Genomic DNA, 55,124 nt, shown 5'->3' with positions numbered 1-55,124 from the left:
ACGGTAAACCGCAGGGCAAGGGTCTGCTGAAAGCCAACCCTGAAGATTTCGTGGTGGTGGAAGATCTGGGTTTTGAGCCGGACGGCGAAGGCGAGCACATCCTGGTGCGCATTCTGAAAAACGGCTGCAACACCCGCTTCGTGGCGGACGCGCTGGCAAAATTCCTCAACATTCACGCCCGCGAGGTGAGCTTTGCCGGTCAAAAGGATAAGCATGCCGTGACCGAACAGTGGCTTTGCGCCCGCGTGCCCGGCAATGCCATGCCCGATTTAAGCAAATTTGAGCTTGAGGGCTGTAAGGTACTGGAGTATGCCCGCCACAAACGCAAATTGCGTCCGGGAGCGTTGAAAGGCAACGATTTCACGCTGGTGCTGCGTGAAGTGACCGACCGCGATGACGTTGAAAAACGCCTGAAGGCCATTACCGAACGCGGCGTGCCAAACTATTTTGGCGCACAGCGCTTTGGCATTGGTGGCAGCAACCTGCTGGGCGCGCTGCGCTGGGCGCAAAGCAGCGCGCCGGTGCGCGACAGGAATAAACGCAGTTTTTGGTTGTCGGCAGCCCGCAGTGCGTTGTTTAATCAGATTGTGAGCGAACGGCTGAAAAAACCGGACGCGAATCAAGTTGTTGTCGGCGATGCGCTACAATTAGCGGGACGCGGAAGCTGGTTTGTGGCAACGGCCGATGAGATGGCCGATGCCCAGTCGCGCGTGGACGCTAAATCGCTGATGATTACCGCCGCCTTGCCGGGCTCAGGCGACTGGGGAACCCAGGGCGAGGCGCTGGCCGCTGAGCAGTCAGCGGTGGCGGATGCGCCAGAATTACAATCATTGCTGGTGCGGGAAAAAGTCGAGGCGGCGCGCCGTGCGATGCTCCTCTACCCGCAACAGCTGAGCTGGAACTGGTGGGATGACGTAACCGTCGAGTTACGCTTCTGGCTGCCGGCAGGTAGCTTTGCCACCAGTGTTGTCAGGGAACTTATCAACACGTCGGGTGATTATGCGAATATTGCTGAGTAACGATGACGGGATCCATGCGCCAGGTATTCAGACGCTGGCGAAACACCTCCGCGAATTTGCGGATGTGCAGGTCGTGGCTCCCGATCGTAACCGCAGTGGCGCGTCTAACTCATTGACGCTGGAGTCTTCACTTCGCACCTTTACCTTTGAGAATGGCGATATTGCCGTCCAGATGGGGACGCCGACCGACTGCGTGTTTCTGGGCGTAAATGCGCTGATGCGCCCGCGGCCGGATGTTGTGGTCTCCGGCATCAATGCCGGGCCGAATCTTGGCGATGATGTGATTTACTCCGGCACCGTGGCCGCGGCGATGGAGGGGCGTCACCTGGGGTTCCCGGCGCTGGCGGTCTCGTTAAACGGCCACACCCACTATGACACTGCCGCCGCGGTAACCTGCTCTATTCTCCGTGCGCTTGGCCGCGAGCCGCTGCGTACCGGACGTATCCTCAATATTAACGTGCCGGATCTCCCGCTGGACGAGATCAAAGGGATCCGCGTGACGCGCTGCGGCAGTCGCCATCCGGCCGATCAGGTTATTCCCCAGCAGGATCCGCGCGGCAATACCCTGTACTGGATCGGCCCGCCGGGAGATAAATGCGATGCCGGGCCAGACACCGACTTCGCTGCGGTGGATGAGGGTTACGTTTCCGTTACGCCGTTGCACGTAGATTTAACCGCTTATAGCGCGCATGATGTGGTGTCGGACTGGTTAGATCGGGTCGGAGTGAACGCGCAATGGTAAGTAAACGTGTACAAACTCTTCTGGAACAATTACGCGCACAGGGGATCGCCAACGAGCAGGTGCTGGATGCGCTTGCCCAGGTTCCCCGTGAGAAGTTTGTAGATGAGGCGTTTGAACACAAAGCGTGGGAAAACGTGGCGCTGCCCATCGGGCAAGGCCAGACGATTTCGCAGCCTTACATGGTGGCGCGTATGACGGAGCTTCTGGAGTTAACGCCAGACTCTCGGGTGCTGGAAATTGGCACCGGTTCAGGGTATCAGACTGCGATCCTGGCCCACCTTGTGCACCATGTCTGTTCCGTGGAACGGATTAAAGGCTTGCAGTGGCAGGCGCGCCGTCGCCTGAAACAGCTTGATTTACATAATGTATCGACACGCCACGGCGATGGATGGCAGGGTTGGCAGGCTCGCGCCCCGTTTGACGCCATAATAGTCACGGCCGCGCCACCTGAAATTCCCGCTGCACTTCTCTCGCAGCTGGACGAGGGCGGCATTCTAGTTTTGCCCGTCGGCGATGAGCAGCAGCTTTTAAAGCGCGTTCGTCGACGCGGCGGCGAGTTTATTATCGATACCGTGGAAGCCGTGCGCTTTGTGCCCCTGGTTAAGGGCGAGCTGGCCTGAGACTCGGATTTTTCCAGGGTTATTGAGGCAAATTCAGCGTATGGTGTGGCGCGATAGGTTCGTGCCATCACGGTTATTTTTAAGTCACTGGTAGTTAACACATTCCTGGGGGATAAATGAGCGCGGGAAGCCCAAAATTCACCATCAGCCGTGTTGCGGCATTATCACTGGTTTCGCTCTGGCTGGCAGGCTGTACAAGTTCTGACAATGCACCTGCGCCCGTCAGTTCCGTCAATGGAACCAGCGGCTCGGGTAATACGTCCAGCGGAATGTTGATTACCCCTCCGCCTAAAATGGGCACGTCCACGGCGCAGCAAACTCCGCAGATCCAGCCGGTTCAGCGTCCAGTTACGCAGCCTTCGCAGATTCAGCCAGTGGATCAGCCTGTTCAGACCGAAAATGGCCGCATAGTGTATAACCGCAAGTATGGGAACATTCCGAAAGGTAGCTATACCGGCGGCAGCACCTATACCGTGAAGCGCGGCGATACGCTGTTCTATATTGCCTGGATCACCGGGAACGATTTCCGCGATCTGGCACAGCGAAACAACGTCCAGGCCCCGTACGCTCTGGAAGTCGGGCAAACGCTTCAGGTTGGCAACGCGACGGGGACACCGCTTACGCCAGGCAACACCGTTTCAGCGGCCGACGTAACTGCGCAAAATAACAGCGTCACCCCTGCACAAAAAACCACCACGGTGGTTGCTTCACAACCTGTAATTACGTATTCTGAGGATTCAGGTGATCAGAGTGCTAACAAAATGTTGCCGAATAATAAAGGTACTGCGACTGTTGTCACAGCACCGACTACGGCACCTGTGGTTAGCTCTACTGTACCGACTGCAAGCAGTCAGAATGCCAGCTCGTCAATCACCACCTGGCGCTGGCCAACTGACGGCAAGATTATCGAGAACTTCGCTACCTCTGAGGGGGGCAACAAAGGGATCGATATCGCAGGCAGTAAAGGACAGGCAATCATCGCGACCGCAGACGGGCGCGTTGTCTATGCCGGTAACGCACTGCGCGGTTACGGTAATCTTATTATCATCAAACATAATGATGATTACCTGAGTGCCTACGCCCATAACGACACTATGCTGGTCCGGGAACAACAAGAAGTTAAGGCGGGGCAAAAAATCGCTACCATGGGTAGCACCGGAACCAGTTCTACACGCTTGCATTTTGAAATTCGTTACAAGGGGAAATCCGTAAACCCGCTGCAATATTTACCGCAGCGATAAATTGACGGGGCATGCCAGCCAGGGTGTCTCGTCCAGGGATCACGGGTAGGAGCCACCTTATGAGTCAGAATACGCTGAAAGTTCATGATTTAAATGAAGACGCGGAATTTGATGAGAACGGAGCAGAGGCTTTTGACGAAAAAGCCTTAGTAGAAGAGGAACCCAGTGATAACGATTTGGCTGAAGAAGAGCTGTTATCGCAGGGTGCCACACAGCGTGTGCTGGACGCGACTCAGCTTTACCTTGGGGAGATTGGTTACTCCCCACTGCTAACGGCCGAAGAAGAAGTCTATTTCGCACGTCGTGCTTTGCGTGGTGATGTTGCCTCGCGTCGTCGCATGATCGAAAGTAACCTGCGACTGGTCGTGAAAATTGCCCGCCGTTATGGCAATCGTGGTCTGGCTCTGCTGGATCTGATTGAAGAGGGCAACTTAGGTCTCATCCGCGCAGTTGAGAAGTTTGACCCGGAACGCGGGTTCCGTTTCTCAACCTACGCGACCTGGTGGATTCGTCAGACCATCGAACGGGCTATTATGAACCAGACCCGTACGATTCGACTGCCGATCCACATCGTCAAAGAGTTGAATGTTTATCTGCGTACCGCGCGCGAGTTGTCCCATAAACTGGACCACGAGCCAAGTGCGGAAGAGATTGCAGAGCAACTCGACAAACCGGTTGATGACGTAAGCCGTATGCTGCGTCTCAACGAGCGCATTACCTCGGTTGACACCCCGCTGGGTGGCGACTCCGAAAAAGCGCTGCTGGACATCCTGGCCGATGAAAAAGACAACGGCCCGGAAGACACCACGCAGGACGATGACATGAAACAGAGCATCGTCAAATGGCTGTTCGAACTGAACGCCAAACAGCGTGAAGTGCTGGCACGTCGTTTCGGTTTACTGGGGTATGAAGCTGCGACACTGGAAGACGTCGGCCGTGAGATTGGCCTGACCCGTGAACGTGTTCGTCAGATTCAGGTTGAAGGACTACGCCGCCTGCGTGAAATCCTGCAAGGGCAAGGTCTGAATATCGAAGCGCTGTTCCGCGAGTAAGCAACCATTCGTCAGAAAAGGCCCGTCGTGAGACGGGCCTTTTTTATGCCTTACGGCTGCGCCGTTTCGTGCAGCAAACGCCAGGTGATGTTATCCCCTTCCTGATTAAGCACTGCGGTTGACCAGCGCACGTTGACGGGCTGGCCTGGCCGGGTTTGCGTCTCCCGGTAATGGAGCACTGCGCCGTTGTCCCATGTCTGAAGCGTTGTTAACGCATCAATGTCGATCCTGAGCCCGGGTCGGGTTCCCCGCTGCGCATATAAAAATTGGGCAAGCGCGTGATGATCTAAAGGGTTGCCACTCGGTGGAACCATCAGAAAATCCGGACGGAAACGGGCGAGCAGGGCGTCCCGATCGCCTTCGCCTGCACCTAACCAGTTTTCAAGGGCGACGTGAATGTCGAGGATCTCTTGTTCGAAATGGGTCATGGTTGCTCCTGTTGCAGTTGCGCAAGTAACTGCGTGTTGTTAAGACGGTAGACGTACAGTACGGGCAGCAGGGTGATGACTGCGGCAAAAACAAACATCCCGTGCCAGGCGGCCAGCGGCGCGAGATAATCCTGCATGAAGCTCAGCGCCTGCGCCAGCAGCAGAGCGCCCGCAAAAAAGCTCAACTGACGATTCAGATTCCATAGCGCGCTGGCATCGGGCATATCTTCCGGTCGCATCGTCAAAAACGCGCTGCTCTGAGCCGTACTGCTGCAAAGGCTTCCCCCCGCGCCCATCAGCGCAAACGCAACGGCAGGTAGCAGCATTGCCGGGCCGACGTTAACTAAAAGCAGAATGCCCGTCGCCTGCAAAAGGCAACCGATGACCACCAGCGGCCGGGGGCCGATACGGTTGAAATAGCGTCCTGTCGCGGTGATAGCCAAAAACGAAGCCACAGACCACGGCAGCATAAGCATGCCCGTTGCGGCGGGTGTCATATTGGCCTCGCTCTGGAGGTAATACATGCCCGTTACGTTCACGCCGATAAAAATGCCGGGTACGCACACATAGATAAGCATGGATAAGCGCAACAGCGGATCCGTCAGCAAAGACAGGTTTACTGTCCTGGTGGTGTTTATCGGCGACGGTTCTGTTTTAAGCCACGCGCAGGCCAAAGCAAAGGTGACAATGGCGACGGGCAGGGTGGCAAAAAATATCCAGCGCCAGCTGAATGTCTGAACCAGCATACCGCCCACAGCCGGTGAGCACGCGGGGGCAAGCAGTGCGACCAGCATCACCGCCGAGGAGAGTCTGGCCCGCTCATGAGGCTTAAATTGTTGCCAGGTCAGCGCCTGACCAACCGGGATCAGTAAACCCCCTCCGGCGCCCTGTACGACTCGCCAGGCAATCAGACTTTCCAGCGAAGATGAGAGACCCGCCGCAACGGAGGCCGCGCTAAAGAGAAGCAGTGAGAGCAGGATAACGCGCTTCGGCCCGACGCGGCGCGTCAGGATACTGCTGAAAGGGATGACTAGCGTCAGCCCGGCAATGTATCCGTTACTTACCCAGGCAAGCGCGGAAGGTGTGGTATTGAAAGCACGAGCCATCGCCGGAAAGGCGATACTGGCAATAAACATGTTTATCAAATCAAGGAAAAAGCCGAGCAGAAAGACGACGGCGATTTTGCTGCGATACGTCATGGAAGTTCCTCCGGTGAGGTGGCGTATCGTATCGGCCCGCGCGTTACGGATAAACGCGACAAAGCACGATATACTGTCAACATTATTTTGACAGTTAACCAGGCAAGCGATGCTTAATTTACAGCGTACGGCGATGTTTATCGCCGTAGCGGACACCGGCAGTTTCACCGCCGCGGCGGAGGCGATGGGGCTGACAAAAGCGGTGGTCAGCTTTCATATTCGTCAGCTTGAAGAGGAGCTGGGCGTCACCCTGTTGCTGCGAACCACCCGACGCCTGACGCTGACCGAGGCGGGGAAGCTCTTTCATCAACGAAGCGTGATGCTGTTACGGGATGCAGAGCGATTGCAGGATGACGTTCGCGCCAACCACGCCGGGCTGACGGGAGAACTGCGGATCACCACCACGCCCGAATATGGCTCGCAGGTTGTGGTGCCTTTGCTGGCTGAATTTAGCCAGCTGCACCCGGATCTCCGCGTGCGGCATGTCTCGTCCTCTTTGCATGCCGATCTTATCGCCGAGCGCTTCGATGTCGCTATCCGGCTCGGCACGCTTGCAGATTCGCGCTACCACGCCGCGTTGATGACCTCCTTCACCATCCTGCCCGTGGCAACGCCAGGCTGGCTGGCAAACCATCCGGTTAACTCGCTGGAGCAGCTGGCGGAAGCGGACTGGATCATTCATGAGCGTTTAACCTCGCCGCTGCGCTGGCAGGTGAGAGGTGTTGATGAGCAGCCGGTTTCCTTTGAGATCAAGAGAGCGCCGCGCCTGTATGCAGACAGCGCCCAGGCGCTGATGGCTTTTGCCCTCGCGGGATGTGGAGTGGCGCTGCTGCCGGAGTGGCTGGTGCGAAACGCACTGGATGCAGGGGAACTGGTCTCGCTGTTACCGGCGTACACGTTCGCTCAGCAGGGCATCTATGCCGTTTATCCTGATGCCCGGCATGTGCCCGCGAAAGTGCGAACATTTATTGATTTTATGCGCGTCAGGGTTACTTAATCCTGCATCATCTTTTTAATGAGCGCTGAAAATTGCTCTCTTTCCGCGCCGTTAAGGCGCCCTAAAAACGCCTCATCCACCTCATTTCCAATCGGTTTACTGCTCTCAAGCAGGGCCTCACCTTCGGCCGTCAGAAAGACAAACCGACGGCGCTTGTCCGCCGGATCGTGCTCGCGCCTGACCAGGCCGCGTGCTTCCATGCGGCTCAGCATTTCTGCCAGCGTCGCTTTGGTGCTCACCGCGACTTCAGTCAGGGCAACCTGCTCAATGCCAGGATTTTCAGCAATTGACCGCATCACCGCATACTGTGGCTTTGTCAGTTCGGGCAATGCGTGCTGCCACTGGGCGGTATGCTGTTGAAAAAGCTGACGTAGCAGGTGGAAAGCTTCTTGTCTTAACTCCATGGACACTCCGACGGAAAAATACTCCCTCTATGATAGCCGCTCTCGGGCTGAATTTTAACGCGAGAGTTTTTTAGTGATTAGTGTGATCGTATACGAACGATCTTGTCAGCAGCAGGATCAAGGCGTAGTTTAATTAATATGTTCGTATACGAACAAACTAATTGAGGTGCTGAATGAGATTGATTGTGGGAATGACGGGCGCAACGGGTGCGCCATTAGGCGTGGCGTTGTTGCAGGCGCTGCGGGAAATGCCGGAGGTGGAAACGCATCTGGTGATGTCGAAGTGGGCAAAAACCACGATTGAGCTGGAAACGCCCTTCACTGCGCATGACGTTGCTGCCCTGGCGGATGTCGTCCATAGCCCGGCCGATCAGGCTGCCACCATCTCCTCCGGCTCGTTTCGCACCGACGGCATGATCGTCATCCCGTGCAGCATGAAAACGCTGGCGGGTATCCGCGCGGGCTACGCCGAAGGGCTGGTAGGGCGTGCGGCAGACGTGGTGCTGAAAGAGGGACGCAAGCTGGTGCTGGTTCCCCGTGAGACGCCGCTCAGCACCATCCATCTCGAGAACATGCTTGCCCTTTCCCGCATGGGCGTGGCGATGGTGCCGCCTATGCCTGCGTACTACAACCACCCGCAAACCGCCGATGACATTACCCATCATATCGTGACCCGCGTTCTCGACCAGTTCGGTCTGGAGCATAAAAAAGCCCGACGCTGGGAAGGTTTGCAGGCAGCGAAACATTTTTCACAGGAGAATAAAGATGGCATTTGATGATTTGAGAAGCTTCTTGCAGGCGCTCGATGAGCAAGGGCAGCTGCTGAAAATTGAGGAAGAGGTAAACGCTGAGCCGGATTTAGCGGCGGCCGCCAACGCTACCGGGCGCATTGGCGATGGCGCGCCTGCGCTGTGGTTCGATAATATTCGCGGTTTCACCGATGCCCGTGTGGTGATGAACACTATCGGCTCGTGGCAAAACCACGCTATTTCGATGGGGCTGCCGGCGAATACCCCGGTGAAAAAACAGATCGACGAGTTTATTCGTCGCTGGGACAAATTTCCCGTCGCGCCAGAGCGTCGTGCAAACCCGGCCTGGGCGCAGAACACGGTGGACGGGGAAGACATTAACCTGTTCGACATTCTGCCGCTGTTCCGCCTGAACGACGGTGACGGGGGCTTTTATCTCGATAAAGCATGCGTTGTCTCCCGCGATCCGCTCGACCCCGATCACTTCGGCAAGCAGAACGTCGGGATCTATCGTATGGAAGTGAAGGGCAAGCGTAAGCTCGGCCTGCAACCGGTGCCGATGCACGATATTGCGTTGCATCTGCATAAGGCAGAAGAGCGCGGCGAAGACCTGCCAATTGCCATTACGCTGGGTAACGATCCGATCATCACTCTGATGGGCGCCACGCCGCTGAAATACGATCAATCCGAGTATGAGATGGCCGGTGCGCTACGTGAAAGCCCGTATCCGATTGCGACGGCTCCGCTGACCGGTTTCGATGTGCCGTGGGGGTCGGAAGTGATCCTGGAAGGGGTGATTGAAGGCCGGAAACGTGAAATTGAAGGGCCCTTCGGTGAGTTTACCGGTCACTACTCCGGCGGGCGCAACATGACGGTTGTGCGTATCGACAAAGTTTCTTACCGCACTAAACCGATTTTCGAATCTCTCTACCTGGGCATGCCGTGGACCGAGATTGATTATCTGATGGGGCCCGCCACCTGCGTACCGCTCTATCAGCAGCTGAAGGCTGAATTCCCGGAAGTGCAGGCGGTAAACGCCATGTACACCCACGGTCTGCTGGCGATTATCTCCACTAAAAAGCGTTACGGCGGTTTTGCCCGTGCGGTCGGGCTCCGCGCCATGACCACGCCACACGGTCTGGGTTACGTGAAGATGGTGATTATGGTGGATGAAGATGTCGATCCGTTTAACCTGCCGCAGGTGATGTGGGCGCTGTCATCGAAGGTCAATCCGGCAGGCGATCTGGTACAGCTACCGAATATGTCTGTGCTCGAGCTTGACCCCGGCTCCAGCCCGGCGGGGATCACTGACAAGCTGATCATTGATGCCACCACCCCTGTTGCCCCGGACAACCGTGGTCACTACAGCCAGCCGGTACAGGATCTCCCTGAAACCAAAGCCTGGGCCGAAAAACTGACCGCGATGCTGGCGGCACGTCAATAAGGAGGAAAAAATGATTTGTCCACGTTGTGCCGATGAACATATTGAAGTGATGGCAACATCACCGGTGAAAGGTGTCTGGACGGTATACCAGTGTCAGCACTGTCTGTATACCTGGCGCGATACCGAACCGCTGCGCCGTACCAGCCGCGAGCATTACCCGGAAGCGTTCCGCATGACGCAGAAGGATATTGATGAGGCGCCGCAGGTGCCGACGATCCCGCCGCTGCTGTAAAAAAAGCCCGGTGGCGGCTGCGCTTACCGGGCGATAATATTGTGCGGTCCTTTGCCCGGTGGCGCTACGCTTACCGGGCCTACGGGTTTTGTAGGCCGGGTAAGGCGAAGCCGCCACCCGGCAAAAAAGACCGCAGAGAACTAAACCAGACTCTTCAACCGATAAATCCACTCCAGCGCCTGTCGCGGCGTCAGGGTATCCGGGTCGAGATTTTCCAGCGCTTCCACGGCCGGAGAGGTCTCTTCCGGGACCGCCAGCAGTGACATCTGCGTACCATCTATCTGCGTCGCCGCCGCATTCGGTGACAAACTTTCCAGTTCACGCAGTTTCTGACGCGCGCGCTTGATCACCTCTTTTGGCACGCCCGCCAGCGCCGCGACGGCCAGGCCATAACTCTTGCTTGCCGCGCCGTCCTGCACCGTGTGCATAAAGGCGATGGTGTCGCCGTGCTCAAGCGCATCAAGGTGGACGTTAGCCACGCCTTCCATTTTCTCTGGCAGCTGTGTCAGTTCGAAATAGTGCGTTGCGAACAGCGTCAGCGCCTTGATTTTATTTGCCAGACTTTCCGCGCACGCCCAGGCCAGGGACAGGCCGTCATAGGTGGAGGTACCGCGTCCTACTTCGTCCATCAACACCAGACTGTTCTCTGTCGCGTTATGCAGAATGTTGGCGGTTTCGGTCATCTCGACCATAAAGGTAGAGCGACCGCTCGCCAGATCGTCCGCCGCACCCACACGGGTGAAGATACGGTCGATAGGGCCAATCTCAACCTTCTGCGCCGGAACGTAGCTGCCGATGTAGGCGAGCAGCGCGATAAGGGCTGTCTGGCGCATATAGGTACTTTTACCGCCCATGTTGGGACCGGTAATGATCAGCATTCTTCGCTGCGGTGACAGGTTCAACGGGTTGGCAATAAACGGCTCGTTCAGCACCTGCTCAACCACCGGGTGGCGGCCTTCGGTAATGCGAATGCCGGGTTTGTCAGTAAAGGTCGGACAGGTGTAGTTCAGCGTATCGGCGCGCTCGGCCAGGTTTACCAGGACATCCAGCTCGGCCAGCGCAGCGGCGCTCAGTTGCAGGTCAGCCAGGTGCGGCATCAGGATGTCAAACAGCTCGTCATACAGCTGTTTCTCCAGCGCCAGCGCTTTACCTTTCGACGTGAGCACTTTGTCTTCGTACTCTTTCAGCTCGGGAATAATGTAGCGCTCGGCATTTTTCAGCGTCTGGCGGCGAACGTAGTGAATCGGCGCCAGGTGACTCTGCCCACGGCTGATCTGGATATAGTAACCGTGTACCGCGTTGTAGCCGACTTTCAGGGTGTCGAGCCCCAGACGTTCACGCTCGCGGATTTCCAGCTTATCCAGATAATCCGTCGCGCCATCGGCCAGCGCACGCCATTCGTCCAGCTCTTCGTTATAACCTGGAGCAATAACCCCGCCATCCCGCACCAGAACAGGCGGCGCATCAATGATGGCGCGTTCCAGCAGTTCGCGAAGCTCGGTAAATTCGCCCATGGTTTCGCGCAGCTTCTGCACTGGCGCGCTGTCGATCTCTCCCAGCTGAGCACGCAGTTCCGGCAACTGCTGGAACGCGTGACGCATACGGGCAAGATCGCGTGGACGCGCGGTGCGCAGTGCCAGGCGCGCCAGGATACGCTCAAGATCACCCACCTGACGCAGCACCGGCTGCAAGTCGGTGTAACGATCCTGCAATGCGGCAATGGTTTGCTGGCGGCCGATCAGCGTGTCGGTATTGCGGATCGGCATATGCAGCCAGCGTTTGAGCATACGGCTGCCCATGGGGGTAACCGTGCTGTCGAGAACCGACGCCAGCGTATTTTCCATGCCGCCAGCGAGGTTCTGAGTGATCTCCAGGTTGCGGCGCGTGGCGGCATCCATGATGATGCTGTCCTGCTGACGCTCCATGGTAATGGAACGGATATGGGGCAGGGCGGTACGCTGCGTATCCTTAACGTACTGCAACAGGCAGCCTGCGGCACACAGCCCGCGCGGGGCGTTTTCTACGCCAAAGCCAATCAAATCTCGCGTGCCAAATTGCAGGTTCAGCTGCTGGCGCGCGGTATCAATTTCGAACTCCCACAGTGGACGACGACGCAGGCCGCGGCGACCTTCAATCAGCGCCGTCTCGGCGAAATCCTCTGCATAAAGCAGTTCTGCCGGATTGGTGCGCTGTAGTTCAGCCGCCATGGTTTCACGGTCAGCCGGTTCACTCAGGCGAAAACGACCGGAGCTGATATCCAGCGTGGCGTAGCCAAACCCTTTACCGTCCTGCCAGATCGCCGCCAGCAGGTTATCTTGGCGCTCCTGAAGCAGGGCCTCATCACTGATGGTTCCCGGCGTCACGATGCGTACGACTTTGCGCTCAACGGGGCCTTTCGACGTGGCCGGGTCGCCAATTTGTTCGCAGATAGCGACAGACTCACCCTGGTTCACCAGCTTCGCCAGATAGTTTTCAACCGCGTGATGCGGGATACCTGCCATCGGGATGGGCTCGCCTGCTGACGCGCCACGTTTCGTCAGGGAAATGTCGAGCAGCTGAGACGCACGTTTCGCATCGTCATAAAAAAGCTCGTAAAAATCGCCCATACGGTAAAACAGCAAAATTTCCGGATGCTGTGCCTTCAGCTTCAGGTACTGCTGCATCATTGGCGTATGCGCGTCGAAATTGTCGATTGTGCTCATGGAGTTATGATATCCATTTCTTTGAAAATATTACGCTTTGAGCGGCTCAATGGCCGATTGTTCCTTCTATTGTCGCATGAAAAAAAGGTGCGGCGCAGAAAAAAGTCACGACTTTACGAGGCATCTTCCACCATTAATTCAATGATGATTTTCCCGTGCTCGACGCCCACCCGAACCTGCGAGTTGGTGGTAAATCCCGCTTGCTCAAGCCAGTCGCCTTTCAGGCTCAGCGCTGCGTGTACGCTGTAGCGTTTTGGAATTTTCGTTTTACGGTCTTCATGACGTTTTCTGAAGTAACCCACTTTCAAGTGACGATAGGGTTTGGCGATCGTGATCTCTTGCATAAGCTCTCCGGTGAATGCGGTCAAAGGTGGTTATTTATGCCTGTATAAAATACCAGTAAAACGCAGCGGGGGGCGGGGTAATTCTGGAAGGGCGCTTCAGAAAATGGAATGCAATGACTGAAAATGTGCGGATAAAAGGGTATTATAAATGCACTTTATTGTTGAGGACGACGTTATGTCCGGTAAACGTATTTCACGAGAAAAAAAGACGATCGCCAGAATGATCGCCCTGTACGAAAACAGGTGTCCGCACGCCATAAAAGAAGAGGGGCACTATTCGGCGCTCAAGGCTTATGCCGATAAGCGGCTGGATAAATGCGTGTTTGGTGAGGAAAAACCTGCCTGCAAACAGTGCCCTGTGCACTGTTATCAGCCCGCCCGACGGGAAGAGATGAAGCAGGTGATGCGCTGGGCAGGGCCACGTATGTTATGGCGCCATCCGATTCTGACCATCCGTCATCTGATCGACGATCGCCGTCCGGTTCCGGAATTACCCGAAAAGTATCGGCCCAAAAAATAACCGGCTCCGCGCCGCAGTGGGCGACAAATTACGCGCAGGGCGACGTCGCCGGAATGACGGGTTAATTCAGACTCTCTTTATCGATTCCCAGACGCTTCATGCGCGAGAGCAGGGTGGTACGCTTCAGCCCCAGCCGTTGCGCCGCACCTTTCGGTCCGGCTACCACGCCGTTGGTCTCCTTCAGCACTCGCATAATGAGCTGATATTCATCTTCTCCCTCTTTCGCAAGCTCGGTTGCGGTCACGGTCGTTTCAGAAGGAGTAACCTCTGGCAGGGAGAGCTGGAGCACGTTCCCGCGGGTCAGCAGGACCGCGCGTTCAATGACGTTTTCCAGCTCGCGCACGTTCCCCGGCCACTCCATCGCCGAGAGTGTGCGTAGCGTTTCGGCAGGAATACTGTCGATATTTCGCCCCATCCGGCGGGCAATCTTCGCGGTAAAGGCTTTCACCAGCAGCGGAATATCTTCCGGGCGCTCGCGCAGCGGCGGCAGGCAGATCGGGAAGACGTTCAGGCGATAGTAAAGATCGCTGCGAAACTCGCGGTCGGCGACCATTTTTTTCAGATCGCGATTGGTGGCGGCAATCAGACGCACGTCGGTCTGGATCAGCTTGTTGCTGCCGAGGCGCTCGAACTCCTGCTCCTGCAAAACGCGCAGCAGCTTGGGCTGAAGCTCCAGCGGCATATCGCCCACTTCGTCGAGGAACAACGAGCTTTTATCCGCCAGTTCAAAACGGCCCAGCCGCTGGCTGCTGGCGCCGGTAAAGGCGCCGCGCTCGTGGCCGAACAGGTCGCTTTCCAGTAAGCCCGCAGGCATCGCCGCGCAGTTCATCTTCACCATCCGGCGGCTGTTGCGGTTGCTCAGGTTGTGGATCGCCCGGGCAATCAGCTCTTTCCCGGTGCCGGTTTCACCGAGGATCAGCACCGTGCTGTCGCTCTGCGCCACCATTTCCACCTGCTTAAGGACGCTGTACATGGCATCGCTGCGTCCGATGATTTCGCCAAACTCGCTGTCCACGTTGTTGAGCTGCTCGGTCAGCGCCAGGTTTTCGTCCACCAGCCTCTCCTTCAGGCGGTGGATCTCCTGATAGGCGAGGGCGTTATCCAGCGCAATGGAGATACGCTCGGCGATCTGGCGCAGCAGCTTCAGGTTGGCGGTGGTAAATACGGCCTCATCGCACTGCGCCAGTTTAAGCACGCCGAGCATGGTGTTGCCGGACATCAGCGGCAGCAGGCACAGGGTCTGGATCTTGTTGCCCCAGGTGTTGAACAACATCCGCTCGTAGGGGGCTACCGGATCCTGTTCATTGAGATTGAGCAGCAGGATCTCTTTGCTTTTAAATACCCGCTCGGACAGCGTTCCCGCTTCGTCCACTTCGCTCTGCTCGTGCGCCGGGTTGGCTTCATCAAGGTAGTGGGTGGAGTAGATGTTCAGCTTGCCTTTCCGGTTGCCGCGTAGCGCAATGCTGATGGCATCGATTTTAAAATAGTGATGGATCTCTTTTGACACTTCGCTGACCAACTCATCCATGTCCAGGCGGGAGAGCACGGCGTTGGTGATGGCAACCAGAATGCGGAAGTTATCGCGCTCGCGGCTCAGCAGGTCGTAATCCACGTTATTGGTGACGCGGCTTTGGATCTGCTCCGCGACAACGGCCACAATCTGGGTAAAGGTGTGCAGGCGTTCGTACTCCGCCTCGCTCCAGGGCTGGTCGGTATCGCGGATAAACTCGCAGCCGCCAAAAATTTGCCCTTCCACCGCCAGCGGCAGCATGCTGTAGTGGCCGAACGGGTGGTAAAGATTGCTCTCTGCCAGCTTCGGCCAGGCCTGGCGAAACTGGTCAAAATTGCAGTGCAGCGCTTCCGGGCGGGAGAGAATACGCCGCACCGGACCGTGGGCCAGAAACGTTTCATCTTCATATTCGAAGATTTTGCCGTTATCACGCGTTGAGAAATAGCTCGCGCGGTGGGTTGCGCTATGCCAGAGCACAATGGCGGCGCTGTCCGCCAGCGCTGATTGCCTGACCAGCCGCGTCAGGGCATCGCTCAGCGCGCCGAGATCGGGCTGTTGTAAAAGTGTGCGCGTGATGTCAAACAGGCCCTGCTGTCCAAGATCGCTCATCGGTGTATACGGCATTGTTGCTTTCCAATAGAAACTGGCAAAAAGAGAAATTCAGCGCTGACCGCTTTTGGCGCGGTCTAGCAAATTCGGGGTAACGGTTCAGCGTGCGGCAGATCCAGCGTGCGCTTCACGCCGTAAAGCCCGGTCAGGCGCACCCCTTTGCGCTCAACCACGTCGCCGATGATGGCCGCGTCTTTCCCTAAAGGATGCGCGCGCAGCTGTGCAAGTACGGCTTCCGCCGCCGCGCGTTCCACGCCGATCACCAGCTTGCCCTCATTGGCAAAGTTAAGCGGGTCTAGCCCTAATAGCTCGCACAGCCCGCGCACGGCGGGCTTAACGGGCAGGCCGCGCTCGGTCAGCTCAATCCCGCAGCCGCAGCTTGCCGCGAACTCGTGCACCACGGCATTCACGCCGCCCCGCGTGGCGTCGCGCAGGGCTTTTACGCCCGGCATGTCGCGCAGCGTCTGGATCAGCGGCGTGAGTACCGCGCAGTCACTGCGCAGCTCGCCATCCAGCCCCAGGCCTTCGCGCAGGTTCAGGATGGTTGCCCCGTGGCAGCCCAGCGTGCCGCTGACAATCAGCACGTCGCCTGCGCAAAGCTGCTGCGCGCCCCAGTGAATGTCGGCAGGGATCGCCCCCATCCCGGCGGTGTTGATGAAGAGCTTATCCGCCGCGCCGCGCTGTACCACCTTGGTATCCCCGGTGACGATGGCGATCCCCGCCTCGCGGGCGGTGTGCGCCATGCTGTTGACCACCGCCGTGAGCGTCTCCATCGGTAACCCTTCTTCGAGGATAAACCCGCAGGAGAGGTAGCGGGGGATCGCGCCGCTGACGGCGACGTCGTTTGCCGTGCCGCAGACGGCGAGCTTGCCGATATCGCCTCCCGGGAAGAACAGCGGGTCAATCACGTAGCTGTCGGTAGAGAACGCCAGCCTGTCACCGTGGGCGGTCAGGGCCGCGAGGTCAATACGCGCCTGATCTTCCTGCTCGGCGAGCCAGGGGTTATTAAAGGCCTCCATGAACAGCCGGTTAATCAACTGCTGCATCGCCTGTCCACCGCTTCCGTGCGCCATTTCCACCGTGTTCATGCTTCACACTCCTGGTTGTGATAGTGATACCACGCGGCGCATGCCCCTTCGGAAGAGACCATCAGCGCGCCAAACGCGGTTTGCGGGTTACAGGCGTTGCCAAATAACGGGCAGTGATGAGGTTTGCATTTGCCGGTGAGTACGTCGCCACAGCGGGCGCGGGGATCGTCGCACACCTGCTGCGGCTGCGGGCGGAAATGCGCTTCGGCGTCGAAGGCGCGATACGTGGGCGTCAGGTGCACGCCGGATTCGGCAATCAGCCCCAGTCCGCGCCACTCGCTGTCGCCTTCGACGCTAAACACGTCGGCTATGGCCTGCTGTGCCCGTCTGTTACCTGCATCGGGCACCACGCGACGATACTGATTTTCCACCGCACTCAGGGCCGCTATTTTCTGCTCAACCAGCATGGTCACGCCTTGCAGTAGATCAAGTGGCTCGAAACCAGCCACCACTAACGGACGATTGTACTGTTCAGCGATAAAACCGTAGGCTTCTGTGCCGATCACCATGCTGACGTGGCCCGGCGCCAGAAACGCGTCGATACCGTTATCCGGCGCTTCAAGCAGGCTGCGCAGCGTGGGAATAAGCGTGATGTGCTGGCAGAAAAAGTAAAAGTTTGTGACGTTGCGGGCTTTAGCCTGCTGGAGGGTAATGGCGGTGGCGGGCATGGTGGTTTCAAAACCCAGCCCGAAAAAGACGACCTTACGCTCAGGATTAGCCATCGCCAGCGTCAGGGCATCCATCGGTGAGTAGACGATCCGCACGTCTGCGCCGCGCGCCTTCGCCTGGAGCAGCGAGCCATTTTTTCCCGGTACACGCATGGCGTCGCCAAAGGTGCAAAAAATCACACCGGGGCGGCTGGCGATGTCGATACAGCTGTCGATGCGCCCCATCGGCAGCACGCACACCGGGCAGCCGGGGCCGTGGATAAACTCGATGTTCTCCGGCAGCAGCTGGTCGAGGCCAAATTTAAAGATGGCGTGGGTGTGTCCGCCGCACACCTCCATGATCCGCAGCGGTTTTTCTTTCGTGTAGTCCAGCAGCGAGGCGCGGGTCTTCAGGCGATCGATAAGCTGCAACACCTGCTCAGGCGCGCGATATTCATCAACGTAACGCATGTGTTAACGTTCCTCCCCATACAACAGGGCGCCCACGTCCGGCTCGACATCGAACATATTCTGTAGCGCGTCCAGCGTGTCGCGGGCTTCTTCCTCATTAATCACGCTCATGGCAAAACCCACGTGGACCAGCACCCACTGGCCGAGACGCGATGCGCCGGTCTCATCGTGGCTGCCTACCAGCGTCAGGTCGACATCGCGCAGGATGCCGCAGACCTCCACTTTGGCCTGATTGCCGTCGAGGGAATGAATTTGTCCGGGGACGCCTATGCACATCGTTCGTTCTCCAGCCAGTTCAGCCAGGCGTCCATCCCGTCGCCGCGCGTGGCGGAAACCAGCAGGATCTCAATGTCCGGGTTCACTTCCCGGGCGTAAGCCAGGCACTTATCCACGTCGAAATTCAGGTACGGCAGCAGGTCGACCTTGTTCAGCAGCATGAGGGAGGCGGCGGCAAACATATGCGGATATTTAAGCGGCTTGTCTTCCCCTTCGGTCACGGAGAGCACCGCCACTTTATGCCGCTCGCCGAGGTCGAAGCTTGCCGGACAGACCAGGTTGCCGACGTTTTCAATAAACAGGATACCGTTATCCGCCAGCGGCAGGCGCGGGGCGGCGTCGGCAATCATCTGCGCGTCCAGGTGGCACCCTTTCCCGGTGTTGACCTGAATCGCAGGCGTACCGGTTTCGCGGATGCGCGCGGCGTCGTTTACCGTTTGCTGGTCGCCTTCGATTACGGCGCAGGAGACGTGTTCGTTCAGACGTTTAAGGGTTTCGGTCAGCAGCGTGGTTTTACCGGAGCCGGGGCTGGAGACCAGGTTCAGCACCAGCTGTTCGCGCGCGGCAAAGCGGGCGCGATTGCGGGCGGCGAGCTGGTTATTCTTGTCCAGCACGTTGATCTCCACCTCCAGCATCTGGCGCTGGCTGATGCCCGGCGCGTGCGTACCCGCTTCGCCATGGCCGTAATGGAGGTCGCCCGCGTCGGAACGCTGCGGGGCAAAGGTGATGCCGGTCAGTGCCGCCGCGGGACGCGGGGCAGGGGAAAAGGGCGCGGAGCGAAACGCGGAGTGGGGACGGTGTTCATCCCCTTCTATATACAGGTTGCCTTCAGCGCAACCGCAGGTACTACACATACATTACTCCTTCTCGATTTCGAGGCGTTGGATCTGCATACCGTCATCCGCCACGATGCGCAGCCCGCTGCTCTGGCACTGCGGACAGCGCTGCACCTTCGATGACAGCAGCGTGACGTACTCCTGACACTGCTCGCACCAGCACTCTGCCTGCTGCTCTTCAATATGCAGCTCGCAGCCTTCCGCCAGCGTGCCGCGGCATACCAGCTCAAAACAGAAGGTGAGGGCGCTGGTCTCGACGCAGGAAAACGCCCCGACCTTCAGCCAGACGCCGGTGACGCGTTTCGCGTGGTTTTGCACTGCCTGCTGTTCGATAAGTTCCAGTGCCCGCTGGCAGAGGGTAATTTCGTGCATGACGCCTCCTTAATGAATTGCCCCTTCAATGCAATAACGGTGCCAGCTTGATTTGCGTTATGGCGTGACGATGTCAACGCTGTCGAAATGACACGTCGACACCGCGGCGATGACAGTGCGCTTCTCTTTAAAATCCATTTAAATCAATAAATTAAAAACTGGCACGAAATCTGCTTAACAGCCGCTAACTCCATTAACCGGATACCTTTTATGACTATTTGGGAAATTAGCGAAAAAGCGGATTACATCGCGCAACGTCATCAGCAGCTCCAGGAGCAATGGCACCTGTACTGCAATTCACTGATCCAGGGGATTACGCTGTCGAAGGCCCATCTGCATCACGCCATGAGCTGTGCGGCGCAGGGGGATATGCGTTTTGTCCTGTTCGGTCACTTTACGATTTACGTCACCCTGGCGGAGACCTTCAACAGCCACACGATTGAGTACTACGTCGAGACGAAAGAGGGCGACAGGCACTGCATCGCCCGGGCGCAGCTGATGGCGGACGGCATGGTGGACGGTCATGTCAGCAACCGCGATCGCCAGCAGGTGCTGGAGCACTATCTGGAGAAAATCGCGCCGGTTTATAACGGCCTCTACGCCGCCGTTGAGCACGATCGGCCAGTCAACCTGAAACAGCTGATCGACGGAAAATCCTCCGCGAACGTGGCCTGAAAAGCGAGTGTCGAGAAGTGTCGATAAGACAGTTTTTTTCGTCAAAAATGACTATCACCAGAGGATGACCCGGTGAACCGTTTTGTAATTGCTGACTCGACGGTCTGTATTGGCTGTCGGACCTGTGAGGCGGCGTGCTCGGAAACGCACCGCCTGCACGGGCTACAGTCCATGCCGCGCCTGCGCGTCATGCGTAATGAGAAAGAGTCTGCCCCGCAGCTCTGTCACCACTGTGAAGACGCTCCGTGCGCGGGCGTCTGTCCTGTCAATGCCATCACCCGCGTTGACGGCGCGGTACAGCTGAACGAAAGCCTGTGCGTGAGCTGCAAGCTGTGCGGCATCGCCTGTCCGTTCGGCGCCATTGAGTTTTCAGGCAGCCGCCCGCTGCATATTCCGGCGAATGCTAATACTGCGAAAGCGCCGCCTGCGCCACCGGCTCCGGCACGCGTGAGTACGCTGCTGGACTGGGTGCCGGGCATTCGCGCCGTTGCGGTGAAGTGCGATCTGTGCAGCTTCGATGAGCAGGGTCCGGCCTGCGTGCGGACCTGCCCGACCCGGGCGCTGGTCCTGGTCAACATCCGCGACATCGCTCGCACCAGCAAACGCAAGCGCGAGCTGACCATCAATACCGACGTTGGCGATCTTTCGCTGCTGCGGGCGCTTAACGAGGGGGCGAAATGAACGCGATAGTTATGATGACCAGCGGTGTGGCCTGGTTTGCCGCCGCCGCTGTCCTGGCGCTGCTTCTCTCCTTCCATAAAACGCTGAGCGGGGTGATCGCCGGTATCGGCGGGGCGGTCGGCAGCCTGATGACGCTGGCGGCGGGCGGGGTTGTCCTGATCGACGGCCAGTCTGTTGACACCCTCATCCCGCTGATTCACCACGCCGTTGAGCTTACGCCGCTGAACGCCATCTGGCTGATAACCTTTGGCCTGTGCGGGCTGTTTATCAGCCTGTTTAATATCGACTGGCACCGACATCAGCACACCAAAGCCAACGGCCTGCTGGTTAACCTGTTGATGGCCGCCGCGGTCTGTACCGTTATCGCCAGCAACCTCGGCGCGCTGGTGGTGATGGCAGAAATCATGGCCCTGTGCGGCGTGTTCCTGACCGGATGCAGCGCCTCCGGCAAGCTGTGGTTTGCGCTCGGACGTCTCGGCACGCTGCTGCTGGCGCTGGCCTGCTGGCTGGTGTGGCAGCGTTTCGGCACGCTGGATTTTGCCATGCTTAACGGCCAGCCGCTGGGCAACGACGTCTGGACGTTGGGCGTAGTTGGTTTTGGCCTGCTGGCCGGGATAATCCCGCTGCACGGCTGGGTGCCGCAGGCGCATGCCAATGCCTCAGCCCCGGCCGCTGCGCTGTTCTCCACCGTGGTGATGAAGGTCGGTCTGTTCGGCATCCTGATGATAACCCTGACGGGCGGTCAGCCGCCGCTGTGGTGGGGCGTGGCGCTGCTGATTGCAGGGATGATCACCGCGTTCGTCGGCGGGCTGTACGCGCTGATGGAGCACAACATCCAGCGTCTGCTGGCGTACCACACCCTGGAGAACATCGGGATTATCCTGCTCGGCATGGGCGCGGGCGTCACCGGGCTGGCGCTCAACCAGCCGGCGCTGATTGCCGCCGGGTTTATTGGCGGTCTGTATCACCTTATCAACCACAGTCTGTTTAAAAGCACCCTGTTCCTCGGTGCGGGCAGCGTCTGGTTCCGCACCGGGCACCGCGATATTGAAAAGCTCGGCGGGATTGGCAAAAAAATGCCCGTCATTTCGCTGGCGATGCTGGTCGGGCTGATGGCGATGGCTGCGCTGCCGCCGCTGAACGGCTTTGCCGGCGAGTGGGTGATTTATCAGTCCTTCTTCGCCCTCGGCCAGAGCGAGGCGTTTATCGGGCGTTTACTCGGCCCGCTGCTGGCGGTGGGCCTGGCGATCACCGGCGCGCTGGCGGTGATGTGTATGGCGAAGGTTTACGGCGTCACCTTCCTGGGCGCGCCGCGCACCCGCGAAGCGGAAAACGCCTGCTGCGCACCGCTACTGATGGGCGTAAGCGTGGTCGCACTGGCGCTGTGCTGCATCGCGGGCGGCGTCGCCGCGCCGTGGTTGCTGCCGCTGCTGGGCCACGCCATTCCGCTGCCGCTGGTCACGGCGCATACCGTCGTTTCCCAGCCGATGATGGCGCTGCTGCTGATTGCCGCGCCGCTCCTGCCGTTCGTGCTGATGCTGTTCTTCAGACGCGACCGTCTCGCCTCCCGCTCGCGCGGCGCGGCGTGGGCCTGCGGCTACGAACATGAGCAGTCGATGGTCATCACCGCCCACGGTTTCGCTATGCCGGTGAAGGAGAACTTCGCCGCCGTGCTGAAGCTGCGCCATTGGCTGAACCCGGTGGGCTGGGTGCCGGGCTGGCAGGGTGCCGCCGTGCCCGTGCTGTTCCGCCGCCTGGCGCTGATCGAGCTGGCGGTGCTGGTGGTGATTGTCATTTCACGAGGAGCCTGACATGAGTCTGTTACTGGCAATTCTTCAGGCGCTGGTGCTGTTCGCCGCCGCGCCGCTGCTGTCGGGCATCACGCGCGTGGCGCGCGCCCGGCTGCACAACCGTCGCGGGCCTGGCGTGCTCCAGGAGTACCGCGATCTCTTCAAACTGCTTTCCCGTCAGAGCGTCGCGCCGGACGCCGCAGGCTGGGTGTTCCGCCTGACGCCGTTTGTGATGGTGGGCGTGATGCTGACCATCGCCACCGCGCTGCCGGTAGTGACGGTGGGCTCGCCGCTGCCGGTGCTGGGCGATCTGATTACGCTGATCTACCTCTTCGCCATCGCGCGTTTCTTCTTTGCGATTGCGGGTCTGGATACCGGCAGCCCGTTTACGGGTATCGGCGCCAGCCGCGAGGCGATGCTCGGCGTGCTGGTTGAGCCAATTCTGCTGCTGGGGCTGTGGGTTGCCGCACAGGTTGCAGGCTCGACCCATATCAGTTTTATCACCGACACCGTTTACCACTGGCCGGTTTCACGTTCTCTCCCGCTGGTGCTGGCGCTCTGCGCCTGCGCGTTCGCCACCTTTATCGAGATGGGCAAGTTGCCGTTCGATCTCGCGGAAGCGGAGCAGGAATTACAGGAGGGGCCGCTCACCGAATACAGCGGCTACGGCTTTGCGGTGCTGAAGTGGGGCATCAGCCTCAAGCAGCTGGTGGTGTTGCAGATGTTCGTCGGCGTTTTCTTCCCGTGGGGGCAGATGACGCACTTCTCTGCGGGCGGCCTGCTGCTGGCCGTGGTGGTGGCTGTGCTCAAGCTGCTTATCGGCGTGCTGGTGATTGCCCTGTTTGAAAACAGCATGGCGCGCCTGCGTTTTGTTGAAACGTCACGCATCACCTGGGCCGGTTTTGGTTTTGCATTTTTAGCGTTCGTCTCCTTGCTGGTGGCGTGATTAAAGAGAGTGTTTATGTCTGAAGAAAAGAAAGGTCAGCAGTATCTCGCCGCGTTGCATCAGGCTTTCCCGGGCGTGGTGCTGGAGGAGTCCTGGCAAACCAAAGACCAGATCACCGTCACCATTAAGGTGAACTATCTGCCGGAAGTGGTGGAGTTTCTCTATTACCAGCAGGGCGGCTGGCTGTCAGTGCTGTTCGGCAACGACGAGCGTCAGCTGTGTGGCAACTATGCGGTGTACTACGTGATGTCGATGGAGCAGGGGGAGAAGTGCTGGCTCACCGTGCGCGTAGAGGTCGATCCGGCTAAACCGGAATACCCCTCCGTCACGCCGCGCGTGCCTGCCGCCGTCTGGGGCGAGCGCGAAGTGCGCGACATGTATGGTCTGGTGCCGGTTGGCCTGCCTGACGAGCGTCGCCTGGTGCTGCCGGACGACTGGCCGGATGAACTCTATCCGCTGCGCAAGGACAGCATGGACTATCGCCAGCGCCCGGCCCCGACCACCGACAGCGAAACCTACGAGTTCATCAACGAGCTGGGCAGCAAGAAGAATAACGTGGTGCCGATTGGCCCGCTGCACGTTACCTCCGACGAACCGGGCCACTTCCGCCTGTTCGTCGACGGCGAGAACATTATCGACGCCGACTACCGCCTGTTCTACGTCCACCGCGGCATGGAGAAGCTGGCGGAGACCCGCATGGGCTACAACGAAGTCACGTTCCTCTCTGACCGCGTGTGCGGCATCTGCGGCTTTGCCCACAGCACCGCCTACACCACCTCGGTGGAAAACGGCATGGGGATCGTGGTGCCGGAACGCGCGCAGATGATCCGCGCCATTCTGCTGGAGGTGGAGCGCCTGCACTCGCACCTGCTCAACCTCGGCCTGGCCTGCCACTTCGTCGGCTTTGACTCCGGGTTTATGCAGTTCTTCCGCGTGCGCGAGGCGTCGATGAAGATGGCGGAGATCCTTACCGGGGCGCGTAAAACCTACGGCCTGAACCTGATCGGCGGGATCCGCCGCGACCTGCTGAAAGACGACATGATCCAGACCCGCCAGCTGGCGCAGCAGATGCGGCGGGACGTGCAGGAGCTGGTGGACATGCTGCTCAGCACGCCAAACATTGAGCAGCGCACCGTCGGGATTGGTCGTCTTGACCCGGAAATCGCCCGCGACTTCAGCAACGTCGGCCCGATGGTGCGCGCCAGCGGCCACGCCCGCGATACCCGCGCCGATCACCCGTTCGTCGGCTACGGCCTGCTGCCGATGACCGTGCACAGCGAGCAGGGCTGCGACGTCATCTCCCGTCTGAAGGTGCGCATCAACGAGGTATTCACCGCGCTGAACATGATCGACTACGGCCTCGATAATCTGCCGGGCGGCCCGCTGATGGTGGAAGGCTTCACCTACATTCCAAACCGCTTTGCCCTCGGCTTTGCCGAAGCGCCGCGCGGGGACGACATCCACTGGAGCATGACCGGCGACAACCAGAAGCTCTACCGCTGGCGCTGCCGCGCGGCGACCTACGCCAACTGGCCAACCCTGCGCTACATGCTGCGCGGCAATACGGTCTCTGACGCGCCGCTGATCATCGGCAGCCTCGACCCGTGCTACTCCTGCACCGACCGCATGACCGTCGTGGACGTGCGCAAGAAGAAAAGCCAGGTGGTGCCGTACAAAGAGCTTGAGCGCTACAGCATTGAGCGTAAAAACTCGCCGCTGAAATAAGGACTCGCCATGTTTACCTTTATCAAAAAAGTGATCAAAACCGGCACGCAGACCAGCAGCTATCCGCTGGAGCCGATGCCGGTGGATAAAAACTTTCGCGGCAAGCCGGAGCACAATCCGCAGCAGTGCATCGGCTGCGCGGCCTGCGTCAACGCCTGCCCGTCGAATGCCTTAACGGTGGAAACGGACCTGAAAACCGGCGAGCTGGCCTGGCAGTTTAACCTCGGGCGCTGCATCTTCTGCGGCCGCTGCGAGGAGGTCTGCCCGACGGTGGCCATTCGCCTGTCTCAGGAGTACGAGCTGGCGGTGTGGAAAAAAGAGGACTTCCTCCAGCAGTCGCGCTTTGCGCTGTGCAACTGCCGCGTCTGCAAGCGTCCGTTCGCCGTGCAAAAAGAGATCGACTACGCCATCGCGCTGCTGAAGCACAACGGCGACGTCCGCGCGGAGCATCACCGCGAAAACTTCGAAACCTGCCCGGAGTGCAAGCGTCAGAAGTGCCTGCTGCCGTCCGACCGTATTGATATCACCCGCCATATGAGAGAGGCCAGCTGATGGAAAACCTACTGGGCCCGCGCGATGCTAACGGCATTCCTGTGCCGATGACGGTGGACGAATCCATCGCCAGCATGAAGGCGTCGCTGCTGAAAAAAATCAAACGCTCGGCCTACGTCTACCGCGTGGACTGCGGCGGCTGCAACGGCTGCGAGATTGAGATCTTCGCCACGCTGTCACCGCTGTTTGACGCCGAGCGCTTCGGCATCAAAGTGGTGCCGTCCCCGCGCCATGCGGATATCCTGCTGTTCACCGGCGCGGTCACCCGCGCGATGCGTTCGCCTGCGCTGCGCGCCTGGCAGTCTGCGCCGGATCCGAAAATCTGTATCTCCTACGGCGCCTGCGGCAACAGCGGCGGCATCTTCCACGATCTTTACTGCGTCTGGGGCGGCACCGACAAAATCGTGCCGGTGGACGTCTACATTCCGGGCTGCCCGCCGACGCCCGCCGCCACGCTGTACGGTTTTGCCATGGCGCTCGGCCTGCTGGAGCAGAAGATCCACGCTCGTGAGCCGGGCGAGCTGGACAACCAGCCAGCCACTCTCCTGCACCCGGATATGGTGCAGCCGCTGCGGGTGAAGATCGACCGCACGGCGCGCAGGCTGGCGGGCTACCGCTACGGACGCCAGATTGCCGACGATTACCTGCGTCTGCTGGGCCAGGGCGACCATCAGGTAGCGCGCTGGCTGGAGGCCGAGAACGATCCGCGTCTCAATGAGATCGTGGCGAACCTGAACAGCATTGTGGATGAGGCGCGTATCCGATGAGTGAAACGGTGGTGTTCAGCCAGCTGAGCCGTAAGTTTATTGATGAGAACGATGCCACGCCGGATGCGGCGCAGCAGGTGGTCTATTACAGCCTGGCGATTGGGCACCACCTCGGGGTGATCGACTGCCTTGAAACGGCGCTGAGCTGCCCGTGGCCGGAATACCTGGCGTGGATCGCCACGCTGGAGGAGGGCAGCGCGGCGCGGCGCAAGATGGAGGGCGTGCCGAAGTACGGCGAGATTGTGATCGACGCCAACCACATCACGATGCTCGCTAACGCCTTTGACGCGGCGCTGAGCGTACAAACCCCGGCGCAGCAGGCGTGGAGCAAAACGCTGCTCGGCATGCTGCACGATATTCATCAGGAGAGCGCCATCTACCTGATGGTGAGGAGATTACGTGACTGACGTTTTACTGTGTGTCGGCAACAGCATGATGGGCGACGACGGCGCGGGCCCGCTGCTGGCGGAAAAGTGCGCTGCGAACCCGCCGGGCAGTTGGGTGGTGATTGACGGCGGCAGCGCGCCGGAAAACGACGTGGTGGCCATTCGTGAACTGCGCCCGGACAGGCTGTTAATCGTCGATGCCACCGATATGGGGCTCAACCCCGGCGAGATCCGCCTGATTGACCCGGACGACATCGCCGAGATGTTTATGATGACCACCCACAACATGCCTCTCAACTATCTGGTGGATCAGATTAAAGACGACGTGGGCGAGGTGCTGTTTCTGGGCATTCAGCCGGACATCGTCGGGTTTTATTATCCGATGACGCCGCCGGTGAAAGAGGCGGTGGACGTGGTGTATTCACGGCTTACCGGGTGGGTTGGGGATGGAGGATTTCCTCAGCTCTGAGCAGTGCCGGGTGGCGCCTTCGCCTTACCCTGCCTACCAAACCCATCTCCCTCTCCCTGTGGGAGAGGGCTGGGGTGAGGGCAACAGGCTACGCCAGATCCCCCCCGTTACTCGCAATCACCTTCTTATACCACCAGAACGATTTCTTGCGCTTGCGGTCCAGCGTGCCGTTTCCGGCGTCGTCCCGGTCGACGTACACAAACCCGTAGCGCTTGCTCATTTCCCCCGTTGAGGCCGATACCAGATCAATGCAGCCCCAGGTGGTGTAGCCCAGCAGCGGTACGCCGTCCTCAATCGCGTCGCCCATCGCGCGGATATGCTCGCGCAGGTAGCTGATGCGGTAGTCGTCGTTGATCTCGCCGTTTTCATCAATAACGTCCTTCGCCCCGAGGCCGTTTTCCACCAGGAACAGCGGCTTCTGGTAGCGGTCGTACATCATGTTCATGGTGATGCGCAGGCCGAGCGGGTCGATACCCCAGCCCCACTCGCTCACCTGAATGTGTGGGTTACGCAGGGACTTCACGATGTTCGCCGCGCTGGTGTTGCTCGCGTTCATGTCCGCCGACGCGCAGCGCGAGGCGTAATAGCTGAACGAGACAAAATCGACGGTGTTTTTCAGCAGTTCATCGTCGCCCGGGTCTTTCACAATCACCACGCCTTTCTCGCGGAACACGCGGGCGGAGTAGGCCGGATAGCTGCCGCGCGCCTGCACGTCGATAAAGAACAGGTTCTCGCGGTCTTTCTCCAGCGCCATCCACACGTCTTCCGGCTTGCAGGAGTACGGGTAGAAATTGCCGCCCGCCAGCATGCAGCCGACCTGGTTTTCCGGGTTCACCTCGTGGGCAATTTTGGTCGCCAGCGCGCTCGCCACCAGCTCGTGGTGCGCGGCCTGGTATTTCACCTGATCTTCGTTTTCCCCTTCCTCAAACACCAGCCCCGCGCCGGAGAACGGGCTGTGCAGCATGATGTTGATTTCGTTGAAGGTCAGCCAGTATTTCACCAGCCCGTTAAACGCTTCAAAGCAGGTGCGGGCGTAGCGGGCGAAGAAATCCACCATTTTGCGGTTGCGCCAGGAGCCGTACTCCGTCACCAGGTGCATCGGCACGTCGAAGTGGCAGAGCGTGACCAGCGGCTCGATGTTGTACTTTTTGCACTCCTCGAACACCGCGCGGTAGAAGGCAATGCCTTCCTGATTCGGCAGCGGTTCGTCGCCGTTCGGGTAGAGGCGGCTCCAGGCAATCGAGGTGCGGAACACCGTAAAGCCCATCTCCGCCATCAGGGCGATGTCTTCTTTGTAGCGATGGTAAAAATCAATCGCCTCGTGGCTCGGGTAGAATTCGTCGTCCCGCAACGAAAACCGTTTTTCCTTGCCGACTTTTACCGCCAGACGGTTTGCGCCGTGGGGGATCATATCGACCGTCGTCAGTCCTTTGCCGCCTTCACGGTAAGCCCCTTCACTCTGGTTGGCGGCAAGCGCGCCGCCCCATAAAAATCCTTGTGGAAAAACAGACATTCTTACCTCGCTTTCAGTTTATGCTTCTGCTGCTTTGTTCTGTACCGGTGCGGTTTGCAGGGCGCGTGCTTTTTCGGCTTCGTCTTCTACCGGGATATCCTCAAACCCTAACAGCAGGGTCAGCACAAACGACAGCACCACCGCCAGACCCATCACGCCAAACACCCAGACGATGGTCATCGGGTTGGCCGGGTCGAAGAACTGCACGCTGGTGAACAGCCCCGGCGCCGCCATCGAGTGGCTGGCAAGACCGGCCATGCCCGCCACCGCGCCGCAGATAAAACCGCTGATCAGGCTCGCAATCAGCGGACGCTTCAGGCGTACCGCCACGCCGTACAGGGCCGGTTCAGAGATCCCCGCCATGATGGCGGAGGCCGCCGCGGCCAGCGCCGTCTGGCGCAGTTCCGGGTTTTTGGTTTTCCACGCCACCGCCAGCGACGAACCGCCGAGCGACAGGTTGGCGCCGATTTCCGACGGCATCACCATCCCTTCTTTGCCCGTTTCGGCAATGGTCTGGATGATGGTCGGCGTAAACACGCGGTGCATCCCGGTCATCACCAGCAGCGGCCACAGCGCGCCCATAATGGCAACGGAGAGCCAGCCCAGATAGCCGTGAATGGTGTAGACCAGCGCGGAGATGGCGCTGCCGATCCAGATCCCGAGCGGGCCAATCAGTACGATGGCGAGCGGGGCGGCAATCAGCACGATCAGCATCGGCTTGAGGAAGTTTTTGGTCACCGCCGGGGTAATGCGATCCACCCAGCGTTCGATGTACGACAGGCACCAGGTCATCACCAGGGCGGGGATCACCGTGTAGGTGTATTTCACCGCCGTCACCGGAATGAAGGCGAACTCAACGTGCTCGCCCTGCGCGGCCTTGGCCATCAGCTCGATAAAGCTCGGGTGAACCAGTACGCCCGCGATAGCAATCGCCAGCGACATGTTGGTTTTGAACTTCACCGCCGCGGATGCCGCCACCATCAGCGGCAGGAAGAAGAACGCGCCGTCGCCGATAACGGTCAGGATCGTCAGCGTCGGGTCGCCTTTGCCCAGCACGCCGGTCATCTCAAGGATCATCGCCAGCAGCTTGACCATCGACCCGCCGATGATCGCCGGGATCAGCGGAGACATGGTGCCGATCAGCGCGTCGAGGATCCCGGCGCCAACCCGGCGCAGCGTGAGCTTCTGTGGACCTTCCGCTACGGCAGGTTGCAGGTTGGCGGGCAGCAGGCTCACTACTTCACGGTATGCCTGGGACACGGTGTTGCCAATAATCACCTGGCACTGGTTGTCGTTGCGCACCACGCCGAGCACGCCGCTGATGCTTTTCAGGCGTGCGGCGTCGGTAAGGCTTTCGTCTTTAAGAACGAAGCGCAGGCGCGTCATGCAGTGGGTGACGGCGACGATGTTCTCTTTACCGCCCAGCGCGCTGACAACGTCGTTTGCCAGCGCAGCGTAATTTTTTGCCATCGGATGTGATCCTGTTATCGTTGTGTGAAATGTAGGAAACCGGTTTCACATAATCATCATGAGTTTCTTTTAATGAAACAAGACCACTTTTTATGCATTTTTTCGTTTCGTGATGACGATCACTCGTGGCCGTAAAAAGCGTGATAACGCCGCTGGGACAATTTTTCTGCGGTGCAGTACACTGCGCCCATCAGGTTCAGACGGAATAATAATATGACCACGATGCTGGAAGTGGCGAAGCGGGCAGGCGTATCAAAAGCGACGGTCTCCCGGGTACTGTCGGGGAACGGTTACGTCAGCCAGGAGACGAAAGACCGCGTGTTTCAGGCCATCGAAGAGAGCGGGTATCGCCCCAATCTGCTGGCGCGAAACCTGGCGACCAAACGCACCCAGACCCTGGGGCTGGTGGTGACGAACACCCTGTACCATGGGGTCTACTTTAGCGAGCTGCTGTTTAACGCCGCGCGGATGACGGAAGAGAAGGGGCGTCAGCTGATCCTGGCGGACGGCAAGCACAGCGCCGAAGAGGAGCGCGAGGCGATCCAGTACCTGCTCGACATGCGCTGCGACGCGGTAATCATCTATCCGCGTTTTCTGAGCGTGGAAGCGCTGGACGAGATCATTGAGAAATGCGAGCAGCCGATCATGGTGCTCAACCGCCGTTTGCGGAAAAACAGCAGTCACAGCGTCTGGTCCGATCATAAAGCGTCGTGTCAGGACGCAGTATCGCAGCTGATCGCGAAAGGCCACCGGGAGATTGCGTTTATCACCGGTTCGCTGGATTCCCCCACCGGGGTGGAGCGTCTTTCCGGCTACAAGGACGCGCTGGCGCAGCACGGGATTGCAGTTCGCGACGCGCTGATCGCCGAAGGGAAGTGGAACCCGGCCAGCGGCGCGGCGGCGGTCTCTCAGTTGCTCACCCGCGGCGAAACGTTTACCGCGCTGGTGGCGAGTAACGACGACATGGCGATTGGCGCCATCAGGCAGCTGCACGAGAGCGGCGTCGCCACGCCGGGCGCAGTGTCCGTCATCGGCTTTGACGACGTGGCAATCGCGCCCTATATCGTGCCGTCCCTCTCCAGCGTGCGTATTCCGGTAACGGAGATGATTCAGGAGACCATCAGCCGTATGATTTTCATGCTCGACGGCGGTGAGTTTAAGCCTCAGCAAACCTTCTCCGGCGAGCTTATCCTGCGCGACTCCGTCATTGACGGCCCGCATCGCTGACGTCGACATCTGTCATCGTCACTAATGACGATGACAGATCCTTCTCTTTTAAATTTCCCTATAAAATCAAAGCATTAAATATTGGCACGGTTTATGAATAGCTTCGCGCATAACAGTTATGCCGGAGAAGCAGATGAACCGTTTTATTATGGCCGATGCCAGCAAATGCATTGGTTGCCGTACCTGTGAAGTGGCGTGCGTGGTGTCCCATCAGGCAGAGCAGGATTGCGCCTCTCTCACCCCTGATACCTTCCTGCCGCGCATCCACGTCATTAAAGGCGTGAATATTTCTACCGCCGCTATCTGTCGCCAGTGCGAAGACGCGCCGTGCGCCAACGTCTGTCCGAACGGGGCGATTAAGCGCGAGAAAGGCTTCGTGCATGTGATGCAGGAGCGCTGCATCGGGTGCAAAACCTGTGTGGTGGCGTGTCCGTATGGCGCGATGGAGGTGGTGGTTCGCCCGGTGGTGCGCAACAGCGGTATCGGGCTGAGCGTACGCGCGGAGAAAGCCGAAGCCAATAAATGTGACCTCTGCTACCACCGCGATGCCGGTCCGGCGTGTATGGAAGCCTGTCCGACGCATGCGCTGGTCTGCGTCGATCGCGACAAGCTCGAACAGATGAGTGCCGAAAAACGCCGCCGCGCGGCGTTCGACACCTCATCATCGCTGCTGTTTTAAATTGCGATGCGCGTTAACGGCGTACAGCTTCGGGTGCGCGGCAAGGTGCAGGGGGTAGGATTTCGTCCCTTCGTCTGGCAGCTTGCGCACCAGCTGGGGCTGGCAGGCGACGTCTGCAACGACGGAGAGGGTGTCCTGGTGCGTCTCGCGGGCAGTGGGGGTGACTTTACCGCGAGACTGCGCCAGGACTGCCCACCGCTGGCGCGCATCGATCGCATTGAAACGCAGCCGTTCAGCTGGACGACGCTGCCGGATGAGTTTGTCATCCGCCACAGCGAGAGCGGGGCGATGGACACGCAAATCGTCCCGGATGCCGCCACCTGTCCCGCATGCCTGGTGGAGATGCGCGATCCCCGCGAACGTCGCTACCGCTACCCGTTTATCAACTGCACCCACTGCGGGCCGCGGTTTACCATTATCCGCGCCATGCCCTATGACCGCCCGGCCACGTCAATGGCGCCATTCCCGCTCTGTGTGCCCTGTGAAACGGAGTACCGCAACCCGGCTGACCGGCGTTTTCACGCCCAGCCGGTGGCCTGCCCGGATTGCGGACCGCAGCTGGAGTGGCGAGCCGGGGAGGCTGCTGCCACCCGCGAATCGGCGTTAAGCGCGGCGGTGGCGATGCTGGAAGGCGGCGGGATTGTGGCGGTCAAAGGGCTGGGCGGTTTTCACCTGGTCTGCGACGCGCTTAACCCGCAGGCGGTTCGGAAATTACGGGCACGCAAGCAGCGCCCGACCAGGCCGCTGGCGGTGATGATCCCGCATGCGGACGATCTGCCGGAGGCCATCCAGACGCTGTTACGTTCACCCGCTGCGCCGATTGTGCTGACGCCAAAAGCCTGCCTTCCTGCGTTTCCTGAGGAGATTGCGCCGGGGCTGGATACGGTCGGCGTGATGCTGCCTGCGAACCCGCTCCAGCATTTGCTGATGCTGGACTGCCAGCGCCCGCTGGTGATGACCTCCGGCAACCTCAGCGGCCATCCACCCGCCATAAGCAACCAGCAGGCGCTGGAAGAACTCAGTGACATCGCTGACGGCTTCCTGCTGCACAACCGCGACATCCTGCAACGGATGGATGATTCAGTGATGGACCAGGAGGGCACGATGCTGCGTCGCGCACGCGGTTTTGTGCCGGATGCCATCACATTGCCCGCCGGATTCCGCGACATCCCGCCCATGTTATGCACCGGCGCGGAGATGAAAAACACCTTCAGCCTGGTGCGTGGCAACCAGGCGGTGCTGAGCCAGCATTTTGGCGATCTGAGCGACGAGGGGGTAGAGGCGCAGTGGCGCAGTGCGCTCTCGACGATGCAGGACATCTACGCCTTTCAGCCTGAGCGCGTGGTGTGCGATGCCCATCCGGGTTATCACGCCCGACTGTGGGCCCGGACGCAGGCGCTGCCCGTTGAGACCGTGCTGCATCATCATGCGCATGCGGCAGCGTGTCTGGCGGAGAATGGCTGGCCGCTCAACGGCGGGGATGTTATTGCCCTGACGCTGGACGGGATCGGCATGGGCGAGAACGGCGCGCTGTGGGGCGGCGAGTGCCTGCGGGTGAACTATCGCGACTGCGAACGGCTGGGCGGTCTGCCAGCCGTTGCGCTGCCGGGGGGCGATCTGGCGGCAAAACAGCCGTGGCGCAATTTGCTCGCCCACTGTCTGGCGTTCGTACCTGACTGGCAGCAGTACCCGGAAACAGAGGTGGTACAGCGTCAAAACTGGCCGCTGCTGGCAACGGCTGTGTCGCGCGGTATCAATGCGCCGCGGGCCTCCTCCTGTGGTCGTCTGTTCGACGCCGTGGCCTGTGCGCTGGGCATTGAAACGCAACGCTATGAGGGCGAAGCCGCGTGCCGGCTGGAGGCGCTGGCCGAACGCTGCGCAGGGGTTGATCATCCGGTGACGCTCCAGACGGATAACCTTGCGCTGTTCTGGCAACAGTGGCTTACCTGGCGGGCGGAACCCGGCGAGCGTGCCTGGGCTTTTCACGATGCGCTGGCAAAAGGGCTGAGCGAACTGGCGGCAACGCATGCCCGCCGACGGTCGCTCACGACGGTGTGTTTCAGCGGCGGCGTCCTTCACAACCGCCTGCTGCGCGCGCGCCTTCGTCATTACCTTTCTGATTTCACGCTTCTTTTTCCTTCGCGCCTGCCCGCAGGCGACGGAGCGATCTCCTTCGGGCAGGCGGTGGTTGCTGCCGCCCGATCATGTTCACAAGGGATTTAAAATGTTACGACTTTTACGCAATGAACCTCGTGCAGCGTGCCTGCTGCTGGCTCTCGGGATGGCTAACCTGCTGGCCTGGGGGCTGGCGTGGCACACCTTTAGCGGCAGTACGGCGCTGATGGCGGCCAGCCTGCTGGCCTGGTGTTACGGACTGCGTCATGCGGTGGATGCCGACCATATCGCCGCGATTGATACCGTGACGCGTAAAATGATGCAGCAGGGCAAGCGCCCGTCCGGCGTGGGCGCATGGTTTTCCCTCGGACACTCCACCATCGTGGTGCTGGCCTCCATTGCCATCGCCGCGACCGCCACGGCATTTCAGAAGAATATGGCGTGGTTTCACGAGACCGGCAGCCTGATCGGCACGGCGGTGTCGGCAACCTTCCTGCTGGCGATGGCGCTGGTGAATATGGTGATCCTGCGCGGCGTCTGGCGCAGTTTTCAGGCGCTGAAACACGGCAATCCCGTGCAGGGCGACATCACGCTGCCTGCACAGGGCGGCGTCATGAACTGGCTGTTCGGCAAAACCTTCCGCCTCGTCAATAAAAGCTGGCAGATGTACCTGGTCGGTTTCCTGTTCGGCCTGGGGTTCGACACCGCCACCGAAATCGGCGTGCTGGGGATCTCCGCCGCCAGCGCCTCCAGCGGGATGTCGGTGTGGTCGATCATGATCTTCCCGGCGCTCTTCGCCAGCGGCATGGCGCTGGTCGATACGCTCGATAACCTGCTGATGGTGGGTGCCTACGGCTGGGCGTTTAACAAGCCGCAGCGCAAGCTCTACTACAACATGACCATCACCGGCACTTCGGTGGTGGTGGCGCTGTTTATCGGCGGCCTGGAAGCGCTGGGTCTGCTGATGGACAAGTTCGCCCTCAGCGGCGGCGTGTGGGATCTGATTGGCGCGGTGAACGATAACCTGGGCGACGCCGGATTTGTGGTGGTCGGGCTGTTTGTCGCCTGCTGGCTGATCTCGATGGCGAACTATCGCTGGCGCGGTTATGACGCGCTGGTGGTGCGCCCCTGACGCTGAAAGTGTAGCGATAAAAAAAGCCCCGGGACATCGGGGCGGTGGACAACAAAATCCAAAGGTTAAGTAAGCGTGGCAGTACTGTAGGCCGGGTAAGCGGAGCGCCACCCGGCATGACGAGGGTTAAGCTGGTAGCGATTTCAGCAGCGCGAAGGCCTCCTTCATTCTGTCTTCGCTGACGACAAAGGCGCGCATCTGACCGTCGGTATCGGTGCCGCGCGCCACCATGCCCTGAGGCGAAAGGACAATCTCCCAGTCCAGATCCTGACGCTGCGTTTCACCTGCGAGATGCAGCGGTAGTTCCGGCGTTTTTACCTTCACCAGCATGGCGGGTAATTTCACCGGGGCGTTGCCGCCGAGCAGGTTTTTCGCCAGGAACATGGCGCTTAACTGAATCGGTTGCAGGAACGGCAGCACCTGGCCGTTAATTTCCGCGCAGTCGCCCAGGGCATAAATGTCCGGCTGGGTGGTTTGCAGGTAGCTGTCCACCTTCACGCCGCGATTGATCTCTGCGCCCGCGCGGTGCGCCAGCGCGGTTTCCGGGCGCAACCCCGTCGCCGCAATAACCACATCCACTTCAACGCTGCGGTTGCGGTCGAGCGTCGCACAAATGCCGGTTTCGGTTTTGCTCAGGCTCTGTAACTGCGATTTCAGCAGCAGATGCACGCCCATGTCGGTCAGACGATGCTGTAAGCGACTGCTTACTTCTGCTGGCATCAGCGCTGACAGAATGCTGGCCGCGTGGTCAACCAGGGTGACGGATTTTCCCGCCCGGCAGAAGTCCATCGCCAGCTCGGTGCCAATCAGTCCGCCGCCGACAATCATCACCCGCGTGGCGTCGCGTAACAGGGTCTCGCTGGCCTGATACTCCTGCTGGCTGTTGAGCGTGACCATCAGCTCGCGGCCCTCAACCGGCGGCACAAACGCCGATGCCCCCGTCGCCAGCACCAGTTTGTCGTACTGCCAGGTTTTATCTTTCGCGTTCACCACGTGGGCGTCGGCGTCGATATCGGTGACCCAGGTGTACGGAAACAGACGCAGGTTAAACTGTTCTGCGAACTCCCCCGCCGTCTGGCGGGTGAGATCGTCGGCGCGCTGATTCTGGCTAATGACGTGGCTTAAATCAGGCTTGTTGTACTCATCCATGCTGTCGGCGGCGATCACCGTCAACGGCACGTTAGCATCCTGTTTGCGGATATTTTTCACCAGCTGGCGGGCGGCAAAGCCCGAGCCGATAATGACGATGCCGTGGCTCATTTTGCCTCCGTTGCCAGTTCATCAAAGACGTCTTTCCCGAGGGAACATTCCGGGCAGAGGAAGTTGTCCGGCACCTCGCTCCACGGCGTACCCGGCGCGACATCCTGCAACGGCTCGCCCAGCTCAGGATCGTAAATCCACTGGCAGACGCTGCACTGCATGCAAGGGCCGAGGTCGGCAGCGGCAGGAGCGGCTTCTGCTACAGCTTCCGGCGTAACCGCCGCGGCGGGTGCGGTTTCCGGCAGCGGCGCAAGCGCCCACTGGCGGGCAATGTCGCGACCGTGCTGGCGACAGATTTCCAGCGCGTCGAGATCCGGACGCCATTTCGCCTTCAGGCTCAGGGACATCTCAAAACCGGCATCCTGTAAACGGGTGGAGAGACGGTCTACCGCGCCGCCGCTCCAGCCGTGTGAACCAAAGGCGCTGGCGCGTTTGTTACGAAAGCGCAGGCCGGTCATCTCTTCCACCAGTCCGGCAATTTTCGGCATCATCACGTTATTCATGGTGGAGGTACCCACCAGCACGCCTTTGGAGCGGAAGACGTTGGTCAACACCTCATTCTTATCGCTGCGCGCCACGTTGAAGATTTTCACCGCCACGTTCGGGTCCACTTCGTTGATGCCCTGGGCAATGGCGTCCGCCATCATGCGGGTGTTGTTGGACATAGTGTCGTAGAAGATGGTGATGCGATCTTCCTGATAGTCCGCCGCCCACTTCAGGTACAGTTCGACAATCTGGGTTGGATTTTCACGCCATACCACGCCGTGGGAGGTGGCAATCATATCCACCGGCAGGTTGAAGCCGAGGATCTCGGTGATTTTTGGCGTGACCAGACGGCTGAACGGGGTCAGGATGTTGGCGTAGTAGCGCTGGCACTGTTCGAACAGCTCGGTCTGATCCACTTCGTCGTTGAACAGACGTTCGTCGCAGTAGTGCTGGCCGAAGGCGTCGTTACTGAACAGCACCGCGTCACCGGTCATGTAGGTCATCATGCTGTCCGGCCAGTGCAGCATTGGGGTTTCCACGAAGATCAGCTGTTTGCCATTGCCGATATCCAGCGTGTCGCCGGTTTTCACGGTGTGGAAGTTCCACTCCGGATGGTGGTGGTGGCCGTTGATGGAGTCAATGGCGTTGGTGGTGCAGTAGATCGGGGTATCCGGAATGTGGGACATCAGCTCGGTCAGCGCCCCGGCGTGATCCTCTTCCGCGTGGTTGATGATGATGTAGTCGATGTCATTCAGATCGATTTCGCTGCACAGGTTCTGCACGAACTCGCGGCTGAATTTGTGATCGACGGTATCGATCAGGACGTTTTTACCTTCACGAATGAGATAGCTGTTGTAGCTGCTGCCACGCAGCGTTTTGTATTCCGTCCCGTGAAAATCACGTACTTCCCAGTCACGTTGACCCACCCAATGAATGTTATTTTTAACCAGAATAGACATAGCAACCTCAACTTAATACGGCGTTTTCAAATAAGATGACTGTCATATATCAAGTTGCGTGCCAACTTTTTAATTTGTTGAAAATAATGTGTTTTCGTTTCGATGCTCCTTAGTGGGTAGTCATTTTGACTATCTTAAAAATTGTCAATATGACATTATGTATTGTCAAAATGACAGTGAGGCAGAGATGAGCTTTTCCGTAGATGTGCTGGCGAAGATCGCCATAGAACTGCAAACCGGTATTGGTCATCAGGACCGCTTTCAGCGGCTGATCTCCACGTTGCGCCACGTGCTGGATTGCGATGCGTCGGCGCTGCTGCGTTACGAAGGGCGGCAGTTTATTCCGCTGGCTATCGACGGTCTGGCGAAGGACGTACTCGGGCGGCGCTTTACCCTGGAGGGCCACCCGCGTCTGGAAACCATCGCCCGCGCGGGTGACGTGGTGCGTTTCCCGGCAGACAGCGATCTGCCCGATCCTTACGACGGCCTGATCCCCGGACAGGAGAGCCTGAAGGTGCACGCCTGTATCGGCCTGCCTCTGTTTGCCGGGCAGAACCTGATTGGCGCGTTAACCCTCGACGGCATGTCGCCTGATCAGTTCGATACCTTCAGCGACGAAGAGCTACGGCTGATTGCCGCGCTGGCGGCCGGGGCGCTGAACAACGCCCTGCTGATAGAACAGCTGGAGAGCCAGAATATTCTTCCGGGTAGCCCGACGGCGTTTGAGCAGGTGGCGCACACCGAAATGATCGGCCTTTCGCCGGGCATGGCGCAGCTCAAAAAAGAGATTGAGATTGTCGCCGCGTCTGATTTGAACGTGCTGATCTTCGGGGAGACCGGCACCGGTAAAGAGCTGGTGGCAAAAGCGATCCACGAAGCCTCGCCCCGTGCGGTGAATCCGCTGGTCTATCTCAACTGCGCGGCGTTGCCGGAAAGCGTGGCGGAAAGCGAGCTGTTCGGACACGTCAAAGGGGCCTTTACCGGGGCGATCAGCAACCGCAGCGGCAAGTTCGAAATGGCTGATAACGGCACGCTGTTCCTCGATGAAATTGGCGAACTCTCCCTTTCGCTCCAGGCCAAACTGCTGCGGGTGTTGCAGTATGGCGATATTCAACGCGTGGGAGACGATCGCAGCTTACGCGTGGATGTGCGCGTGCTGGCGGCGACGAACCGCGATCTGCGCGAAGAGGTGCTGGCGGGGAATTTCCGCGCCGATCTGTTCCACCGTCTGAGCGTGTTCCCGCTCACGGTGCCGCCGCTGCGCGAGCGGGGCGAGGATGTGGTTCTGCTGGCGGGCTTTTTCTGCGAACAGTGTCGGCTCAAAATGGGGCTTTCCCGCGTGGTGCTAAGTCCTGGCGCGAGGACGCACCTGCTGAGCTACGGCTGGCCGGGTAACGTGCGTGAGCTGGAACATGCGATCCACCGCGCGGTGGTGCTGGCGCGGGCAACGCGTTCGGGGGATGAAGTGGTTATTCATGCGCGCCATTTCGCGCTGCATGAGGAAACGATGCCGCCCGTGAAGCCGGTGATACCTGAGAGCGTGAACGAAAACCTGCGCGAGGCGACGGATGCGTTCCAGCGTCAGATGATCGCCCGCGCGCTGGAGCAGAATAACCGCAGCTGGGCGGCGTGCGCGCGGGCGCTGGAGATGGACGTCGCCAACCTTCACAGGCTGGCGAAACGTCTGGGGCTGAAGGGTTAAATAATCCCCGCCTGGTAGAAGTCTTGCAGGTTGATCGCGCCGCACAGCCTGCCGTGCTCGTCCACCACCGGCGCGGCGGTGATTTTGCGCTTCATCAGCACCTCTTTGGCTTCAATCGCGCGGCTGTCGGCATTCAGCGTCAGCCCGCCCTGGGTCATTGCTTCGGATACCCGCGCCTCCAGCTTGCCGCCGCCCACCAGCCAGCGGCGCAGGTCGCCGTCGGTGAAGACGCCCTTCACCTGGCGGTCATTGTCGCATACCGCAACCAGCCCCAGCCCGGTGCGGCTCAGCTCCAGCATGGCGTCCATCACGCTGGTGTCGAGTTTGACCTGAGGAATGGCATCGTCCGTGCGCATCAGGTGGTGAACTTTGTTGAGCAGACGAGCCCCAAGCGCGCCCGCAGGATGGGAGCGGGCGAAATCTTCCTCATTAAAACCGCGCGCCTGCATCACCGCCATCGCCAGGGCGTCGCCCATCATCAGCGTGTTGACGGTGCTGGAGGTCGGTGCCAGGTGCATCGGACAGGCTTCGCGCTCAACGGAAATATCCAGGGTTGCTTTCGCGGCCAGCGCCAGCGGCGAACGGGATTTGCCGGTCATCGCTAACAGGGCCACCGATTTTTCTTGCAGGCGAGGGATGATGAGATCCAGCTCTTTGGCTGAACCGGAGTAGGAGATAAACAGCATCACGTCGCGGCTTTCGATCATCCCCAGATCGCCGTGCAGCGCTTCGGCAGGATGCACGAAGAACGCCGGGGTGCCGGTGCTGGCAAGCGTCGCGGCAATCTTCTTGCCGATATGACCGGATTTACCGATACCCGCCACGATCACTTTGCCCTCGCAGTGGATAATGGTGTTGGCTGCACGAACAAAATCCTCACCCAGACGTTCCGGCAGGCGGCTGGCTTCCTGTAGCTCCAGCAGCAGGGTCTGACGGCCTGCGTTTAACAGAAAATCACTCATTTTTCTCTCCGGTTACGATCACGTCGATGCCCTTCGCTTCCAGCGCTTTTTTAAATGCCGGATCGATACCTGCGTCGGTAATCAGCTTATCGACGCTTTCAAGGCTACAGACAATGTTGGGGCTTTTACGGCCAAACTTCGACGAGTCCGCCATCAAAATCACTTCCCGCGCGGCGTTGCACATCGCTTTGCTGACGCTGAACACCTCGTTGAAGGTGGTCACGCCCGCGTTGAGGTCGATGCCGTCCGTGCCCATAAACAGCTTATCGAAGCTGAAGTGGTCGAAGGCATTCTCCGCCAGCTGCCCGTGAAACGACGCCGATTTTTTACGAAAGGTGCCGCCGGGCATCAGGATGGTCTGCTCGCTGTCGAACTCTGACAGGGCATTGACGATGTGCAGGCTGTTGGTCATCACGGTGATGTTATTAAAGCGGCTGAGCAGCGGGATCATCTGTAGGACGGTACTGCCTGCGTCGAGGATAATGGAATCGCCGTCCTGGATAAATTTGACGGCGGCTTCGGCAATCAGCGCTTTCTGGTGAGTATTGATCAGCGTTTTGTGGTCGATAGGCGGGTCGGCTTCGTCTTTATTGAGCACCACGCCGCCGTAGGTACGAATGACGGCGCCGGAGTTTTCGAGCAACACCAGGTCCTTGCGTATTGTCGTGCCGGTGGTGTCAAAGTAGTGGGCCAGATCCTCTACCGAGCACTTTCCCTGCTTTTGCAGATGCTCAAGTATGGCCGCCTGCCGCTGACGTGGTTTCATAGGCGCTTCGTTCCTTACGTTGCGAAATGATAATTCCGCAAGTTTATAACTTTCACAACGAAATTATCCATGTTTCAGATTAAGCGCTAATGATAGTGCATTCTGACAGAGTGAATCATGGGGGAAGATCACATCAGGTTGTAAATCATGCAGCGAAATGCCGTCGATCGCCTGGATTTTGGTCGGACGGGCAAACACCGTTACGCCGCGCATGATGAGGGAATCGCAAACCATATTGTTTTCATCCAGCGCAATAGCGACGACAACCCGCGGTTTAAAGCGTCCGCCGGAACGCCCAACGCCCACGCGGCCTTTCTGGCACAGGGCGTCAAAGGCGCGGTTAAACTGATGGATTTGCCAGCCGCCAAACGCCATCTGGCAAAGCCAGGCGAGGGCGGCGACGGTGATGAGTGCGGTGACCATATCGGCTCCTTAACTGCCGGGTGGCGGCTGCGCCTTACCCGGCCTACGGGGATTGTAGCCCAGGTAAGCGCAGCGCCACCGGGGAATGAACTCAGAACATCACCTGCCCACCGGTGACGTTAATCGACTGCCCGGTGCAGTACGAGGCTTTCGGGCTGGCGTAAAACAGCAGCATGTTCAGCACGTCCTGATAATCGCACCCGCGCTTCAGCGGCACTTTGTCGATGTAGTACTGTTCGACGTCCTCCGCTTTGATGCCAAGTTTGGCGGCATACTGCGGCAGCAGGGACTGGAACATCGGGGATTTCAGCAGGTTACCCAGCATCAACGCGTGAACGGTTATGCCGTATTCGGCCAGATCCAGCGCCAGAGACTGCGTCAGCCCGACGCCGCCAAACTTCGCCGCGCTGTAGCCGGAGTTGTGCTTGCTGCCCACTTTCCCCGATTTTGAGTTGATCTGAATGATGCGACCCTGAATACCGTCGCGGATCATCAGACGGGAAAATTCGCGGGCGCAGAGGAAATAGCCCACCAGATTCACCTGCAACGAGCGGTCAAAATCCCCCAGTTCGAAATCGCTGATAAAGGCCGCTTTCGCAATCCCCGCGCTGTAGACCAGCAGATCGGTGCGACCAAAAATCTCATCCACGCCGCGGGCCAGCGCCATCACGCTCTGCTCGCTGGTGGCGTCGGCGCCAAATCCATACGCCATCCCTTCGCCAAATTCGATGTTGATGGCGTCCGCTACGCGGGCGGCTTTCTCACTCTGAATATCCACGACCGCCACGCGGTAGCCCTCTGCGACAAGCCCATGGCAGAGGAACTCGCCTAAGGTTTGTCCCCCACCAATGACAACGGCAACCTGACTCATGTGTCTCTCCTTTATTACGAAATAAATTTTAACGTGCAGCCTGGGGTGATGGCCTGCGGAACCGGCCCCTCAACGTGAACCGTGCCGGGATACTCCGCCCGCGGCTGGCCGTCGAAACGCAAGGTGATGTGCCCCAGCTCGCGCAGGTTTTGCTCGGCGACGTCACCGACGGCGGTTACGGCATAGCGCGCCTTGCCCAGCTCCAGCTGGCCACCGGCCTTCAGCTCGCCGTTTAACTCGCCGTGGCAGTGGATAAAGCAAAACTCTTCGATATCTGCCGGGGCGCCTTCGCGGAAGGTGATCAGCATCTGGTCGCTCAGCGCATCGGCTGCGCTCTGGCCGATGCGGGTAATGGTGGTCTGGTAAATCACGGTCATGGCAGGAACCTCTTATTGATAAATAAAGCCGGAGACAAACCAGGCAATTAGCACCGTTGGCGCGCCCGTCAGGAAGCGGCTCACCAGCACGGAGGGGACGCCCACGCGCACGGTCTCCTGGCGCGCTTCCGCCAGTGACAGCCCGACGGGGATGAAGTCGCACGCCGCCTGAGCGTTAATGGCAAACAGGGCGGGCAGGGCGAGGTGCGGGGGAATATTCCCCAGACCAATCTGCACGCCAATCAGCACGCCAATGACCTGGGCAATCACCGCGCCCGGGCCGAGAAACGGCGACAGCAGCGGGAAGGAGCAGATCAGCGCCAGCGTCACCAGGCCGAGCGGGTGGCTGGCGAGCGGGGCGAGGCCGTGGGCAATCCAGTCGCCGAGGCCGGAGGCCATGATGATGCCGATCAGCGCCGAGACGAACGCCATAAACGGCAGAATGGTTTTCAGCACCGTGTCGATGGTGTCGCGCCCGGACTGAAACAGCACCGCCACGGCGGACCCCATCCCCATCCCGACCTTCGCCAGCAGGCCGTCGCTCTGCTCGGTGATTTTTTTGCTGGTGTCGTAGTCGCGCGGGGATGCTTTTTGCGGCGCGGGTGTGCCATTTACCAGCGTGATGTTGTCCTCCTTCACGCCCGAGACATAAATGTCCTCAAGGATGTACTGCGCCAGCGGGCCTGATTTGCCCGTGGAGTGAATATTCACCGTCGGAATGCGGCGCTTCGGGTAGATGCCGCAGCGCAGGGTGCCGCCGCAGTCGATTACCGCCACGCCGATTTCCGCTTCCGGCGGCTCGCCCTCTTTGAAGCCGTCGACTGCTTCCCAGCCGGTCAGCTCGCGCAGCGTGTCGACGATCGCCGGGCGCGTGCCCGCGGTGATGTAGACGATCTTTTTGCCTTCGGTGGCGTCGAACTCCAGCGGGCCGCCCCAGCCGCCCGTGCCTTTCTCTATGCGGATCCGGTTCATACTGTGGCTCCCGAAAGCTGGACTTTCTCATCAAGCTGAATGCCCATTTTTTTCTCAAAAATGGCGGTAGTGAGGTCCGTCACCCAGCCGCGGAAAAAGTTGGTGACCAGGCCGACCAGCAGATAGCTCACCGCCAGCGGGCCGAGCGGCAGTCCCAGCGTAGTGAGACCGCTGGCAATCCCGAGGTAAACAAACAGCTCGCCGGGGTTAATGTGCGGGAACAGGCCGTTCATTGAATGGCAGCTGTAGGAGGCGGCGGCGTAATAACTCGGCTTGTACTTCTCTGGCATAAAGCGGCCGAGGCTTAAGGTCATCGGGTTGCAGAACACAAAGGTGCCGATGAAGGGCAGGATCAGGTAGCGGGACAGCGGATTGCCGGCACAGCGCTGGGCGAAGCGTTCAATACGCTGCTGGCCGATAAAGTTAATCAGGGCGTTCATGATCACCAGCAGGCTGATCAGCAGGGGCAGGATCCCGGTCACCATGCCGGTGAATACCTCGCCGCCTTTCTGAAACAGCCCGATGAACCACTCGGCGCCGTGGGTGATGGTTTCTATCATTCTTCTCTCCTGTAGGGCGTTTGTTTTTGTCTATCTGCGGCTAATAATAATCACTTTGAAAGGTTTTAAAGTGTTAATCAGATCTCACAATGAAAGAAAAATGTATTATTTTGAAAGTTTATTGGTGAGGTGAATAATTTTTGGTGGAAAAAAGCACGGATTTGCGTTGGGGAGGTGCGTACCACTTCCTTGAGGAGTTGGGGATGCTTTACCATACTGGGTTCTTACCGAACTCGTTAAATGGATGCCACATGTTCAAGCGTCGTTATGCAGCGCTGTTGCCTGCGCTTATTCTCCTGTCCGCCTGTAGTAGCAAACCCAAGACCGAAGCCGCTCAGCCAACGGCGGGCGCGCCTTCCGGAGGATTCCTGCTGGAGCCGCAGCACAATATGATGCAGATGGGCGGCGACTTCGCGAATAACCCTGCGGCCGAACAGTTCATCGATAAAATGGTGAGCAAGCACGGTTTTGACCGCCAGCAGCTGCATGCCATTTTGTCTCAGGCGAAGCGTCTGGACTATGTGCTGCGTCTGATGGACAGGCAGGCGCCGACAGCCCAGGTGCCGACCGGGCCAAACGGCGCGTGGCTGCGCTATCGCAAACAGTTTATTACCCCGGACAACGTGCAGAATGGCGTGGTGTTCTGGAATCAGTATGAAGACGCCCTGAACCGTGCGTGGCAGGTCTATGGCGTGCCGCCGGAGATCATCGTCGGTATTATTGGGGTCGAGACCCGCTGGGGACGCATTATGGGTAAAACCCGCATCCTTGATGCGCTGGCGACGCTCTCCTTCAACTACCCGCGCCGCGCCGAGTATTTCTCTTCCGAGCTGGAAACCTTCCTGCTGATGGCGCGAGACGAACAGGACGATCCGCTCGATCTGAAAGGGTCGTTCGCCGGGGCAATGGGCTACGGCCAGTTTATGCCCTCCTCCTATAAGCAGTACGCGGTAGATTTTAACGGGGATGGTCACATCAACCTGTGGGATCCCGAAGACGCCATTGGCAGCGTGGCCAACTACTTCAAAGCGCATGGCTGGACGCCGGGCGGCCAGGTGGCGGTGCAGGCGAACGGCGAGGCGTTTGGTCTGGAAAACGGATTTAAAACCAAATACAGCGTGGCGCAGCTGGCAGCGGCAGGCTTAACGCCGTCGCAGCCGCTGGGCAATGTTGACCAGGTGAGCCTGCTGCGCCTGGATGTCGGAACCGGTTATCAGTACTGGTTCGGGCTGCCGAACTTCTACACCATTACCCGCTACAACCACAGCACGCACTATGCGATGGCGGTGTGGCAGCTGGGGCTGGCGGTGTCTCAGGCGCGTGTGCCGGCAGCGTCACCGTTTAGCCAGTAAGTTACCCTGCCGGGTAGGCCGGGTAAGGCCGGGTAAGGCAACGCCGCCACCCGGCATGGCTGCATGCACGGTGCGGCCTGATGCCCTCACCCTGACCCTCTCCCACGGGAGAGGGGAATTTTGCAGAAACATTTCGCCACACTCCCATTTCACTCCCACCGTTTACATCTTAACCGTCTTTCATTATTGTTATGTTATAACATTATTTTTGAATTGAGATATCCATGTCCCTGTTTTCTCTCTCATCCCCGGTTCGGCTGCTGCTGGCGCTGGTGCTCATTCTGTTTCTCGGCCTGGCCATGCGCTGGGCGGTGGCGTTGCCATGATCGTGATGAACGACCTGGTGGCGGGTTACGATCGCCAGCCCGTTACGCGCGCGCTGTCCGGCGTGATTGAACGCGGGAGCATGACCGCTATCGTCGGGGCCAACGGCTGCGGCAAATCCACGCTGCTGAAAACGCTCGCCGGCTTTATTCCGCCCGTCAGCGGTACGTTTCGCTGGCAGGGGAGACGTCCGGTGGTGGGCTGGCTGGCGCAGCGTCACGCGCTGGAGGCGCAATTTCCTCTGACCGTGCAGGACGTGGTGAGTATGGGCTGCTGGCCAGCAATCTCACTGTTTGCCGGTTTTCGTCGGAATACCCGCATGCGCATTGCCGGCGCGCTGGAGCGCGTGGGGCTGGAGTCCATGGCGTTCTCTACCATAGATGAACTTTCCGGCGGCCAGTTTCAGCGCATGCTGTTTGCCCGCGTTTTGGTGCAGCAGGCGCCGCTGGTGATGCTGGATGAGCCTTTCACCGGCGTCGATGAAGCGACCTGCAACGTGCTGATGGATCTGATGCTGGAGATGTATATGCAGGGGCAGACCCTGCTGGCGGTACTGCACGACAGCGAACGCGTCTCGCGCCACTTCCCACAAACGCTGCGGCTGGATGCTGATACGCCGCACTGGAAAACCGAGCGGGTGAGGGTGGCATGATCTGGCATCTCTTCTTCCAGCCGTTTATTGAGTACGGCTTTATGCGGCGCGCGCTGGTGGTTTGCCTGGCGCTCTCCGTCAGCACCACTGCGCTGGGCGTATTTCTTCAGCTGCGTCGGATGAGCCTGATGGGGGACGCCCTTTCTCACGCCATTTTGCCGGGTGTCGCGGTGGGCTATCTGCTCAGCGGGATGTCGCTGCTGGCAATGACTGTCGGCGGGTTTATTGCCGGGATCGCCGTTGCGCTGGTGGCCGGGCTGGTCAGCCGCCGCACGCCGCTTAAAGAGGATGCCAGCTTCGCGGGGTTTTACCTGGGCTCGCTGGCGCTGGGCGTCACGCTGGTGTCGCTGCGCGGTTCAAATGTCGATCTGCTTCATCTTCTGTTTGGCTCCATTCTCGCCGTGGATAGCGCGTCAGCCCTGTTCGTGACGGGCGTTTGCATGTTCACGCTCCTCACGCTGGCGATTTTTTATCGGGGGCTGGTCAGCGAAGCGTTTGATACCGCGTGGTTGCAGGTGAACGCGCGCTGGCTGCCCGGGATGTTACACGGTCTGTTTCTGGCGCTGCTGGTGCTCAACCTGGTAGCCGGTTTTCAGGTGCTCGGCACGCTGATGGCCGTCGGGCTGATGATGTTACCCGCCGTGGCGGCACGCTGCTGGGTGCGCACACTGTCAGGGTTACTTTTGATGGCGGGTATCAGCGGTATTTTTTGCGCGTGGCTGGGCTTAAGCCTTTCCTGGGCAGTGAGTCTGCCCGCCGGGCCCTCCATTGTGCTGACCGCCAGCGCATTGTTCTTTATTTCAGTTTTATTTGGCACGCGCAGCAGGCTGGCGGATAGCCTGCGGGCGCTTTTTTAACGCAAGGGGAAACGATGAAACGTACAGGATTAGCCGTGGCGCTCGCGCTCGGCATGATGACGCACGGCGTAATGGCGAAAACGCTTAATGTGGTGACCAGCTTTTCCATCCTGGGAGACATCACGCAGCAGGTTGGCGGCGATCGTGTGAAGGTGACGACGCTGGTGGGGCCGGACGGTGATCCCCATACTTTCGAACCCTCGCCCAAAGACAGCGCGGCGCTGAGTAAAGCTGACGTGGTGGTGGTCAATGGGCTGGGGCTGGAGGGTTGGCTCGACCGTCTGGTGAAAGCCTCCGGATTCAAAGGCCAACTGGTGGTTGCTTCGGACGGCGTGAAAACGCACACGCTGGAAGAGGACGGTAAAACCGTGACCGATCCGCACGCGTGGAACAGCGCGGCGAACGGCGCGCTGTATGCGCAAAATATTCTCTCAGGGCTGGTGAAGGCCGATCCTGAAGATACGGCGGCGCTTGAAGCTACCGGTAAACCCTATATTGCGCAGCTCTCTCAACTGGACGGTTGGGCTAAAAAGCGTTTCAGCGACATCCCACAGGCGAAGCGCAAAGTGCTGACCAGCCACGACGCCTTCGGCTATTTCAGCCGCGCCTACGGCGTGACGTTTATGGCGCCGCAGGGGCTGTCGTCTGAGAGTGAAGCCAGCGCGGCGCAGGTAGCGGAGATCATCAATCAGATTAAAGCTGACGGCGTGAAAACCTGGTTTATGGAAAACCAGCTTGACCCACGCCTGGTGAAGCAGATTGCGACCGCCACGGGCGCCCAGCCGGGTGGTGAACTTTACCCGGAAGCGCTGTCCGCGAAGGGCGGCGTGGCGGACACCTACGTCAAGGCATTTCGCCACAATGTGGACACCCTCGCTAACAGCATGAAATAAGCGTCTCTCTGGCCGATGCGCCCGCATCGGCTTTTTTCTGAAGCCCCCTCGTAAAACCCGACGCGCATCCCCATATTTGATGAGAAAGTGCTATCTTGTGCTGCATGTTTTTCTAAGGCCTGGAGCGAGAATGACTGACCATGAATTGATGCAGCTAAGCGAAGTGGTGGGGCTGGCGCTGAAACAGCGCGGCGCGACTCTCACGACCGCAGAATCCTGCACCGGCGGCTGGGTGGCGAAAGCAATTACCGATATTGCTGGCAGTTCCGCCTGGTTTGAACGCGGCTTTGTGACCTACAGTAACGAGGCGAAAGCGCAGATGATCGGCGTGCGTGAAGCCACGCTTGAGCAGCATGGCGCGGTCAGCGAGCCGGTGGTGATCGAGATGGCGATTGGCGCGCTGAAAGAGGCGCGCGCAGATTACGCTATCTCCATCAGCGGTATCGCGGGGCCGGACGGCGGCAGCGACGTGAAGCCTGTCGGCACCGTCTGGTTTGGCTTTGCCACCTCAAAAGGTGAAGGGATCACCCGCCGGGAATGCTTCAGCGGCGACCGCGAAAGCGTGCGTCGTCAGGCAACGGAATACGCGTTAAAAACGCTCTGGCAACAATTTCTACAAAATACTTGATACTGTATGACTATACAGTATAATTGCCTCAACAGAACAGAAGTCCATGGTGAAGCGCAGTTGCTTCTCCCGGCATGACAGGAGTAATAATGGCTATCGACGAAAACAAACAGAAAGCGTTGGCGGCAGCACTGGGCCAGATCGAAAAGCAATTCGGTAAAGGCTCCATCATGCGCCTGGGTGAAGACCGTTCCATGGATGTGGAAACTATCTCCACTGGTTCGCTTTCTCTTGATATCGCACTGGGCGCTGGCGGTTTGCCGATGGGCCGTATCGTAGAAATCTACGGTCCGGAATCCTCGGGTAAAACTACCCTGACGTTGCAGGTTGTTGCGGCGGCACAGCGCGAAGGTAAAACCTGTGCGTTTATCGATGCCGAGCACGCGCTGGACCCGGTCTATGCCCGTAAACTGGGCGTTGATATCGACAACCTGCTGTGCTCCCAGCCGGACACCGGCGAGCAGGCACTGGAAATTTGTGACGCGCTGGCGCGCTCAGGTGCGGTTGACGTGATCATCGTCGACTCCGTTGCGGCGCTGACGCCAAAAGCGGAAATTGAAGGTGAAATCGGTGACTCTCACATGGGCCTCGCGGCACGTATGATGAGCCAGGCGATGCGTAAGCTGGCGGGTAACCTGAAGCAGTCCAATACGCTGCTGATCTTCATCAACCAGATCCGTATGAAAATTGGTGTAATGTTCGGTAACCCGGAAACCACCACCGGCGGTAACGCTCTGAAATTCTACGCTTCTGTCCGTCTGGATATCCGCCGTATCGGTGCGGTGAAAGAAGGGGATAACGTAGTCGGTAGCGAAACCCGCGTGAAGGTTGTGAAGAACAAAATCGCAGCACCGTTCAAACAGGCTGAGTTCCAGATCCTCTACGGCGAAGGTATCAACTTCCTCGGCGAGCTGGTTGACCTGGGCGTGAAAGAGAAGCTGATTGAAAAAGCGGGCGCATGGTACAGCTACAACGGTGACAAGATTGGTCAGGGTAAAGCGAATGCTATCTCCTGGCTGAAAGAGAACCCGGCGGCGGCGAAAGAGATTGAGAAGAAGGTGCGTGAACTCCTGCTGAACAACCAGGACTCTAAACCTGATTTCGTGGTCGACGGCGCGGATGCTGAAGAAACCAACGAAGACTTTTAATCCTCTCGGATAAAAATGAAGGGCTGCTGATGCGGCCCTTTTTGCATTTCTGAATCGACAGGTTTTTTATGAGTGAACCGACATCACGCCGACCAGCCTACTCACGCTTGCTGGATCGGGCCGTGCGTATTCTTGCCGTGCGTGACCATAGCGAACAGGAGCTGCGGCGGAAACTGTCAGCGCCCGTCATGAGCAAAAACGGTCCGGAAGACATTGATGCCACCGCGGAAGATTATGACCGCGTGGTTGCCTGGTGCTACGAGCATCACTATCTGGATGACGGCCGTTTTGCCGCTCGCTTTCTTGCCAGCCGTGGTCGTAAAGGCTATGGGCCAGCGCGTATCCGCCAGGAGCTGAACCAGAAAGGGGTAGCCCGTGAATCGATTGAAAAAGCCATGCGCGAAAGTGAAATTGACTGGTGCGAACTGGCGCGCGAGCAGGCGGTACGAAAGTACAGTGAGCCGCTGCCGCGTGAATTTTCAGAAAAAGTTAAAATCCAGCGCTTTTTGCTCTACCGCGGCTTCCTGATGGAAGATATTCAGGATATCTGGCGTAATTTTACCGATTGAACGCATGCGGGATTTTACTTCCCACTAAAGAAAACTTATCTTATTCCCACTTTTTCCAGTAGCTGGTCCGTCCAACTGTTTACAGATACAGATCTGCTGCGACATTTCGTTAGCTTGATTTCAGGATAATTATGAGCAAGAGCACCGCTGAGATCCGTCAGGCGTTTCTCGATTTTTTCCATAGTAAGGGACACCAGGTTGTTGCCAGCAGCTCCCTGGTACCGAACAATGACCCGACTCTGCTGTTTACCAACGCCGGGATGAACCAGTTCAAGGATGTGTTCCTTGGTCTCGACAAGCGTAATTATTCCCGCGCCACAACCTCACAGCGTTGCGTGCGTGCGGGCGGTAAACACAACGATCTGGAAAACGTCGGTTACACCGCGCGCCACCACACCTTCTTCGAAATGCTGGGTAACTTCAGCTTCGGCGACTATTTCAAACACGACGCCATTCAATACGCGTGGGAACTGCTGACCGGTGAAAACTGGTTCAATCTGCCGAAAGAGCGTCTGTGGGTGACCGTGTATGAGACCGATGACGAAGCGTTCGACATCTGGGAAAAAGAAGTGGGTATCCCGCGCGAACGTATCATCCGTATCGGTGACAACAAAGGCGCGCCTTACGCGTCTGATAACTTCTGGCAGATGGGCGACACCGGCCCTTGCGGTCCGTGCACCGAGATCTTCTACGATCATGGCGACCACATCTGGGGTGGCCCTCCGGGAAGCGCGGAAGAAGATGGCGATCGCTACATTGAGATCTGGAACATCGTCTTCATGCAGTTCAACCGTCAGGCCGACGGCACCATGGAGCCGCTGCCAAAACCGTCCGTAGATACCGGTATGGGCCTTGAGCGTATCGCGGCCGTTCTGCAACACGTTAACTCCAACTATGAGATTGACCTGTTCAGCACCCTGATCAAAGCCGTTGCTGAGGTAACGGGCGCAACCGATCTGAGCAACAAATCACTGCGCGTTATCGCAGACCATATTCGTTCCTGTGCGTTCCTGATTGCTGACGGCGTTACCCCGTCGAATGAAAACCGTGGCTATGTGCTGCGTCGTATCATTCGTCGTGCGATCCGCCATGGCAACATGCTGGGCGCGAAGGACACCTTCTTCTATAAACTCGTTGGGCCACTGATTGGCGTGATGGGCTCTGCCGGTGACGAGCTGAAACGCCAGCAGGCGCAGGTTGAACAGGTTCTGAAAACCGAAGAAGAGCAGTTTGCCCGTACGCTGGAGCGCGGTCTGGCGCTGCTGGACGACGAGCTGGCGAAACTCAAGGGCGACACGCTGGATGGCGAAACCGCTTTCCGCCTGTACGACACCTATGGCTTCCCGGTTGACCTGACCGCGGACGTTTGCCGCGAGCGCAACATCAAAGTTGACGAAGCAGGCTTTGAAGCCGCAATGGAAGAGCAGCGTCGTCGTGCGCGTGAATCCAGCGGTTTTGGCGCGGACTACAACGCGATGATCCGCGTTGATAGCGCGTCTGAATTTAAAGGCTACGAAGAGCTGGCCCTGACCAGCAACGTGACCGCGCTGTTTGTTGACGGTAAAGCCGTAGACAGCATTAGCGCGGGCCAGGAAGCGGTTGTTATCCTGGATAAAACGCCGTTCTATGCGGAATCGGGCGGCCAGGTTGGCGATAAAGGCGAACTGAAAGGCAATGGCTTCAGCTTCAGCGTAAGCGATACCCAGAAATACGGTCAGGCAATTGGTCACCAGGGCAAACTGGTTTCCGGCTCTCTGAAAGTGGGCGAGGGCGTTCAGGCCAACGTTGACGAGGCTCGCCGCGCGCGCATTCGTCTGAACCACTCGGCAACCCACCTGATGCACGCAGCCCTGCGCGAAGTGCTGGGTACGCACGTTGCACAGAAAGGTTCTCTGGTTAATGACAAAGTGCTGCGTTTCGACTTCTCGCATTTTGAAGCGATGAAGCCGTCTGAAATTCGTGCGGTGGAAGACCTGGTGAATGCCCAGATCCGCCGTAACCTGCCAATCGAAACCCACATCATGGATCTCGAGGCAGCGAAGAAGAAAGGTGCGATGGCGCTGTTTGGCGAGAAATATGACGACCGCGTTCGCGTGCTGAGCATGGGCGACTTCTCTACCGAACTGTGTGGCGGTACTCACGCATCCCGCACCGGTGACATCGGCTTGTTCCGCATCGTTTCCGAGTCGGGGACGGCGGCAGGCGTGCGTCGTATTGAGGCGGTGACCGGGGAAGGCGCAATTGCCAGCCTGCATGCGCAGAGCGACCAGCTGCACGAGATCGCGCAGTTGCTGAAAGGCGATAGTCAGAACCTGGGCGAAAAAGTGCGTGTCGCGCTGGATCGTACCCGTCAGCTGGAAAAAGAACTCCAGCAGCTGAAAGAACAGGCTGCGGCGCAGGAGAGCGCAAACCTCTCCAGCAAAGCGGTAGACATTAAGGGCGTCAAACTGCTGGTCAGCGATCTGGCGGGCGTTGAGCCTAAGATGCTGCGTACCATGGTCGACGATCTGAAGAACCAGCTTGGTTCGACGGTTATCGTGCTGGCAACGGTCGCAGAGGGTAAGGTTTCTCTGATTGCGGGCGTCTCTAAGGATGTGACGGATCGTGTTAAAGCAGGGGAACTGATTGGCATGGTCGCCCAGCAGGTGGGTGGCAAAGGTGGCGGTCGTCCGGACATGGCGCAAGCCGGTGGTACGGATGCGGCGGCACTTCCCGCGGCATTAGCCAGCGTTGAAAGCTGGGTAAGCGCGAAACTGTAATAACTACAAAGCACAAGCAGACGCCATAGCGGTAACGTTATGGCGTCTTGCTCACTGCGCTATCGATAACGATAAAGTCAGGTTGAGTTTGTGTATATCGGCTAAACTTACGTTTAACAGAATGTGATGCCGTGACTGCTTACACTTTACGTGTTTGTCATCGCTTACTTTTTGGCGTTATATGATGGATAATGCCGGGATACAAGAGACCCGACTCTTTTAATCTTTCAAGGAGCAAAGAATGCTGATTCTGACTCGTCGAGTTGGTGAGACCCTCATGATTGGGGATGAGGTCACCGTGACAGTTTTAGGGGTAAAGGGTAACCAGGTACGTATTGGTGTTAACGCTCCTAAAGAAGTATCTGTCCACCGTGAAGAGATCTACCAGCGTATCCAGGCTGAAAAATCCCAGCAGTCCAGTTACTGATATTGTCGCGTCTCGCTGTCGGGCGAGACGCAACCCTCCTGCTATTTTTCCTGCATAAAGTTACCGTTCTATTTCAAACGCTTCGTTTTTGACCACTCTCATAATCTTATCTCATCCAAAAGACGCGCTTCTCTCAACACAATTCTGTGAAGATGCCTGCAAAATCCGCTTATAAAACACTCTCTTTGCGGCTTTTACATGCGAATTGCGTGCGAATTGTGCAAACGAAAAAAGCATGTGGAAAATTGTTTGACTTATAAGTCCCAGAAAGTAATATATGCGCCACGCAGCGACGAGAAGCTCTTAACGAGTTGCTCGAAGCACTCGAAAGAGGCGTTGTGTGGTGAGGTGGCCGAGAGGCTGAAGGCGCTCCCCTGCTAAGGGAGTATGCGGTCAAAAGCTGCATCCGGGGTTCGAATCCCCGCCTCACCGCCATTTTGCATCCGTAGCTCAGCTGGATAGAGTACTCGGCTACGAACCGAGCGGTCGGAGGTTCGAATCCTCCCGGATGCACCATCTATTACTTCATATTGCTTTCGAAGTGATAT

56 protein-coding genes and 2 tRNA genes (1 of these 58 running past the window's edge) are annotated in these 55,124 nt (G+C 58.7%); 35 read left to right on the top strand and 23 right to left on the bottom strand.

Annotation, left to right across the window (positions count from 1 at the left end):
* The 3 genes in view from truD to ACWKXX_RS17425 are tightly spaced (each overlapping or abutting the next) and all read left to right on the top strand, a layout consistent with a single transcriptional unit that may run on beyond the window.
* A protein-coding gene (gene truD / locus ACWKXX_RS17435; protein WP_032619143.1) for a tRNA pseudouridine(13) synthase TruD crosses the window boundary here: on the top strand, positions 1-1,019 show its 3' portion. The gene continues 31 nt to the left of window position 1, outside the view; the window shows 1,019 of its 1,050 coding nt (coding positions 32-1,050); its start codon lies off the left edge, out of view; the stop codon is at positions 1,017-1,019.
* Complete coding sequence (surE, locus tag ACWKXX_RS17430; protein ID WP_017382816.1) at positions 1,000-1,761, top strand: 5'/3'-nucleotidase SurE; 762 nt, start codon at positions 1,000-1,002, stop codon at positions 1,759-1,761. Before truD ends, surE begins: the two co-directional genes overlap by 20 nt.
* Positions 1,755-2,381, top strand: coding sequence for a protein-L-isoaspartate(D-aspartate) O-methyltransferase (locus ACWKXX_RS17425; RefSeq protein ID WP_015571709.1), 627 nt, complete (start codon positions 1,755-1,757; stop codon positions 2,379-2,381). Before surE ends, ACWKXX_RS17425 begins: the two co-directional genes overlap by 7 nt.
* A gap of 94 nt (positions 2,382-2,475) precedes the next feature.
* Here ACWKXX_RS17425 and ACWKXX_RS17420 read toward each other — a convergent pair whose 3' ends face one another.
* Positions 2,476-2,616 carry a peptidase gene (locus tag ACWKXX_RS17420; protein WP_223230135.1) on the bottom strand — a complete coding sequence of 47 codons (141 nt, stop codon included), beginning with the start codon at positions 2,614-2,616 and terminating at the stop codon, positions 2,476-2,478.
* On the opposite strand from ACWKXX_RS17420, the gene nlpD reads away from it, so the two are divergent.
* Both nlpD and rpoS read left to right on the top strand, forming a co-directional pair.
* Positions 2,549-3,622: a murein hydrolase activator NlpD gene (gene nlpD / locus ACWKXX_RS17415; RefSeq protein ID WP_223259309.1), complete on the top strand. Its 1,074-nt coding sequence runs from the start codon at positions 2,549-2,551 to the stop codon at positions 3,620-3,622. The genes ACWKXX_RS17420 and nlpD overlap by 68 nt on opposite strands.
* A 59-nt stretch (positions 3,623-3,681) precedes the next feature.
* Entirely contained in the window at positions 3,682-4,674 is a 993-nt protein-coding gene (gene rpoS, locus ACWKXX_RS17410) for an RNA polymerase sigma factor RpoS (RefSeq protein ID WP_013098493.1), read from the top strand.
* Between the two features lie 50 nt (positions 4,675-4,724).
* Here rpoS and ACWKXX_RS17405 read toward each other — a convergent pair whose 3' ends face one another.
* Together ACWKXX_RS17405 and ACWKXX_RS17400 are read right to left on the bottom strand one after the other, a co-directional pair.
* Positions 4,725-5,102, bottom strand: coding sequence for a DUF4440 domain-containing protein (locus ACWKXX_RS17405; RefSeq protein WP_015571707.1), 378 nt, complete (start codon positions 5,100-5,102; stop codon positions 4,725-4,727).
* Positions 5,099-6,301, bottom strand: coding sequence for an MFS transporter (locus ACWKXX_RS17400; protein WP_032102895.1), 1,203 nt, complete (start codon positions 6,299-6,301; stop codon positions 5,099-5,101). Before ACWKXX_RS17400 ends, ACWKXX_RS17405 begins: the two co-directional genes overlap by 4 nt.
* Positions 6,302-6,410: 109 nt before the next feature.
* On the opposite strand from ACWKXX_RS17400, the gene ACWKXX_RS17395 reads away from it, so the two are divergent.
* Positions 6,411-7,298, top strand: a complete 888-nt coding sequence (locus ACWKXX_RS17395) for a LysR family transcriptional regulator (protein WP_022649179.1) — start codon at positions 6,411-6,413, stop codon at positions 7,296-7,298.
* Here the strand turns inward: ACWKXX_RS17395 and ACWKXX_RS17390 are convergent.
* The gene (locus ACWKXX_RS17390) at positions 7,295-7,702 is read right to left on the bottom strand and encodes a MarR family winged helix-turn-helix transcriptional regulator (RefSeq protein ID WP_015571704.1); all 408 of its coding nucleotides are present in this window, start codon (positions 7,700-7,702) and stop codon (positions 7,295-7,297) included. The genes ACWKXX_RS17395 and ACWKXX_RS17390 overlap by 4 nt on opposite strands.
* A gap of 173 nt (positions 7,703-7,875) precedes the next feature.
* On the opposite strand from ACWKXX_RS17390, the gene ACWKXX_RS17385 reads away from it, so the two are divergent.
* From ACWKXX_RS17385 to ACWKXX_RS17375, 3 genes are read left to right on the top strand one after another with little or no spacing between them, the layout of a single operon-like run.
* Positions 7,876-8,478, top strand: a complete 603-nt coding sequence (locus tag ACWKXX_RS17385) for a non-oxidative hydroxyarylic acid decarboxylases subunit B (protein ID WP_017692764.1) — start codon at positions 7,876-7,878, stop codon at positions 8,476-8,478.
* Entirely contained in the window at positions 8,468-9,895 is a 1,428-nt protein-coding gene (locus ACWKXX_RS17380) for a non-oxidative hydroxyarylic acid decarboxylases subunit C (RefSeq protein ID WP_015571702.1), read from the top strand. The genes ACWKXX_RS17385 and ACWKXX_RS17380 overlap by 11 nt, the downstream gene beginning before the upstream one ends.
* A gap of 10 nt (positions 9,896-9,905) precedes the next feature.
* Positions 9,906-10,127 (top strand): non-oxidative hydroxyarylic acid decarboxylases subunit D, encoded by a 222-nt coding sequence (locus tag ACWKXX_RS17375; protein ID WP_003862116.1) that lies wholly within the window; start codon positions 9,906-9,908, stop codon positions 10,125-10,127.
* Positions 10,128-10,267: 140 nt separating this feature from the next.
* Here ACWKXX_RS17375 and mutS read toward each other — a convergent pair whose 3' ends face one another.
* Both mutS and ACWKXX_RS17365 read right to left on the bottom strand, forming a co-directional pair.
* Positions 10,268-12,829 carry a DNA mismatch repair protein MutS gene (gene mutS, locus ACWKXX_RS17370; RefSeq protein ID WP_032673308.1) on the bottom strand — a complete coding sequence of 854 codons (2,562 nt, stop codon included), beginning with the start codon at positions 12,827-12,829 and terminating at the stop codon, positions 10,268-10,270.
* A 113-nt stretch (positions 12,830-12,942) separates the two neighbouring features.
* Entirely contained in the window at positions 12,943-13,173 is a 231-nt protein-coding gene (locus tag ACWKXX_RS17365) for a SymE family type I addiction module toxin (protein ID WP_261666051.1), read from the bottom strand.
* 175 nt (positions 13,174-13,348) lie between these two features.
* On the opposite strand from ACWKXX_RS17365, the gene ACWKXX_RS17360 reads away from it, so the two are divergent.
* Positions 13,349-13,693 carry a nitrous oxide-stimulated promoter family protein gene (locus ACWKXX_RS17360; protein ID WP_022649174.1) on the top strand — a complete coding sequence of 115 codons (345 nt, stop codon included), beginning with the start codon at positions 13,349-13,351 and terminating at the stop codon, positions 13,691-13,693.
* 61 nt (positions 13,694-13,754) lie between these two features.
* On the opposite strand, the gene flhA is transcribed toward ACWKXX_RS17360, so the two are convergent.
* The 6 genes from flhA to hypA form a co-directional block, all read right to left on the bottom strand.
* Positions 13,755-15,827 carry a formate hydrogenlyase transcriptional activator FlhA gene (gene flhA / locus ACWKXX_RS17355; RefSeq protein ID WP_017382808.1) on the bottom strand — a complete coding sequence of 691 codons (2,073 nt, stop codon included), beginning with the start codon at positions 15,825-15,827 and terminating at the stop codon, positions 13,755-13,757.
* Between the two features lie 62 nt (positions 15,828-15,889).
* A complete protein-coding gene (gene hypE / locus ACWKXX_RS17350) occupies positions 15,890-16,900 on the bottom strand; it encodes a hydrogenase expression/formation protein HypE (protein WP_017382807.1) in 1,011 nt (336 codons plus the stop codon).
* Positions 16,897-18,018, bottom strand: coding sequence for a hydrogenase formation protein HypD (hypD, locus tag ACWKXX_RS17345; RefSeq protein WP_454540836.1), 1,122 nt, complete (start codon positions 18,016-18,018; stop codon positions 16,897-16,899). The genes hypE and hypD overlap by 4 nt, the downstream gene beginning before the upstream one ends.
* Before the next feature lie 3 nt (positions 18,019-18,021).
* Positions 18,022-18,294 (bottom strand): HypC/HybG/HupF family hydrogenase formation chaperone, encoded by a 273-nt coding sequence (locus ACWKXX_RS17340; RefSeq protein ID WP_023295333.1) that lies wholly within the window; start codon positions 18,292-18,294, stop codon positions 18,022-18,024.
* The gene (gene hypB / locus ACWKXX_RS17335; protein WP_032671926.1) at positions 18,285-19,148 is read right to left on the bottom strand and encodes a hydrogenase nickel incorporation protein HypB; all 864 of its coding nucleotides are present in this window, start codon (positions 19,146-19,148) and stop codon (positions 18,285-18,287) included. The genes ACWKXX_RS17340 and hypB overlap by 10 nt, the downstream gene beginning before the upstream one ends.
* Positions 19,149-19,151: 3 nt before the next feature.
* Entirely contained in the window at positions 19,152-19,502 is a 351-nt protein-coding gene (gene hypA / locus ACWKXX_RS17330; protein WP_006811742.1) for a hydrogenase maturation nickel metallochaperone HypA, read from the bottom strand.
* Between the two features lie 210 nt (positions 19,503-19,712).
* Between hypA and hycA the strand changes: the two genes are divergently transcribed.
* The 9 genes from hycA (at position 19,713) to hycI (ending at position 27,493) form a co-directional block, all read left to right on the top strand.
* Complete coding sequence (gene hycA, locus ACWKXX_RS17325) at positions 19,713-20,177, top strand: formate hydrogenlyase regulator HycA (RefSeq protein WP_017382804.1); 465 nt, start codon at positions 19,713-19,715, stop codon at positions 20,175-20,177.
* Positions 20,178-20,249: 72 nt separating this feature from the next.
* Positions 20,250-20,858, top strand: coding sequence for a 4Fe-4S dicluster domain-containing protein (locus tag ACWKXX_RS17320; protein ID WP_017382803.1), 609 nt, complete (start codon positions 20,250-20,252; stop codon positions 20,856-20,858).
* Positions 20,855-22,669, top strand: coding sequence for a formate hydrogenlyase subunit 3 (gene hycC, locus ACWKXX_RS17315; RefSeq protein ID WP_023304318.1), 1,815 nt, complete (start codon positions 20,855-20,857; stop codon positions 22,667-22,669). Before ACWKXX_RS17320 ends, hycC begins: the two co-directional genes overlap by 4 nt.
* A gap of 1 nt (position 22,670) precedes the next feature.
* Entirely contained in the window at positions 22,671-23,594 is a 924-nt protein-coding gene (locus ACWKXX_RS17310; RefSeq protein WP_017382801.1) for a respiratory chain complex I subunit 1 family protein, read from the top strand.
* A gap of 15 nt (positions 23,595-23,609) precedes the next feature.
* Positions 23,610-25,319 carry a formate hydrogenlyase subunit HycE gene (gene hycE / locus ACWKXX_RS17305; protein ID WP_015571690.1) on the top strand — a complete coding sequence of 570 codons (1,710 nt, stop codon included), beginning with the start codon at positions 23,610-23,612 and terminating at the stop codon, positions 25,317-25,319.
* 9 nt (positions 25,320-25,328) lie between these two features.
* Positions 25,329-25,871, top strand: coding sequence for a formate hydrogenlyase complex iron-sulfur subunit (locus ACWKXX_RS17300; RefSeq protein WP_023295328.1), 543 nt, complete (start codon positions 25,329-25,331; stop codon positions 25,869-25,871).
* Positions 25,871-26,638: an NADH-quinone oxidoreductase subunit B family protein gene (locus tag ACWKXX_RS17295; protein WP_023304316.1), complete on the top strand. Its 768-nt coding sequence runs from the start codon at positions 25,871-25,873 to the stop codon at positions 26,636-26,638. Before ACWKXX_RS17300 ends, ACWKXX_RS17295 begins: the two co-directional genes overlap by 1 nt.
* Positions 26,635-27,045, top strand: coding sequence for a formate hydrogenlyase maturation HycH family protein (locus ACWKXX_RS17290; protein ID WP_023304315.1), 411 nt, complete (start codon positions 26,635-26,637; stop codon positions 27,043-27,045). Before ACWKXX_RS17295 ends, ACWKXX_RS17290 begins: the two co-directional genes overlap by 4 nt.
* Entirely contained in the window at positions 27,038-27,493 is a 456-nt protein-coding gene (gene hycI / locus ACWKXX_RS17285) for a hydrogenase maturation peptidase HycI (RefSeq protein WP_023304314.1), read from the top strand. The genes ACWKXX_RS17290 and hycI overlap by 8 nt, the downstream gene beginning before the upstream one ends.
* Before the next feature lie 88 nt (positions 27,494-27,581).
* Here the strand turns inward: hycI and ACWKXX_RS17280 are convergent, their stop codons facing one another.
* A complete protein-coding gene (locus ACWKXX_RS17280; protein WP_023304313.1) occupies positions 27,582-29,006 on the bottom strand; it encodes a 6-phospho-beta-glucosidase in 1,425 nt (474 codons plus the stop codon).
* Positions 29,007-29,024: 18 nt separating this feature from the next.
* Positions 29,025-30,476, bottom strand: coding sequence for a PTS cellobiose/arbutin/salicin transporter subunit IIBC (gene ascF, locus ACWKXX_RS17275; RefSeq protein ID WP_023295324.1), 1,452 nt, complete (start codon positions 30,474-30,476; stop codon positions 29,025-29,027).
* A 189-nt stretch (positions 30,477-30,665) separates the two neighbouring features.
* Between ascF and ACWKXX_RS17270 the strand changes: the two genes are divergently transcribed.
* The 4 genes from ACWKXX_RS17270 to ACWKXX_RS17255 all read left to right on the top strand — a co-directional run bounded on the left by ACWKXX_RS17270 (position 30,666) and on the right by ACWKXX_RS17255 (position 35,629).
* Positions 30,666-31,703: a LacI family DNA-binding transcriptional regulator gene (locus ACWKXX_RS17270; RefSeq protein ID WP_322934345.1), complete on the top strand. Its 1,038-nt coding sequence runs from the start codon at positions 30,666-30,668 to the stop codon at positions 31,701-31,703.
* 133 nt (positions 31,704-31,836) lie between these two features.
* A complete protein-coding gene (hydN, locus tag ACWKXX_RS17265; protein WP_017382793.1) occupies positions 31,837-32,382 on the top strand; it encodes an electron transport protein HydN in 546 nt (181 codons plus the stop codon).
* A gap of 6 nt (positions 32,383-32,388) precedes the next feature.
* Entirely contained in the window at positions 32,389-34,605 is a 2,217-nt protein-coding gene (gene hypF / locus ACWKXX_RS17260; protein WP_261666052.1) for a carbamoyltransferase HypF, read from the top strand.
* A gap of 1 nt (position 34,606) precedes the next feature.
* The gene (locus ACWKXX_RS17255) at positions 34,607-35,629 is read left to right on the top strand and encodes a HoxN/HupN/NixA family nickel/cobalt transporter (RefSeq protein ID WP_023295322.1); all 1,023 of its coding nucleotides are present in this window, start codon (positions 34,607-34,609) and stop codon (positions 35,627-35,629) included.
* A gap of 126 nt (positions 35,630-35,755) precedes the next feature.
* On the opposite strand, the gene norW is transcribed toward ACWKXX_RS17255, so the two are convergent.
* Positions 35,756-36,889, bottom strand: a complete 1,134-nt coding sequence (gene norW, locus ACWKXX_RS17250; protein WP_015571680.1) for an NADH:flavorubredoxin reductase NorW — start codon at positions 36,887-36,889, stop codon at positions 35,756-35,758.
* Positions 36,886-38,334, bottom strand: coding sequence for an anaerobic nitric oxide reductase flavorubredoxin (gene norV, locus ACWKXX_RS17245; RefSeq protein ID WP_023304311.1), 1,449 nt, complete (start codon positions 38,332-38,334; stop codon positions 36,886-36,888). Before norV ends, norW begins: the two co-directional genes overlap by 4 nt.
* A gap of 187 nt (positions 38,335-38,521) precedes the next feature.
* Here norV and norR point away from each other — a divergent pair, with 187 nt between their 5' ends.
* The gene (norR, locus tag ACWKXX_RS17240) at positions 38,522-40,036 is read left to right on the top strand and encodes a nitric oxide reductase transcriptional regulator NorR (RefSeq protein WP_017382788.1); all 1,515 of its coding nucleotides are present in this window, start codon (positions 38,522-38,524) and stop codon (positions 40,034-40,036) included.
* Here norR and gutQ read toward each other — a convergent pair.
* From gutQ to srlA, 7 genes are all read right to left on the bottom strand, one after another.
* Positions 40,033-40,998 carry an arabinose-5-phosphate isomerase GutQ gene (gutQ, locus tag ACWKXX_RS17235; protein ID WP_015571677.1) on the bottom strand — a complete coding sequence of 322 codons (966 nt, stop codon included), beginning with the start codon at positions 40,996-40,998 and terminating at the stop codon, positions 40,033-40,035. The genes norR and gutQ overlap by 4 nt on opposite strands.
* A complete protein-coding gene (gene srlR, locus ACWKXX_RS17230) occupies positions 40,991-41,764 on the bottom strand; it encodes a glucitol operon DNA-binding transcriptional repressor SrlR (protein ID WP_015571676.1) in 774 nt (257 codons plus the stop codon). Before srlR ends, gutQ begins: the two co-directional genes overlap by 8 nt.
* Before the next feature lie 63 nt (positions 41,765-41,827).
* Positions 41,828-42,187, bottom strand: coding sequence for a transcriptional regulator GutM (gutM, locus tag ACWKXX_RS17225; RefSeq protein WP_023304310.1), 360 nt, complete (start codon positions 42,185-42,187; stop codon positions 41,828-41,830).
* A gap of 91 nt (positions 42,188-42,278) precedes the next feature.
* Complete coding sequence (gene srlD / locus ACWKXX_RS17220; RefSeq protein WP_045357982.1) at positions 42,279-43,058, bottom strand: sorbitol-6-phosphate dehydrogenase; 780 nt, start codon at positions 43,056-43,058, stop codon at positions 42,279-42,281.
* 14 nt (positions 43,059-43,072) lie between these two features.
* Positions 43,073-43,435 carry a PTS glucitol/sorbitol transporter subunit IIA gene (gene srlB / locus ACWKXX_RS17215; RefSeq protein WP_045349502.1) on the bottom strand — a complete coding sequence of 121 codons (363 nt, stop codon included), beginning with the start codon at positions 43,433-43,435 and terminating at the stop codon, positions 43,073-43,075.
* 12 nt (positions 43,436-43,447) lie between these two features.
* Positions 43,448-44,407 (bottom strand): PTS glucitol/sorbitol transporter subunit IIB, encoded by a 960-nt coding sequence (gene srlE / locus ACWKXX_RS17210; protein ID WP_023295318.1) that lies wholly within the window; start codon positions 44,405-44,407, stop codon positions 43,448-43,450.
* Positions 44,404-44,967, bottom strand: coding sequence for a PTS glucitol/sorbitol transporter subunit IIC (srlA, locus tag ACWKXX_RS17205; protein WP_015571673.1), 564 nt, complete (start codon positions 44,965-44,967; stop codon positions 44,404-44,406). The genes srlE and srlA overlap by 4 nt, the downstream gene beginning before the upstream one ends.
* Before the next feature lie 251 nt (positions 44,968-45,218).
* Here srlA and mltB point away from each other — a divergent pair, with 251 nt between their 5' ends.
* The 11 genes from mltB (at position 45,219) to ACWKXX_RS17150 (ending at position 55,092) form a co-directional block, all read left to right on the top strand.
* Positions 45,219-46,319: a lytic murein transglycosylase B gene (gene mltB, locus ACWKXX_RS17200; protein ID WP_015571672.1), complete on the top strand. Its 1,101-nt coding sequence runs from the start codon at positions 45,219-45,221 to the stop codon at positions 46,317-46,319.
* A 322-nt stretch (positions 46,320-46,641) separates the two neighbouring features.
* Positions 46,642-47,295 carry a metal ABC transporter ATP-binding protein gene (locus ACWKXX_RS17195; RefSeq protein WP_058700977.1) on the top strand — a complete coding sequence of 218 codons (654 nt, stop codon included), beginning with the start codon at positions 46,642-46,644 and terminating at the stop codon, positions 47,293-47,295.
* Positions 47,292-48,152 (top strand): metal ABC transporter permease, encoded by an 861-nt coding sequence (locus tag ACWKXX_RS17190; protein WP_045907404.1) that lies wholly within the window; start codon positions 47,292-47,294, stop codon positions 48,150-48,152. The genes ACWKXX_RS17195 and ACWKXX_RS17190 overlap by 4 nt, the downstream gene beginning before the upstream one ends.
* A 14-nt stretch (positions 48,153-48,166) precedes the next feature.
* Complete coding sequence (locus ACWKXX_RS17185) at positions 48,167-49,045, top strand: metal ABC transporter substrate-binding protein (protein ID WP_022649141.1); 879 nt, start codon at positions 48,167-48,169, stop codon at positions 49,043-49,045.
* 130 nt (positions 49,046-49,175) lie between these two features.
* A complete protein-coding gene (pncC, locus tag ACWKXX_RS17180; RefSeq protein WP_003862172.1) occupies positions 49,176-49,673 on the top strand; it encodes a nicotinamide-nucleotide amidase in 498 nt (165 codons plus the stop codon).
* A gap of 89 nt (positions 49,674-49,762) precedes the next feature.
* The gene (gene recA / locus ACWKXX_RS17175; RefSeq protein WP_015571667.1) at positions 49,763-50,821 is read left to right on the top strand and encodes a recombinase RecA; all 1,059 of its coding nucleotides are present in this window, start codon (positions 49,763-49,765) and stop codon (positions 50,819-50,821) included.
* Between the two features lie 68 nt (positions 50,822-50,889).
* On the top strand, positions 50,890-51,390 hold the full coding sequence (recX, locus tag ACWKXX_RS17170) for a recombination regulator RecX (RefSeq protein WP_261666053.1): 501 nt from the start codon (positions 50,890-50,892) through the stop codon (positions 51,388-51,390).
* 131 nt (positions 51,391-51,521) lie between these two features.
* Positions 51,522-54,149, top strand: coding sequence for an alanine--tRNA ligase (gene alaS, locus ACWKXX_RS17165; protein ID WP_047365802.1), 2,628 nt, complete (start codon positions 51,522-51,524; stop codon positions 54,147-54,149).
* A 241-nt stretch (positions 54,150-54,390) separates the two neighbouring features.
* A complete protein-coding gene (gene csrA, locus ACWKXX_RS17160; RefSeq protein ID WP_000906486.1) occupies positions 54,391-54,576 on the top strand; it encodes a carbon storage regulator CsrA in 186 nt (61 codons plus the stop codon).
* A gap of 342 nt (positions 54,577-54,918) precedes the next feature.
* A tRNA-Ser gene (locus ACWKXX_RS17155) sits at positions 54,919-55,011 on the top strand.
* A 4-nt stretch (positions 55,012-55,015) separates the two neighbouring features.
* Positions 55,016-55,092, top strand: a tRNA-Arg gene (locus ACWKXX_RS17150).
* The last annotated feature ends 32 nt before the right edge of the window (positions 55,093-55,124 follow it).

The sequence above is a fragment of the Enterobacter sp. UPMP2061 genome (genome assembly GCF_053709615.1).
This window is presented reverse-complemented; position numbering and strand designations above follow the sequence as displayed.

Excerpts from the sequence above, each read along its gene's own strand:
- surE (WP_017382816.1), top strand. The coding sequence starts at position 1,000 with ATGCGAATATTGCTGAGTAACGATGACGGGATCCATGCGCCAGGTATT.
- ACWKXX_RS17425 (WP_015571709.1), top strand. The coding sequence starts at position 1,755 with ATGGTAAGTAAACGTGTACAAACTCTTCTGGAACAATTACGCGCACAG.
- rpoS (WP_013098493.1), top strand. The coding sequence starts at position 3,682 with ATGAGTCAGAATACGCTGAAAGTTCATGATTTAAATGAAGACGCGGAA.
- ACWKXX_RS17405 (WP_015571707.1), bottom strand. The coding sequence starts at position 5,102 with ATGACCCATTTCGAACAAGAGATCCTCGACATTCACGTCGCCCTTGAA.
- ACWKXX_RS17400 (WP_032102895.1), bottom strand. The coding sequence starts at position 6,301 with ATGACGTATCGCAGCAAAATCGCCGTCGTCTTTCTGCTCGGCTTTTTC.
- ACWKXX_RS17395 (WP_022649179.1), top strand. The coding sequence starts at position 6,411 with ATGCTTAATTTACAGCGTACGGCGATGTTTATCGCCGTAGCGGACACC.
- ACWKXX_RS17390 (WP_015571704.1), bottom strand. The coding sequence starts at position 7,702 with ATGGAGTTAAGACAAGAAGCTTTCCACCTGCTACGTCAGCTTTTTCAA.
- ACWKXX_RS17385 (WP_017692764.1), top strand. The coding sequence starts at position 7,876 with ATGAGATTGATTGTGGGAATGACGGGCGCAACGGGTGCGCCATTAGGC.
- ACWKXX_RS17380 (WP_015571702.1), top strand. The coding sequence starts at position 8,468 with ATGGCATTTGATGATTTGAGAAGCTTCTTGCAGGCGCTCGATGAGCAA.
- ACWKXX_RS17375 (WP_003862116.1), top strand. The coding sequence starts at position 9,906 with ATGATTTGTCCACGTTGTGCCGATGAACATATTGAAGTGATGGCAACA.
- mutS (WP_032673308.1), bottom strand. The coding sequence starts at position 12,829 with ATGAGCACAATCGACAATTTCGACGCGCATACGCCAATGATGCAGCAG.
- ACWKXX_RS17365 (WP_261666051.1), bottom strand. The coding sequence starts at position 13,173 with ATGCAAGAGATCACGATCGCCAAACCCTATCGTCACTTGAAAGTGGGT.
- ACWKXX_RS17360 (WP_022649174.1), top strand. The coding sequence starts at position 13,349 with ATGTCCGGTAAACGTATTTCACGAGAAAAAAAGACGATCGCCAGAATG.
- flhA (WP_017382808.1), bottom strand. The coding sequence starts at position 15,827 with ATGCCGTATACACCGATGAGCGATCTTGGACAGCAGGGCCTGTTTGAC.
- hypE (WP_017382807.1), bottom strand. The coding sequence starts at position 16,900 with ATGAACACGGTGGAAATGGCGCACGGAAGCGGTGGACAGGCGATGCAG.
- hypD (WP_454540836.1), bottom strand. The coding sequence starts at position 18,018 with ATGCGTTACGTTGATGAATATCGCGCGCCTGAGCAGGTGTTGCAGCTT.
- ACWKXX_RS17340 (WP_023295333.1), bottom strand. The coding sequence starts at position 18,294 with ATGTGCATAGGCGTCCCCGGACAAATTCATTCCCTCGACGGCAATCAG.
- hypB (WP_032671926.1), bottom strand. The coding sequence starts at position 19,148 with ATGTGTAGTACCTGCGGTTGCGCTGAAGGCAACCTGTATATAGAAGGG.
- hypA (WP_006811742.1), bottom strand. The coding sequence starts at position 19,502 with ATGCACGAAATTACCCTCTGCCAGCGGGCACTGGAACTTATCGAACAG.
- hycA (WP_017382804.1), top strand. The coding sequence starts at position 19,713 with ATGACTATTTGGGAAATTAGCGAAAAAGCGGATTACATCGCGCAACGT.
- hycC (WP_023304318.1), top strand. The coding sequence starts at position 20,855 with ATGAACGCGATAGTTATGATGACCAGCGGTGTGGCCTGGTTTGCCGCC.
- ACWKXX_RS17310 (WP_017382801.1), top strand. The coding sequence starts at position 22,671 with ATGAGTCTGTTACTGGCAATTCTTCAGGCGCTGGTGCTGTTCGCCGCC.
- hycE (WP_015571690.1), top strand. The coding sequence starts at position 23,610 with ATGTCTGAAGAAAAGAAAGGTCAGCAGTATCTCGCCGCGTTGCATCAG.
- ACWKXX_RS17300 (WP_023295328.1), top strand. The coding sequence starts at position 25,329 with ATGTTTACCTTTATCAAAAAAGTGATCAAAACCGGCACGCAGACCAGC.
- ACWKXX_RS17295 (WP_023304316.1), top strand. The coding sequence starts at position 25,871 with ATGGAAAACCTACTGGGCCCGCGCGATGCTAACGGCATTCCTGTGCCG.
- ACWKXX_RS17290 (WP_023304315.1), top strand. The coding sequence starts at position 26,635 with ATGAGTGAAACGGTGGTGTTCAGCCAGCTGAGCCGTAAGTTTATTGAT.
- ACWKXX_RS17280 (WP_023304313.1), bottom strand. The coding sequence starts at position 29,006 with ATGTCTGTTTTTCCACAAGGATTTTTATGGGGCGGCGCGCTTGCCGCC.
- ascF (WP_023295324.1), bottom strand. The coding sequence starts at position 30,476 with ATGGCAAAAAATTACGCTGCGCTGGCAAACGACGTTGTCAGCGCGCTG.
- hydN (WP_017382793.1), top strand. The coding sequence starts at position 31,837 with ATGAACCGTTTTATTATGGCCGATGCCAGCAAATGCATTGGTTGCCGT.
- hypF (WP_261666052.1), top strand. The coding sequence starts at position 32,389 with ATGCGCGTTAACGGCGTACAGCTTCGGGTGCGCGGCAAGGTGCAGGGG.
- ACWKXX_RS17255 (WP_023295322.1), top strand. The coding sequence starts at position 34,607 with ATGTTACGACTTTTACGCAATGAACCTCGTGCAGCGTGCCTGCTGCTG.
- norW (WP_015571680.1), bottom strand. The coding sequence starts at position 36,889 with ATGAGCCACGGCATCGTCATTATCGGCTCGGGCTTTGCCGCCCGCCAG.
- norV (WP_023304311.1), bottom strand. The coding sequence starts at position 38,334 with ATGTCTATTCTGGTTAAAAATAACATTCATTGGGTGGGTCAACGTGAC.
- norR (WP_017382788.1), top strand. The coding sequence starts at position 38,522 with ATGAGCTTTTCCGTAGATGTGCTGGCGAAGATCGCCATAGAACTGCAA.
- gutQ (WP_015571677.1), bottom strand. The coding sequence starts at position 40,998 with ATGAGTGATTTTCTGTTAAACGCAGGCCGTCAGACCCTGCTGCTGGAG.
- srlR (WP_015571676.1), bottom strand. The coding sequence starts at position 41,764 with ATGAAACCACGTCAGCGGCAGGCGGCCATACTTGAGCATCTGCAAAAG.
- gutM (WP_023304310.1), bottom strand. The coding sequence starts at position 42,187 with ATGGTCACCGCACTCATCACCGTCGCCGCCCTCGCCTGGCTTTGCCAG.
- srlD (WP_045357982.1), bottom strand. The coding sequence starts at position 43,058 with ATGAGTCAGGTTGCCGTTGTCATTGGTGGGGGACAAACCTTAGGCGAG.
- srlB (WP_045349502.1), bottom strand. The coding sequence starts at position 43,435 with ATGACCGTGATTTACCAGACCACCATTACCCGCATCGGCCAGAGCGCA.
- srlE (WP_023295318.1), bottom strand. The coding sequence starts at position 44,407 with ATGAACCGGATCCGCATAGAGAAAGGCACGGGCGGCTGGGGCGGCCCG.
- srlA (WP_015571673.1), bottom strand. The coding sequence starts at position 44,967 with ATGATAGAAACCATCACCCACGGCGCCGAGTGGTTCATCGGGCTGTTT.
- mltB (WP_015571672.1), top strand. The coding sequence starts at position 45,219 with ATGTTCAAGCGTCGTTATGCAGCGCTGTTGCCTGCGCTTATTCTCCTG.
- ACWKXX_RS17195 (WP_058700977.1), top strand. The coding sequence starts at position 46,642 with ATGATCGTGATGAACGACCTGGTGGCGGGTTACGATCGCCAGCCCGTT.
- ACWKXX_RS17190 (WP_045907404.1), top strand. The coding sequence starts at position 47,292 with ATGATCTGGCATCTCTTCTTCCAGCCGTTTATTGAGTACGGCTTTATG.
- ACWKXX_RS17185 (WP_022649141.1), top strand. The coding sequence starts at position 48,167 with ATGAAACGTACAGGATTAGCCGTGGCGCTCGCGCTCGGCATGATGACG.
- pncC (WP_003862172.1), top strand. The coding sequence starts at position 49,176 with ATGACTGACCATGAATTGATGCAGCTAAGCGAAGTGGTGGGGCTGGCG.
- recA (WP_015571667.1), top strand. The coding sequence starts at position 49,763 with ATGGCTATCGACGAAAACAAACAGAAAGCGTTGGCGGCAGCACTGGGC.
- recX (WP_261666053.1), top strand. The coding sequence starts at position 50,890 with ATGAGTGAACCGACATCACGCCGACCAGCCTACTCACGCTTGCTGGAT.
- alaS (WP_047365802.1), top strand. The coding sequence starts at position 51,522 with ATGAGCAAGAGCACCGCTGAGATCCGTCAGGCGTTTCTCGATTTTTTC.
- csrA (WP_000906486.1), top strand. The coding sequence starts at position 54,391 with ATGCTGATTCTGACTCGTCGAGTTGGTGAGACCCTCATGATTGGGGAT.